Source organism: Dickeya sp. NCPPB 3274 (assembly GCF_000406205.1).
Lineage (GTDB): Bacteria > Pseudomonadota > Gammaproteobacteria > Enterobacterales > Enterobacteriaceae > Dickeya > Dickeya fangzhongdai.
Window position 1 is genome coordinate 737079 of record NZ_CM001979.1, and the last position, 57671, is coordinate 794749.

The window sequence follows — 57671 nt, forward strand, 5'->3', positions numbered from 1 at the left end:
GCGCAGGCTCGTCAATGGGGCCTTTGCTGGTCGGTTTTATTATGTCTGGTTTTGGCGTTCGTTTTGTTTTCATCACGTTCGCCGTAATTGCTCTGGTTGGCGGGTTGGTGACATGGTTGTTTGCTATTGAGACCAAAGGCAAATCGCTGGAGGAACTGTCTCCTTAGCCTGAATCGGGTCTGCTCATGCCGGCCCGGTTGATTCCCGCTCTTTCATTCCCCCAATAATACCTGCAATCCTCCCTTTCCTTTTGCCGTTCGAAAATGGAGGGTGCAGGTATTCATCATCAGTTTCATAAAGAAACTAACTCCCTAAAAGAAACAATATGCGTTATGGTAGTACAGGTATGCGGAATAAACGTTAACCGATAAAACAGAGGTCACGAGATGCCTGAATTCAATGTCTACAGCAAAACCTGTCCGGCGCGTGTGGTGCTGGATCGTTTGTCCAATAAGTGGTCGCTGTTGATTCTGGATCGTCTGGCGTGCGAGCCGGTACGATTTAATCAATTAAGACGTGACATTGAAGGCGTATCGCAGAAGGTGTTGTCGCAGACGCTGAAGCATCTGGAGCGCGATGGCATGATCCGTCGGCAGGTGTTCGCTACGGTGCCGGTGACGGTGGAGTATTCGATTACCACGCTGGGTAAGACGCTGGTCAAGACCGTACACGAACTGACCCACTGGGCAGAGAGCAATATCGATGAGGTTATGCTCGCCCAGCAGCGCTATGACGAACTTAATGCGGCTTCCACGGCGGCATAATCGAGCACGCTATCCGAGTGTTATCTGATGATAAGTGACGCGGTTTAATCCGGCTGGCCTGTTGAGAAGATAATGATGCCTGTTGTGATACATGTAATGTATCGGGGACAGGCAATCTCAGCGATCGGCTGACGGGGTATTAAACAGCCGCGGTGTGAGGCCGGCTCCGGTCATTAATAATACCTGTTAATCCTTCAGCTCTTTATGACGGACAATATTATTATTGACGATCGGCGTGTATCCCGTTGGCGCTTCCAGCAATATCTTCTTGATGTCGCCGACATCGTAATCATGGCAACTCTTGTCGAGCTTTTGTAAAAGCTGCTCCATTTCCTGCCAGCTCAGCCTTTCTTCCTGCGCGGTCATGATTCTGGGGTGGCTGGTGCCTTCTACATTTTCGCCAATCAACAATTCCTCGTAGAGCTTTTCTCCCGGGCGTAATCCCGTGAATTTAATAACGATATCGCCATCTTCGCCATAGCCTTCGATGCACCCTTTCATCCCCATCAGGTTGATCATTCTGCGCGCTAAATCGAGGATTTTGACCGGCTCTCCCATGTCCAGAACAAAAACCTGTCCGTTAATCCCCATTGCGCCGGCCTGTATAACCAGTTGCGCCGCTTCAGGTATCAGCATGAAGTAACGGGTAATGTCCGGATGGGTCACCGTCACCGGGCCTCCCTGGCGAATCTGTTTTTTAAACAGTGGGACGACAGAACCTGACGAGCCCAACACATTGCCGAAACGGACCATAGTGAAGGTCGTCTGGCTTTGACGTTCCGCCAGCGCTTGCAGAATCAGTTCTGCCATCCGCTTACTGGTCCCCATGATGTTGGTGGGGCGCACCGCTTTGTCGGTCGAAATCAGGGTGAAGTTGCGCACCCCTTCCTCTATCGCGGCTTCGGCGCAGGCCAGCGTACCGAAGACATTATTGCGGATACCTTCGATGACATTGTCTTCCACCAGCGGCACATGCTTGTAAGCCGCGGCGTGATAAATGGTTTCTACCTGATGGGCCCGAATCAGCTTCTGTATCCGGTTTTGCTTTTGCACCGACCCCAGCGCGGCAACGATTTTGGTATCAAGCAGCAAACGTTTCTTGATGCCCTGAAGCTCCTGGTCGATGGTATAGAGGTTGTATTCATTCAGTTCAAACAGCACCAGCGTGCGGGGATGCTGCGTCAGAATCTGTCGGCAGAGCTCTGAGCCGATAGAGCCGCCTGCCCCGGTAACCATGACCGATTTGCCGGTAATGTTTTTAGACATCAACTGCTTGTCGGGGCCTACCGCTTCACGTCCCAGCAAGTCCGCCACGTCCAAATCCCGTATTTCTGTCGCCATAGCCTTTCCGGCGGCGATGTCTTCGACCGAGGGTACGGATTGCACTTCAATCGGCCAGTGCGATAGTTTTTCCAGCAATCTCAACCGCTGGCCTTTTTTGATGTTATTAATCGCCAGCAGCAGTTTTACCGGTTGATATAGCGGTTTCAGTTTTTCGAATTCGCTACTGTGATGCACCTTGATGCCACAGATGATTTGACCAATCTTTTTTTCGTCATCATCAAGCACCACCACCGGGTGAAACTCATCTCCCTGGATCAGGGAATAGAGCAGGTCACGCCCGGTTGCTCCTGCGCCATAGATAAAGACATTTGGCTTCTGACGTTTGTAATAGTGGTAATAAAACGTGCGAATGAGTACGCGGGGGCTGCCCAGCGCCAGCGTCGCCAGTCCGGCATAGATGAAGGGAACGCTGCGCGGCACAAACGACTGAAAAAAGAAGCTACTCAGCGCCAGGCTGATGGCCGACAGAATCACCGACAGAAAAACATACCCCATTGCCGGCAGCATCATGTAACGCAGCACCGCCCTATACATGCCGCAGCGAACAAATACCAGCAGCGTGATGGATAGCGTGACCAGTACGCTGGCGATTTCAGCGTAACCCACAGGAAAATCCAGGGTGCCCAGACGAACGGCAACGGCCAGATAAAGTGAAACCACAATGGCGATTGCATCATAGAGCACCGTCATGATGCGTTTGTTTCTACGCTCAGCACTTAGCAAAAACGGAATGGGTTTAAACATCTGGGGCCTGAATGTCTGTGTGAGACGACAATTGGAGTAATTAGGCGGACATTTTAGTGGTCCGACAACGTCTTGACCAGCAGTGCGAATCTCAATTTCGGGTATAACAGGTACCAAGGTATTATCAGGTATTTTCCTGCGGAAGGTAACCACATTGAAAATCTTAGTAACGGGAAGCCGTGGGTTTATCGGGCGGCGGCTGGTCGCGCTGGCGGGCGAGCAAGGCATCGCCTGTGTTCTGCATTGCAGCGAGCGTGCTGAGGCATCCGATAGCCCAATGATTCGCGCCAATCTGACCGCCACGACAGACTGGATGCCGGCGCTACAGGGCGTGGATGCGGTGGTGCACTGTGCCGCCAGAGTGCATCAGATGCAGGACGGCGGTGATGCACTGGCGCTTTATCGGGAAACCAATGTGGCGGGAACGTTGCGACTGGCGCAGCAGGCCGCGGAAGCCGGCGTTAAACGGTTGGTTTTTCTGAGCTCCATCAAGGTGAATGGCGAGACCACTCAGCCAGGCCGACCTTTTCAGCCCGATGTGGCGGTACCGCCCGCCGATCCTTACGGTTTGAGCAAATACGAGGCGGAGCAGGCGCTGATGCGTCTGGCGCGGGAAACCGGTCTTGAGGTGGTGATTATTCGCCCGCCGCTGGTGTATGGGCCGGGCGTCAAAGCCAATTTTCGGGCGATGATGAACTGGGTCGGCAAAGGCGTACCGCTGCCGCTGGCGGCGGTTCATAACCAGCGCAGTCTGGTATTTGTGGACAACCTGGCCGACCTGATTCTGCTGAGTTTGCGCCATCCGCAGGCGCCGGGGCGGGTGTGGCTGGCGTCGGACGGCCACGATGTCTCCACCGCCGATCTGCTGGCGGATATGGCGGCGGCGCTGGGGGTGAAAAACCGCTGTTGGCCGCTGCCGCCGTGGGTACTGAAAAGCGCCGCGGCCCTGCTGGGAAAATCCGCGGTGGCGGAGCGCCTGCTGGGTTCGCTGCAGGTGGATGTCCGCGAAACCCGGCAACGGCTTGGCTGGCAGCCCGCCGTCCCTTATCATCAGGCGATTGCCATCACGGCGCGGGCGTTTCTGGCGGAAACGTCCGGCGTTCCCGAGTCCGAATCCAAAGAAGGTTGACCGATTATTATGCTGCGTGTTCTGGATGTATTACTGGCGCTGATTGGCTTGCTGTGCTTGTGGCCGGTGATGCTGATTGTTTATGTGTTGGGATTGTTTGATACCGGTTCGCCGGTTTTTATTCAGCAGCGGGTCGGCCGACATCAGCGCCCGTTTAACCTGATCAAGTTCCGCACGATGGCGGTGACGACCGAGTCAGTGGCGACGCACCTCGCCAGCCGCAGTGCCGTGACGCGGTTAGGCGCGTTTTTGCGTAAAACCAAGCTGGATGAGTTGCCTCAGTTGATTAATGTCCTCAAAGGGGAGATGAGCCTGGTGGGGCCGCGTCCTTGTCTGTTTAACCAACAGGAACTGATTGCCGAACGTCAGGCGCGCGGCGTATTTGATGTGCTGCCGGGGATTACCGGGCTGGCGCAGGTTAACGCTATCGATATGTCTACGCCGCAGAAACTGGCGGAGTGGGATCAACGCATGATCCAGACCCTGTCGGTAAAACATTACTTCACGTATCTGGTGCAAACGGTGGTCGGCAAAGGTTCCGGCGATCGGGTGCGTTGATAAAAAACGATGCCGGTCGGGCCGGCATCGTAACTAACATCTCTTCATGGTGTGGAAGGATCACTTCACCGGGGCCAGCGCCGTCTGGTCCACGTAGGGTTTCATGATGGTGTCCGCTTCCTGCTGGGCGGCTTTGGCCGCCGCTTCCGGCGTGACTTTCTCGTCATTCACCACCGCGGCCAACTGGTTTTCCATCGCTTTACGCACCGCTACGGTTTCATAGGTGGAGTACCACGGATGGGCGTACTTCAACTGCTCCAGTGCGGTGGCGGCGCGCGGGTCTTTTTCCAGATAGGTTTTCATTTCCGGCGTATCGTATGAGGCTTTGCGCGGCGAGAAATAGCCGGTGAAGCGGCTCCAGGCGCCGTTGATCTGCGGGCTGACCAGATAGCTCAGGAACTGGTAGGCGGCCTTTTTCTGTTCGTCGGAAATGCCTTTGAAGCTCACCAGGCTGGCGCCGCCGATCGGCACCGCGCGCTGCTCTTTGGCGGGCAGCATCGCCACGCCCAGTTCAAAATCTTTGGTGTTTTCACGCATAAAACCCAGCGCGCCGGTGCTCAGCATCGCCATGCCGAGTTTGCCGGAGAAGAACGCCGCGCTGATCTGCTTGGAATCCAGTACGCCGGACGGCATCACTTTGTCTTTGTAGATCAGGTTTTGCCAGAAGCGCAGCGCGCCGATGGTCGTCGGAGTGTTGTAGTAGACCTCGCCCGGATAGTCCTCGTTGAAGTAGTTGCCGCCGTTGGCGCGCACCAGCGAGGAGAAAATCCAGCCGCCGTAGTCGTCGTTGGTGGACGGCAGCATGATACCCCATTGGCCTTTGCTCTGGTCGGTCAGCTTTTTGGCGTCTTCCAGCAGCGCCTGCCAGGTTTGCGGCGCCTGGGCGATGCCGGCTTTTTCGAACATCGTCTTGTTGTAATAGAGGATCGGCGTCGAGTTGTGGAACGGAATGGCGTACGTCACGCCCATCACCTGCGCGTTCTTGTGCATGGCCGGCCAGAATTCGTTGGTCAAAAACGTACCGGCTTTTTCGTTGCCGAATTTGAACAGTTCGTCCATCGGCAGGATTTCGTTTTTCAGCGCCAGGTCGGTGGTGAAGTTGGCGGACATGATCACCAGCGCGGGCGGCTGGCCGGCTTTCTGCGCCGCTTCCGCTTTCATTTTGGTGGTGTCGTAGTTACCGGTGAAAATCCCCCGCACTTCCACATCCTGCTGGGAACCGTTGAATTCTTTGATGATGCGGGTCATTTCCATCGTCAGTTTGCCGTCCACCGGGGCCGGAAACATGAAATCGATGTTCTGTTTGGCCAGCGCCGAACCGGCGAAGGCCAGCGTGATGCCGAGGGTGAGCGCCTGTAACCGCTGTTTCAGGGGCTTATGCATGGGGGATCTCCTGGTATACGTTCTGCTGTGTATCAGCATGAAAAAGATGAACATCAAAAGGTGAAAAGCCGAGGTTGACGGTATCGCCGACCATCGGGGCGTCGCCGCGGTTTTTGCGGCTGTAGCGTAGTTCGCCAATCGGCGTGCTGATGTGCAGCAGATAGTCCGCTCCCATCAATTCTCGTTGCGTCACGGTGCCGGGCAGACGCAACGTGTGCTGTTCGGTTTCCGGCGCGTCGGTAAGGTGTTCCGGACGGATGCCGAAAATCACCTGCCGGAGCTGACTGGCGTGCGGCGGCAGAGGAAGCGCTTGCTCACCCACTTGTACCGCGCCGTCTGCGCAGGGCTGCGTGATGAGGTTCATGGCGGGCGAACCGATGAAACTCGCCACGAACCGGTTGGTCGGGAAGGCATACAACTGCTCCGGCGTGCCGACCTGCTGGACTTCGCCGTTGTTCATCACCACGATGCGATCCGCCATCGACATGGCTTCGGTCTGGTCGTGGGTGACGTAGACGGTGCTGGTTTTTAACTGCCGGTGCAGCGTCATGATGCCGTCGCGCACTTCGGTGCGCAGCCGGGCGTCCAGATTGGACAGCGGTTCATCCATCAGAAACAGCCTGGGGTTGCGGACGATGGCGCGCGCCATCGCCACCCGCTGACGCTGGCCGCCGGACAGCTTGCCCGGTTTGCGGTCCAGCAGTTCGTCCAGTTGCAGCAACTGCGCCACTTTCTCCAGCCGGGGTTGCCAGCTCGCTTTCGGTTCATGGCGAATCTGCATGCCGAAGGTAATGTTGTCCTTCACCGTCAGGTGCGGAAACAGCGCGTAGTTCTGAAAAATCATCGCGAAGTTGCGCTCGCGCGGCGACCGGGCGGTGATGTCGTCGCCATCCAGCCAAATCTCGCCGTCGCTCACCGTTTCCAGCCCGGCCAGCAGGCGCAGCAGGGTGCTTTTGCCGCAGCCGGACGGCCCGACCAGCACCAGAAATTCGCCGTCGGCGATCTCCAGCGACAGCGAGCGCAGCGCCGGTTTGTCGTCAAATCGTTTGCTGACGTTGTGCAGTCGTAACGTAGCCATTAACGCTCATCCACCGGGCAACTGATGCTTTCGTTGTACAGCCACGGACCGGCGTAATGCGACAGCGGGTGCAGATAGCTGACCCACTGTTTGTCCACCAGACGGTGCATCAGGCAGGCCGGCGGCGACATGTCGTAGTAAGGGCGAGTGTCTTGGTGGTAGTACGGCACCTGATGGACCGTACCCGGCACGGTGGCGATGATCGCCTGACGGTACTGCGTCATGATCAGGCAGTGGTTATGCCCGCAGAAAATGCGCACCAGCGACGGGAAGCGCTCTACCAGTTCCAGCAGGCGGTGGCCGTTCTCGCAGGCGATGCGGTCCATTTGCGCGGAACCGAGGGCGAGCGGCGGGTGGTGCATGAACACGGCGGTGGGTTTGTCATCACGCATCAGTTGCGCTTCCAGCCAGGCCAGCGTCTCTTCCGTCAGCCAGCCTTTAGACGTGCCGGCGCGGCTGGAGTCGATGAACAGCAACCGGGTGGCGAAATCGTCAATCGCGTAGCGCATATTCTGCGGGTCGTGGCCCAGTTGCGGGCACAACGGTTGCAGATACTCCAGAAAGTGGGTTTTGTCGTCGTGGTTGCCGGGGATGATGTACAGCGGGTAGGCCAGATTACCCAGAATCTGGCGGGCCGCCTGGTATTCCGACGGGCGACCGCAGTTGACGATATCGCCGCTAATCACCACCGCGTCCGGGCGTTCGGTCAGGGCGTTAAGCTGCGACACCACGTCGGCGTTGCCGGCGTTGATGTCGATGAAATCGTAAAGTTTTTGCCCCGGGCTTCGAAAGTGGGTGTCGGAAATTTGCGCTAACAGCATGAAAAACTCCTTATTTTATCCCTGAGAAACCAAAACTTCTCAGGAACTGTTTTTGGAAAACGATAAACGCCAGCATCAGCGGCAGGCACACCATCAGCGTCCCGGCGCTGATCATTCCCCACTGGCCGCCGGATTCGGCGCCCATGGCGAACGACACCAGCCCAACGGTCAGCACCTGTTTGTCCGGGTCGTTGAGCATCATCAGCGGCCACAAATACTCGTTCCAGTGATAGGTAATGCTGACGGTGGCGAACGCCAGAATGGAGGGCCAGGACATCGGCAGCAGCACGCGGAATAGCACCTGCCACCAGCGGCAGCCTTCCATCAGCGCGGCTTCTTCAATTTCTTTGGGAATAGCCAGAAACGCCTGACGCATCAGAAAGACGCCAAACGCCGAGGTGAAATAGGGCATCATCACGCCGGTCAGGGTATTGAGCAGGCCGAATGCCTTCAGCGTCATCATGTTGGGCACCATCATCACCACCGGCATGATCATCAACTGCACCAGAAACAGCAGGAATAGCGTCTGCTTGCCGCGAAACTCGTGGCAGGCGAAGACGTAACCGGCGGTGGTGATGGTCAGCAACTGGACGAAAAAGGTGCCGAAGGTAAAGAAAATGGTGTTGGCGTACAGGCTTATCCAGTCGGCGCTCTGCCAGGCGTCGCGGAAGTTATCCAGCGTCAGCGGCCAGCGCGGCAACAGCGACGCCATGCCCACGCCAAAGGTGGTGGCGCTGAATGCCGACGAGAGCATCCAGATAAACGGGCTTATCCACAGCAGCGCGGCGCAGATCATCAGCAGGCTCAGGGTCGCCCGGCGCGACTGGCGCCAGCGCAGCCATGCCGGCAAGGGCGCGCGGGTGGAACAGGCAACGGCGGGGGAGATCTCAACGCTCATAATGCGCCCCTTTCTCAAGCACTTTCAGGTTAATCAGCGAGAAAACGAACAGCCCCGCCAGCGTCAGGAAGGTGGCGGCCGAGGCTTTGCCGAGGTCGTGGGTGTCCCAGGCCAGGTTCTGGATGTAATACAGCAACACGGTGGTGGCGTTGTCCGGCCCGCCGTGGGTCATCACCGCCACGTGGTCGATTTGGGTGATGGAGTAAATCAGCGCGGTGGTAATGACAAAACTCAGCGTCGGGCGCAGCAGCGGCAGCGTGACCCGGAAAAACACCTGCGTCGACGTGGCGCCTTCCATAATCGCGGCTTCGCGGGTGGACGGCGGGATGCTCTGCAAACCGGCCAGAAAGAACAGCATGTAGTAACCGGCGAATTTCCATACGCCAATCAGCGCAAGAGCGAGCAGCGCGCTGTTGCTGCGGCCCAGATAGTTGTTGTTCATCGGGCCGAATAGTTTGGCCAGATAGTAATCCAGCAGGCCGATGCCGGGCATGAAGATAAACAGCCACAGCGCGGCGGCGCTGACCATCGGGATGATCATCGGGAAAAAAAACGCGGTACGCAGCCAGCGGTTGACCGCATGGTTTTCCCACAGCGCCACCGCCAGCAACAGCGCCAGCACCACGCCGGGGATCACCGTCAACAGGATATAGACCAGGTTATTGAGCAGCGCGCGCCAGAATACGGCGTCATTCAGCAGGCGAACTACGTTTCCCAAACCGACGAACGGCGCGTCTGCGCCCGCCATACGGGTATCGAACAGGCTGTCATAAACGGAGCGCAACAGTGGAAAGTAGGTGAACAACAGTAGGAACAGCAAGGAAGGCGACAGAATCACCCAGGGGAGCCAGTGTTTTCGCATGGTGATGGTTAAAGCCAGTCAACGGGTTTCGTAAAACGGAAGGCATATGCTGCGCAGGGAATGCTGCAAGGGCATGGCAGGCCGGTGACGATTTGGTGACGAAGGTTTCCATAAAATAAAACTGTTGCTGATGGCTTGTACTGCGGCGGGAAAAAGCGTTTGATGAATCATTAAACGCTTTTATGGTTATTTACCGATTTATCCAGGAGGTTCTATGTCCGTTTCTGCACGAAATCAACTCAGTGGAACAGTGGCCCGCGTGGCGGAAGGCGCGGTCAACAGCGAAGTGGTGCTAACGCTGGAAAGCGGCGAACAACTGACTACCGTGATTACCCGCAGCAGCGTGACGACGCTCGGACTGGCTCCCGGTAAAGCGGCGCTGGCGCTGATCAAAGCGCCATGGGTGATTCTGGCCTCGGCCGATTGCGGCCTGAACTTCTCCGCCCGCAATCAGTTCAGCGGCGCGATTGATGACGTGATCAAAGGCGCGGTGCACGCCACGGTGCATATCACCACCGCCAAAGGTCTGAAACTGACCGCCAGCGTCACCAACGAAAGCGTGGAAGAGATGGGATTGCAGGCCGGATCGGCGGTGATCGCGCTGATTAAGGCCTCCAGCGTCATTCTGGCGACCCGCGCCTGACGGCGTGCGGCATCGACATCGCCGCTACACACAATCTTTACACTCGAATCCCTCCTTTCTTTGGTGGATTTCGGGTAATCTGAGTCGCTTTTTAGCGGCAGAGAAGCGCGGCATTCGCCGGGTTGTACTTTGCCGCACGTTTCTCCTCTTTTTTCACATTGACTGTGTTTTCCTCCGGGCTACCTGGATAACGACAATGTCGTGCATGGTTAGTTTGTTAAAACTGGCTGGTATGACAATCAAGAAGATATTCATAATGACTCAACAAACCTTTACCAGGGACTTATTCCACCCTCGCTACTGGCTGCTGTGGTTCGGCCTCGGCGTGCTGTTTCTGCTGGTGCAACTGCCTTATCCATCGTTGATGCGGCTGGGCAGTTGGATGGGACGCACTTCCCGTCATTTTCTCAAACGTCGGGTGAGCATTGCCCGCCGCAACCTGGAGCTCTGCTTCCCCGATATGCCGGCATCGCAACGTGAAGTGATGCTGGAGGCGAATTTCGCCTCGCTGGGGATGGCGCTGATGGAAACCGGCATGGCCTGGTTCTGGTCGGACAGGCGGGTCAGAGCGTGGTTTGAGGTATCCGGCCTCGAGAATCTTCAGCAGGCTGGGCGCGAACAGCGCGGCGTGATGGTGATCGGCATTCATTTTATGTCGCTGGAACTGGGCGGCCGCGCCATGGGGCTGTGCCAGCCGATGATGGCGATGTACCGGCGGCATAACAATAAAGTGATGGAACTGGTGCAGACCTGGGGACGCTCCCGTTCCAACAAAGCGATGATTGACCGCAAGGATCTGCGCGGCATGGTGCAGGCGCTGAAGAGCGGCGAAGCGGTATGGTTCGCTCCCGATCAGGATTACGGCCCGAAAGGCAGCGTGTTCGCGCCGTTCTTTGCGGTAGAGCAGGCGGCGACGACCTGCGGTACGTCCACCATCCATCGTCTGGCCAAACCAGCGATGATCACCACGGTACTGATTCGTAAGCCGAACCAGCAGGGGTATCAACTGGTGATTGAACCGGAACTGGAGGACTACCCGAGTCAGGATCAACAGCAGGCGGCGCAGTACATGAACCGGGTGATTGAGCGGGAGATCCTGCGTGCGCCGGAACAGTATTTATGGCTGCACCGTCGCTTCAAGACCCGCCCGTGCGGCGAGGCGTCGCTGTACCGCTAAAGGCTGGATGGATCGGACGAAAAAAAAGTGGCTGCCCGAAGGCAGCCACAATAAGAAGGAGAGAATGACTGATGATTAACGAAACAGCGCGTAGGGATTAACACCGCGGTAGGTTTTGCCCAGCGCTTTTAGGATTTGAGTGATTTGACGGACAATACTCATGGTGTTTCCCCCATACGCATAAAAGAATTATTGGTTGAAAGTACCGAAGTTGATGGTGAAGTTTTCAAACATAGCGATAATTTTGTGCAGCAGTTTCATTGTCGTATTCCTCTGTGTGATTCATTATTTCTGTGACGTTCTTCACGGTTTTAAAGATACACCCTGCTCAGGGAGTGGTCAACTTTTTTGTGATGTGCATCACAAAAAGATGAACGAGTAGTCTACTCTGCCTGAACCGCAGTTTTATTTTCTTTCATACTCAAGATGTTGCCATTCGAACGGCGGCGAAGAATCATTGGCCTGACGATCGTGGCAACGGCATGCGGCGTTTGGTTTGCGTCATTTTCAGCGCGACCACGGCGTGAATGCAGGGAATAGCAGTTGAAATGGATGTCCCGAAGGCAGGATAATCTGCCGCCTCAACAACAACTGGCAGGATTCAGCCGCTTTGTAACGCAACGGTTAATCGTTTGCGTGTCAGGCTGGAGTGGGAAAACGGCAGGTTGTCCGGCGCCTGGCAAGGGGCGTCAAATCACACCGTTTTCACCGAATACTGGCCAAGTGCCGGTCACGGCGCTTGATAACCATAATGTTTGAACCATAACGTTTGATAACCATAAAACGACATTTCAGGGGATACACCATGTCCAATACCACTCGTCAGGCTGACGATGCGGCTCGTCCCGCAGGCGCGCTTGATGCCTTTTTCAAGATTACGCAGCGCGGCAGCAGCGTTCGTCAGGAAGTGCTGGCGGGCCTGACTACTTTTCTGGCGATGGTTTACTCGGTCATCGTCGTACCGGGCATGCTGGGTAAAGCCGGATTTCCGCCCGCGGCGGTGTTTGTGGCGACCTGTCTGGTGGCCGGGCTCGGTTCACTGCTGATGGGGTTGTGGGCCAATCTGCCGATGGCGATCGGCTGTGCGATTTCGCTGACCGCGTTTACCGCCTTCAGTCTGGTGCTGGGTCAGCATATCAGCGTGCCGGTCGCGCTGGGCGCCATCTTCATGATGGGCGTACTGTTTACCGTGATTTCCGCTACCGGCATCCGTTCCTGGATCCTGCGCAATCTGCCGATGGGCGTGGCGCATGGCGCGGGCATTGGTATCGGGTTGTTCCTGCTGATTATCGCCGCCAACGGCATTGGTCTGGTGATCAAGAACCCGATCGACGGCTTGCCGGTGGCGCTGGGTCATTTCACCGCGTTTCCGGTGATAATGTCGCTGATCGGTCTGGCCGCTACTATCGGTCTTGAAAAACGCCGCGTGCCCGGCGGGATCCTGCTGGTGATCGTCGCCATTTCAGTCATCGGTCTGATTTTTGACCCGAACGTGAAATATCAGGGGCTGTTCGCCCTGCCGAGCCTGACCGATGCCAACGGCCAGTCGCTGATTTTCAGCCTCGACATCAAAGGCGCGTTGCAGCCGGTGGTGCTGCCGAGCGTGCTGGCGCTGGTGATGACGGCGGTGTTTGACGCCACCGGCACCATTCGTGCGGTGGCCGGTCAGGCCAACCTACTGGACAAAGACGGTCAGATTATCAATGGCGGCCGTGCGCTGACCGCCGACTCCGTCAGCAGCATTTTCTCCAGTCTGGTGGGAACGTCGCCGGCGGCGGTCTACATTGAATCCGCCGCGGGTACTGCCGCAGGCGGTAAAACCGGCCTGACCGCGACCGTAGTGGGCGTGCTGTTCCTGCTGATCCTGTTCCTGTCGCCGTTGTCTTATCTGGTGCCGGCTTATGCCACGGCGCCGGCGCTGATGTATGTCGGCCTGCTGATGCTGAGCAACGTGTCCAAACTGGATTTCAACGACTTCGTCGACGCCATGTCCGGCCTGGTGTGCGCGGTATTCATCGTGCTGACCTGTAACATCGTCACCGGCATCATGCTGGGCTTTGGCTCGCTGGTGCTGGGCCGCCTGTTCTCCGGCGAGTGGCGTAAACTCAATCTCGGCACCGTGATTATCGCCGTGGCGCTGGTGGTGTTTTACGCCGGCGGCTGGGCGCTCTAAGCCGTCTTTTATTCCGCATCATGCAAAAAGGGGAACGCGAGTTCCCCTTTTTTGTTTCTCTGTGCCGAAAGCGCTGTTTTTTTGTCTTCGATTCCTGTTCATTGCTTCGTATCTTGTTATTATTTCAACAGATCATCCACCGGATGGTGCAGTCGGCGCCCGAAGGCCACTGCCCGGAGTCCTTTCATGTAACGGCAATCAACCAGGGAACACATGGAAATATTTTTCACCATTCTGATCATGACGCTGATAGTTTCGCTCTCTGGCGTGGTGACGCGCATCCTGCCTTTCCAGATACCGCTGCCGTTGATGCAGATCGCTCTGGGCGCCATGCTGGCCTGGCCGCAATTCGGTCTGCATGTCGATTTCAATCCCGAGCTGTTTATGGTGCTGTTTATTCCGCCGTTGCTGTTTGCCGACGGCTGGAAAACCTCGACCCGCGAGTTCCTGCACCATATGCGTGAAATTCTGGGGTTGGCGCTGGTGCTGGTGGTGATTACCGTGGTGGGTATCGGTTACCTGCTGCACTGGATGATCCCGGAAATGCCGCTGGTAGCCGCTTTTGCGTTGGCTGCCGTCCTGTCTCCCACCGATGCGGTGGCCCTGTCCGGTATCGTCGGTGAAGACCGGATCCCGAAAAAGCTGATGGGGATCCTGCAGGGCGAGGCGCTAATGAACGACGCCTCGGCGCTGGTGTCGCTCAAGTTTGCGGTGGCGATCGCTATGGGAACCATGGTGTTCACGGTTTCCGGCGCGACGCTGGCGTTTTTGCAGGTGGCGCTGGGCGGCCTGCTGGCCGGGATCGGCGTTACCTGGGTGTACAGTAAATCCCTGTCGCTGCTTGGTCATCAGAACGATGACGATGCCGCCACCCAAATCGTATTACTGCTGCTGTTGCCGTTCGCCGCCTACCTGATCGCCGAACATTTCGGCGTATCGGGCATTCTGGCGGCGGTGGCGTCGGGGATGACCATCAGCCGAACCCAACTGTTGCGGCAGGCGCCGCTCAACATGCGGCTGCGCGCCAACGGCGTGTGGAACATGCTGGAGTTTGTGTTCAACGGCATGGTGTTCCTGATGCTGGGGCTGCAATTGCCCGGCGTGATTGAAGAGTCGATTGTGCAGGCGGAGCTGGATCCGACCATCGAAACCTGGATGCTGTTCGCCGACATCGCCCTGATCTATTGCGCCTTGCTGTTGCTGCGGTTTGCCTGGCTGTGGCTGATGAAACTCTACAGTCGTTATGTACAGAACAAACGCCCGATGCTGTTTGCCGACTACACCTCGCGCGAGATCTGGATCAGTACCTTTGCCGGCGTACGGGGCGCCATCACGCTGGCGGGTGTGCTGTCCATTCCGCTGTTTCTGAGCAGCGGCGAACCGTTCCCGTCCCGCTATCAACTGGTGTTTATCGCCACCGGCGTGATTCTGTTTTCACTGCTGTGCGGTGTGATGGCGTTACCGCTGCTGCTGAGGGGCATTACGCTGACCGACCACAGCGTGCAGAAAAAAGAGGAACGTATCGCGCGGGTGACGATGGCGCAGGTCGCTATCGATAGCCTGAAAAAAATGCAGGAGCGACTGGCGGCGGACCGGGAAGAGAATCTGGACGATCAGGTGCTGGCGGAGGTGAGCGCGCGCGTCATCGGGATGTTGCATCGTCGCGTGGCGGGCACCGACGAGCTGGAAAACAACATGGCGGTGGAGAATCTGGAACGGCGCTTCCGTCTGGCCGCTGTCAGCGCAGAGCGCGCGGAACTGTATCACCTGCGCGCCACGCAGCGCATCAGCAACGAAACGCTACAGAAAATGCTGCGGGAACTGGATTTGCTGGAAGCGGTACTCAGCGAGAAAGTGTAAAAAAAAAGCCGGGGAGCAAGCTCCCCGGTTGTCGTGAGTCATGTTGAACTTAGTGAGATGACCCTTTGGAGATGCCAAGGCCGGTTTGCGAACGGATGAACTGCGCCTTGAACTTGCCGCGTTCTTCGACGGCGTTGGCTGAATTGTCGGTAATCGAGAAAAACCAGATACCGATAAACGCCACCAGCATCGAGAATAGCGCCGGGTATTCATACGGGTAAATCGGGCTGGCGTGACCGAGGATTTTCACCCAGATGGTCGGCCCAAGCACCATCAGCACTATCGCTGTCAGCAGCCCGGCCCAGCCGCCGATCATGGCGCCGCGGGTGGTCAGTTTGGACCAGTACATCGACAGCAGGATAATCGGGAAGTTACAGCTGGCGGCAATCGAGAACGCCAGCCCCACCATAAAGGCGATGTTCTGGTTTTCAAACAGAATTCCCAGCAGGATGGCGATCACCCCCAACGCCAGCACCGTAAGTTTCGACACCTTCAGTTCATCGCGCTCGGTAGCCTGACCCTTCTTGATAACGTTCGAATACAGGTCATGAGACACGGCTGATGCACCGGCCAGCGTCAGCCCGGCCACCACCGCCAGAATGGTGGCGAAGGCTACGGCGGAGATAAAGCCGAGGAAGAAGTTGCCGCCCACGGCGTTAGCCAGATGCACCGCCGCCATATTGTTGCCGCCGATCAGCGCGCCGGCGGCGTCTTTGAACGCCGGGTTGGCGCCCACCAGCAGAATCGCGCCGAAACCGATGATGAAGGTCAGGAAGTAGAAATACCCCATGAACCCGGTGGCAAAGAACACGCTTTTGCGCGCTTCACGGGCATCGCTGACGGTGAAGAAACGCATCAGGATATGCGGCAGGCCGGCGGTACCGAACATCAGCCCCAACCCGAGCGACAGCGCGGAAATCGGGTCTGACACCAGTCCGCCGGGTTTCATGATCGCGATACCTTTCGCGTGAACCTTGGTTGCTTCGGTGAACAGGCTGTCGAAGCTGAAGTTCACCGTTTTCAGCACCATGACCGCCATGAAGGTTGCGCCGCACAGCAACAACACCGCTTTGATGATTTGTACCCAGGTGGTAGCCAGCATGCCGCCAAACAGCACGTACATCACCATCAGAATACCGACCAGCACCACCGCGATATGGTAGTTCAGCCCGAACAGCAACTGAATGAGCTTGCCGGCGCCTACCATCTGGGCAATCAGGTACAGCGCCACCACCACCAGCGAACCGCAGGCGGACAATGTACGAATCGGTTTTTGCTGTAACCGGTAGGAGGCGACGTCGGCGAACGTATAGCGACCGAGATTGCGCAACCGCTCCGCAATCAGAAACAGGATGATCGGCCAGCCCACCAGAAAGCCAAGCGAGTAGATCAGGCCGTCAAAGCCGGAGGTGTACACCAGCGCCGAAATACCGAGGAACGAGGCGGCGGACATATAGTCGCCGGCAATCGCCAGCCCGTTCTGAAAGCCGGTGATGTTGCCGCCGGCGGTGTAGTAATCGCTACGCGAACGGGTACGTTTGGAAGCCCAGTAGGTGATGTAGAGCGTTGCCGCCACAAACAGCACGAACAGTACGATGGCCTGAATATTCAGCGGTTGCTTCTGGACGTTGCCGGAAACGGCATCCGCCGCCTGCGCCCATATCGGTAGCCCCAGCAAAGCGGTCAGCAGGAAAATGCGGCTTTTCATTTTTGCACCTCGTTGAGCAACTCTTTGGTCAGGCGGTCAAATTCGCCATTGGCGCGGTAGACATAAATACCGGTAAGCACAAAGGAGATGATGATGAGCCCAATACCCAACGGGATGCCGCGGGTCGTCCCCGCACCGGGCGCGATCGGCGTCCCCAGCCAACCCGGCGCAAAGGCGATCAACAGAATGAAACTGATGTACAACACCAGCATGATCAGCGAAAGAAAGGCGGCAAAACGTTGCCGTTTCTGGACCAGTTCTTTAAATAGCGGGTTATCTTCAATCCGTTGATAAATGAGATCATTCATCATAAATCTCCAGTCAGATAAGTCGCGTCGCCCTTACGGGCGGCTGTTTTTTTAGGTGCCACCACACACCAGACGGCGTAATGCGGTCTGGTGCGGGGGCGCTGTTTTATCGGCTAACAGTTACGATGGTGTGTGATTCATGGCTTGTTTTTCTTCCAGCAGTTTCTCTACCACGCCAGGATCGGCGAGGGTGGAGATATCCCCAAGATTGCTGGTATCCCCGGCTGCAATCTTGCGCAGAATACGACGCATGATTTTGCCGGATCGGGTTTTCGGTAGCGCATCGGTCCAGTGCAGGATATCCGGGGTGGCGATGGGGCCGATTTCTTTACGTACCCAGTTGCGCACTTCGGTATACAGCTCGCTGGTAGGTTCTTCACCGTGATTCAAGGTGATATAGGCATAGATCGCCTGCCCCTTGAGGCTGTGCGGAATGCCGACCACCGCCGCTTCGGCGATTTTCGGGTGTGACACCAGCGCCGATTCGATTTCCGCCGTTCCCAGCCGGTGGCCGGAAACGTTTAGCACGTCGTCCACGCGGCCGGTGATCCAGTAATAGCCGTCTTCGTCGCGGCGTGCGCCGTCGCCGCTGAAATACATGCCTTTGAAGGTGGAGAAATAGGTCTGTTCAAAGCGCTCGTGGTCGCCAAACAACGTGCGCGCCTGACCGGGCCAGGAGTCGGTAATCACCAGATTACCTTCGCAGGCGCCGTCCTGCGGGTTGCCGAGGTTGTCCACCAGCGCCGGCTGCACCCCGAAGAACGGTAACGTCGCCGACCCCGGTTTGGCTTCGATGGCGCCCGGCAGCGGGGTGATCATGAATCCACCGGTTTCCGTCTGCCACCAGGTGTCGACAATCGGGCAGCGGCTATTGCCGATTTTCTTAAAGTACCATTCCCAGGCTTCCGGGTTGATGGGTTCCCCCACCGAGCCCATGATTTTGAGCGACTGGCGCGAGGTGCCTTCAATCGCCTTGTCGCCGTCCGCCATCAGCGCGCGAATGGCGGTGGGCGCGGTATACAGAATGTTGACCTGATGCTTGTCCACCACTTGCCCCATGCGGCTGGCGGTAGGCCAGTTGGGTACGCCTTCAAACATCAGCGTGATGGCGCCGCAGGCCAGCGGGCCGTACAACAGGTAGCTATGACCGGTGACCCAGCCGACGTCGGCGGTACACCAGTAAATATCGCCGGGGTGGTAATCGAACACGTATTTAAAGGTGGTGGCGGCGTACACCAGATAACCGCCGGTGGTGTGCAACACCCCTTTGGGTTTACCGGTTGAGCCGGAGGTATACAGGATAAACAGCGGATCTTCGGCGTTCATTTCTTCCGGCGGGCAATGATCGTCCGCCTGGGCGATCAACTCGTGCCACCACAGATCCCGATCGTTTTGCCAACTGCCGGGATTGCCGGTGCGGCGGAATACGATCACATGATTGACGCTGGTGACCGCCGGGTTGCGCAGGGCTTCGTCAATGTTCTTTTTCAGCGGAATCGCCCGCCCGGCGCGAATGCCTTCATCGGCGGTGACCACCAGTTTGGCGTTGGAGTCGACAATACGGCCGGCGATGGACTCCGGGGAGAATCCGCCGAAGATCACCGAATGCACGGCGCCGACGCGGGCGCAGGCCAGCATCGCCACAGCGGCTTCCGGCACCATCGGCATATAAATAGCGACCACGTCGCCTTTACGGATACCTTTGGATTTCAGTACGTTGGCGAAACGACAAACCGCCTGATACAGCTCGCGGTAAGTGACTTTTTTGCTTTCTCCGGCGTCGTCGCCTTCCCAGATGATCGCGGTTTGATCACCCAACGTGTCGAGATGGCGATCGAGGCAGTTGGCCGCTACATTTAATGTACCGTCCTCGAACCAGCGGATGCGGACATGGCCCGGGTCAAAAGAGGTGTTTTTGACCCGTTGATAGGGTTTGATCCAATCAACGATCTTGCCTTGTTCCCGCCAGAAGGCATCAGGATCCTGCACAGATTCCTGATACATCTTTTTATATTGTTCGGCGGTGATTAAGGCGTTTTCCGCAATGGCGGCGGGTATAGGGTGTTTATTATATTGGCTCATAGCGCTTCTCCTTAAACATTGTTAATATTATGTCAATCAATAGTTAATAACAGTGAGCCATTAACATTTGTTTCTTTTTTGCGCGATGGATCACGCATTGCAGGAAAGAGCTGAGACGTTTGCTTTTAAAGATAGTCTTAGTTGGCGGCGGCATGGGCTGGAAGCAGCTAAAGCATACAAGTTTGTGCGACTTTGCTCACATTTCTGTTACTTATCTGTCGTTCTTTGAATTCGTAAAGGGAATAGTTAATGAAAATGACTATTTCATCGACATTAACTATCATTAATAAGAATTTGATCGGACGATATGATCAAACAAGCAAAAGATCGGCCTTATTTGGACGATCGACTTTCGGCGAAAGCAGATATAGTGCTAATGATCCCTAAAAGGGTGACATTTAATGCCTCTATTTCGTTACGAAATTGTTTTAATTGTAAACAATTTGTGGGCAATAAATGGACTGATTATTGTGATAGATAATTTCGACTTTCAGTCCGCCGGAAGACGTGGGATATAATTTACCAAAGTATAATATCTATATTGTTTGGACTGCATAATAACGCAGGAAATTAAGTTCTTGCTCAGAACGCCCTTTGTCCTGGTTGGTTGAATTCTAATTATATCAACGGTTTAATTATTGCATTTACCAGGTAATTTATCTGGTTGACTTTAAAACTATCCCCGGACTCCCCGAGCCGTCCACATTTAGGCTGCTTCAGGGGGGATAGATTTCACATAGCAAGAAGCAGAGGACATATGAGTCTGATATTTGGGCAGAATGAAATCATGAGCATGTTAAGCGCCCCTGTTCACAATGATAGACGAGCAATTGCAGTCATTGATGACAAATGCAAGATACTCTGCGCGAATTCCGCATTTAATGCACATTTTGGTTTGCGTACCGGCGCCACAACGCCTGCTTCCATTGACGAAGTGCTCCCGGTAAATGTCCGGTTCGCGTATCAGGATTTCATGACCAACGACGATCTGCTCAGCACGCATGTCGCCTGGGATCTACTGTCCGACGGGTTTGCCAAAAAGCCGCTCAGTACGCTGTCGTTTTCCAAATTGAATGTGGAAGATCGGGTATTGTCGCTGTTAATCCTCAACCAGGATGAGGGTGACATCACCACAACCATGGCGTCATGAAACCGGATGTCTGGAAATTAAACGCACACCGTATCAATTCATTCATTGATGTGATTTTTTTGTGTTTTCATGTCGGCGATTATCAAGCATCCTGCCGATAGCGCTATTCTCTTTCTTTTTGTGTTGTTTTTATATCGATACGTTTCGATACCTCATTTCACGATCAAGCTAATAACAAATCCATATTTAAATACACTTCTTAGCGTTAAGTGTCTTTTTTACATAAATCATAATAAAATGGGCAACAGAGAAAGATTCTTTTTTTACTCACCTTCAATAATGACGGCATAACGTTGCAAGACTAATTATTCGCGGCTTGTCCGGGGTATTTTGCCGGAATATCGCGGCGTTACAGGCGCGTTATTCCCGCTTGTCGCGGTGTGGCCCGGAAGCTGCTTAGAAATTTTTTTGATCGGCGGTTCCCTTTTGACGTTGCTGGTTTGGCATAGCAATCAGGTGGTGCGTGGGACGTGATGCGGTTGTGTCCCTGACCAATGCATGAGTGCGGTGAATAGACATCGCCAACGGCGTTAAAGACCACATGATTGATGCTGAAAATTCGATACTGAAGGGGAATCACTATGTTGACATATCGTACCCGCCTGCTTCGGGCCGGGGTGCTGGGGCTATCCGTGTATGCGGCGCTGCCCGTTGGAGTGAGTCAGGCGGCATCGGCCAACGCCGTCACCCGGACTTACGCCGTTTCCGCCGGGCCGTTGAACCAGGTGCTGAATCAGTTTGCACAGCAATCCGGGGTGCTGCTTTCTTACGATCCGGCGCTGACCCAGGGAAAAACCAGTCAGGGCCTGCGTGGTTCCTTCAGTGTTGAACAAGGGTTTCAGTCCATTCTGACCAACAGCGGTCTGCAGGCGCAGGTTGGCGCGGATGGAACGGTTACGCTGGCGAAGCAGACGCCGGCAACGCCTGCCGCCGCGCCGGCGAGCGCTGCAGCCAAAAACGAGCAGATCGTGGTGACCGCGCCGCCAAATACCGCTCTGAAGCTGGATACGCCCTTGTCGGAAACGCCCCGTGCCGTTGCGGTAGTGAACGCACAGCAGATTGAAGAGCGCGGCGCCAAGAAGATCGATCAGGCATTGCGCTACAGCGCGGGCGTGCTGGCGACGCCTTACGGGCCGGACAATAAGACCGAATGGCTGGTGATCCGCGGTTTCAGCGATCTTTCCCGTTTCCAGAATGGGCTGGCTACCCTAAACGAAGATGGTTTTTATACCCAGCAGCTGGAACCGTTCGGCGTGGAACGCCTTGAGGTACTGAAAGGCCCGGCATCGGTGCTGTATGGTCAGAACCCACCGGGCGGGCTGGTGAATGTGATCACCAAGCGTCCGACGCGCCTGCCGCAGGGGCAGGTGTCGGTGGAGTACGGCTCTAATGACTACCGTCAGCTGGCGGTGGACAGTTCCGGTCCGCTGAACGACGACGGCACGGTGTTGTACCGGGTGGTCGGCACCGCGCGCGATACGTCCGGCGAAGTGGATTTTGCCGACAGCAAGCGGTTCTACCTCGCGCCCAGCCTGACTTTCCTGATGGGCGACAATACCGAACTGACGCTGCTGAGCAGTTACATGGATACCCGTTCCGGGATGACCAATGGCTTCAAGACGCCCTACGGCACCCTGCATGACACGCCCTACGGTAAGGTTGGCTACAAGACCTCGCTGGGGGAACCGAGCCTGAACCGGTTCGATAGCCGTCAACTGAACCTCGGGTATGAGTTCACGCACCACCTGAACGATACCTGGACCTTCCACCAGAACACGAACTACACCTACCTGAACATGGACCTGCGCGGGGTCTATGCCATGGGCCAGTTGGACGATCGTACCGTTAATCGTGGGCTGACCTACCGCGACGGCTTTGCGCAGAACTGGTCGGTGGATAACCGTATGGTAGGCGAATGGCGCTGGGGAGATATCGACAATACTCTGTTGCTGGGCGTTGACTACCGTCGCGCCAATACCCAGAGCCGCGATGCGGATCTGTCGCCGTACAACGCCTCGCTCTATCAGTTCAACAGCGCGCCGCTGGATATTTTCAGCCCGGTCTACGGCCGTTACACCCTGAGCGATAACCAGCTGTCCAATCACCGTTCCGGTCGTCATCAGAGCGGTTACTATGTGCAGAACCAGATCAAGTATGACGATCGCCTGATCCTGCTGCTGGGCGGCCGCTACGACGACGCCAAATCCTACACGCGCAACACGATCATGGGGATCGACTCCCGCACCAGCGACACCAAGTTCACCAAAACGGCTGGAGCGATGTACCTGTTTGATAACGGCATTTCGCCGTATGTCAGCTATGCCGAGTCGTTCCAGCCGCTGGCGGATTATGACGCCTATGGCAACCAGTACAAGCCAACCATGGGCAAACAGACGGAAGTGGGGGTTAAGTATACCCCGCAGGGTTTCAACGGCTATGCCTCGGCGGCGCTGTATAACCTGCGTCAGGAAAATATCCTGACCACCGACGTCAATAACCCGAGCCGTCAGGTGCAGTCGGGCGAAGCGCGTTCCCGCGGGATCGAGCTGGAACTGAGCGGTGAAGTGTATAAAGGCGTGACGTTAACCAGCAACTACACCTATAACAACGTGGAAACGACCCAATCCGGCGTAGCAGGAGAAAACGGCAAGCGGTTGCCGGGGTTGCCGGAACATATGTTCTCCACCTGGGTGAGCTACGCGTTCAGCGGCCCGCTGGAAGGGCTGACCGTCGGCAGCGGCGTGCGCTACATCGGCAGTTCCTACGGCGACCGTCTGGAAAGCGCCAGCCTGAAAGTTCCGGCGTATACGCTATGGGATGCGATGATCGCCTACGACGTGACCAAAAACTGGCGCGTGCAGGTTAACGCGACCAATCTGGCGGATCATCACTATGTCAGCGCCTGTAATTTCTGGTGCTATTACGGAGAAGGGCGTGATATTACCGCCAATGTGACGTACCGCTGGTGAGTAATGTACCCGTCATACTTCGAGTTGCAGGTGAACACGTTGGCGTGTCCTCGCTCACCGCAGTGCGTTGGTGCTTTAGGGCAAGGCTCATTAAGCGCCTTGTAACGCAGCCAACACTCCTGCGACTTGAAGTATGACGGGTATAAACGATGTATCAGGTAGTATCCCGTTATATTTAACGGCGGGATATTGCCTTTTACATGCAATATTTATTATCTGGTGAATCGGCGGCATATTTATATATTCCCACCGGTTGCTGGCTAATAAAAATAAATGAATTAACCAGGGCGTACGCTGAATCAACGTCGCGGATGCAGGTGCTCCGACAGCGCCAGTCATTGCGAGGCGAGCCTGCCGCGATGCGTCACGATGCACTTCCAATTGATAAATTGTCTTTATCTATAACGGCATTGACCCTTCCGGCAGCTGCGCCTCGCCTGCCTTGTTTCCGCATGCTTCCTGTCTGTCTTTAACCTTTTAAATGATAAGGGATAGATTTTCCCTCGTGATAATGCTCACAAGGTTATGGGCGTTTGCCTAATTTTCCGTGTCATAATTTCATCATATGGGAGATATTGCCTAATGACTAAATGAAATACAGCCACAATAATTTAAATAAAACAGGATTTTTATTTAATTAATACATGGTTCCTTTTTTGTGATGTTGATCTCTCTGCCGTATAGCGACAGAGAGAAATATATCTGCGCTTTGCTTGATACAGACTTACGCCATATATCTGATGCATTTTTCGATACACACAGTTTATTGCTGAAAATCTTGTAAATGAGTTAACTATCCAGGCAGGTAACAACGTGAAAATAGAATCGATTGATGTCACCGTCTTCACTTATCCCACTCGTCGCGTCTCCGACAGCGCCGGACATTCCCATCCCGGTGCTGAAAATCAGGCCCGCATGGCGTTACTGACGATCAGCACCGATGAAGGCCACAAAGGCTATGCGTTTGCGCCGCCGGAAGTGATCCGCCCGTATGTGGTGAACAGCTTTTTCCGCAAGGTGTTGATTGGGCAGGATCCGTTTGATCGCGAGCGGCTGTGGCAGGATCTGGTGCACTGGCAACGCGGCAGCGCCAACCAGTTGACCGACCGGGCGCTGGCGATCGCCGAGCAGGCGCTGTGGGATCTGGCCGGGCGCGCGCTGAACCTGCCGGTGTACAAACTGCTGGGCGGCTACCGCGATAAAGTGCCGGCCTACGGCAGCACCATGTGCGGCGACGAGCTGACAGGCGGCCTGTCCACGCCGGAAGAGTACGGCCAGTTCGCTGAAAAGCTGGTGAAGCGCGGTTACAAAGCCATCAAGCTGCATACCTGGATGCCGCCGGTGTCGTTCGCGCCCAGTCCGCAAATGGACGTTAAAGCCTGCGCGGCGGTGCGCGAGGCGGTGGGGCCGGATATCTGCCTGATGCTGGACGGCTACCACTGGTACAGCCGCAGCGAGGCGCTGTATATCGGCCGTGAACTGCAGAAACTGAACTTCACCTGGTTCGAAGAGCCGATGGAAGAGCAGAGCATGGCGTCCTACAGCTGGCTGAACAAGAATCTGGACATTGACGTCATCGGGCCGGAAAGCCTGGGCGGGAAATACTTCAGCCGCGCCGACTGGGTAAAAGAAGGCGCCTGCGACATTCTGCGCGCCGGGGTGCAGGGCGTGGGCGGGATTTCGCCGTGCCTTAAGGTGGCGCATCTGGCGGAAGCCTTCGGCATGGATTGCGAAATTCACGGCAACGGCGCGCCGAATCTGGCGGTGGTGGGGGCGATTAAAAACTGCCGCTGGTACGAGCGTGGCCTGCTGCATCCGTTCCTTGATTACGACGAACCTGTCGCCTACCTGAATTCTCTCATCGATCCGATGGATGAGGAGGGATTTGTGCACTTGCCCCAGCTTCCGGGACTGGGGGAAGACATTAATTTTGACTGGATTGAAGCGCATACCCTGAGTCAGGCGTAGCGCTTGCGGTCTGTACGCGAGTAACCACTAAAAAAACAAATGCTGTCGTCTTCCATACTTCCACACCTGGAGAAGAATAATGAAAGCACGAGCAATACTTCGTACCCTGCTGTTGAGCACACTGTGTATGGCCGCCACGCCGGCTATGCTGTCTGCCAAAACCCCCGACGATCAACTGATTGTCGGCATGAACATGAATAACATGCTGTCACTGGATCCGGCCGCCATGACCGGCAATGAAGTGGTGGGCGTGGTCGTAAACCTCTATGACTCGCTGGTCGAACTGGACCCCGACAACCTGAGCCACGTTTTGCCCGCGCTGGCGAAAAGCTGGAGCGTCAGCGACGACGGAAACGTCATTACCTTTAATCTGGTCGATAACGCGAAATTCCATTCCGGCAACCCGGTGACCGCGGAAGATTTTGTCTGGTCGATGAGCCGGCTGCTGCATCTGAACATGGCGCAGGCGACTACCTGGAAATCGTACGGCTTTACCGCGGATAACGTCGCGAAGATGATCCGCGCCAAAGATGCCCACACGGTGGAGATCGAACTGCCCAAGCCCAACGATCCCAAGCTTATCATCTACTCGCTGGCGACGCTGGGCAGCGGCTCGGTGCTGGATCGCAAGACGGTGTTGCAACACGAGAAAAACGGCGACTGGGGCAATGGCTGGCTGACCACCAATGAAGCCGGTTCCGGCCCCTTCAAGCTGGATGTGTGGCAGGCGAAAGATGTGCTGCGCATCAGCCGCGTCAGCGGTTACTGGCAGGGCGACGCCAAAATGAAGCGCGTCATTTTCCGGCATATGACCGAATCGCAGGCGCTGCGGTTGATGATCGAGAAAGGCGACATTGATGTGGCGACCGGCATGTCGGTGCCGGATATCAATGCGCTTAAGCAGGATAAAGACGTGACGGTGAAGGAGGTAACCAAAGGCACGCTGTATTACGTGGCGATGAGCCTGAAGAACCCGTACTTCGCCAATCCGAAAGTGCGCGAAGCGGTGCGTTATCTGATCGACTACGACGGCATCAATAACACCGTGATGACCGGCTATGGTTTCTATCATCAGCGCCCGATCCAGAAAGGGATGGACGCCACGCTGCCCGATCCGGGCTACAAACTGGATGTGGCGCGGGCCAAAGCCCTGCTGACGGAAGCGGGCTATCCGAACGGGTTTGACACCACGCTGCGCGTGCTGTCGGATCAGCCGTTCCTGAACCTCGCCACCTCCGTGCAGTCCACGCTGGCGCAAGCCGGCATCAAAGTTCAGATCCTCTCCGGCACCGGCAATCAGGTCTATGGCGCGATGCGCGATCGCAAGTTCGACATGCTGGTCGGGCGCGGCGGCGGCGGCGTCGATCCCCATCCGCATTCCAGCCTGCGTTCCGTGGTCTACAACCCGGATAACAGCGACGAAGCCAAGCTGACCAATTTTCAGGGCTGGCGCACCTCGTTCTACGACAAACAACTGAACGAGATGATCGATCAGGCGTTGCTGGAAAAGGATCCGCAAAAGCAGAAGCAAATGTACGTCGACGTCCAGAACCGCTATGAGGCGCTGTACCCGGCCATTATCCCGGTTTCCCAGATGATCGATTCGGTCGTGCTGCGCAAGGATGTCATGAAGTATGTGCCGCATCCGTCCTCCACGACCTATCTGCGGGACGTGTACAAGCAACGCTAGGTGGCGACGCAGAACGCCAACGTGAAATCACTGCGCCGGCGGCGGCCTGATGGTCGTCGCCGGCCGGGGTATCGGGAGAAAAAACATGGTTTTCTCTGATCGGATCAAACCGGGCGAGTGGCTTAAACCGGGCGGCGTGTTGCGCCGGCTGGCGAAACGCTTATTCCAGGTCGTGGTCACATTGTTCGGCTTATTGATCCTGACGTTTGTTATCGGTCGCGTCATGCCTATCGATCCGGTGCTGGCGATCGTGGGGCAGGATGCCGACCAAAGCACCTACCAACAGATCTACCAGCAACTGGGGCTGGATAAGCCGTTGTACGTCCAGTTTTGGATCTATTTCAATGCGCTGTTGCATGGCGATCTCGGCAATGCGCTGCTGACCGGCCGCCCGGTTATCGACGACATTATTCGCGTTTTCCCCGCCACCATTGAACTGGCGACGATGGCAATTATCGTCGGCGCCGGGCTGGGCGTGCCGCTCGGCGTGCTGGCGGCGGCAAGGCGCGGCAAATGGGCGGACTATGTGGTGCGTTTCATCAGCCTGGCCGGCTATTCCACCCCGATCTTTTGGGTAGGGATGATGGGGCTGCTGGTGTTCTATGCCTGGCTGAACTGGGTCGGCGGCGCCGGGCGGGTGGACATGGCCTATGACGGGCTGGTGGAAAACCGTACCGGCCTGCTGTTGGTCGATGCCATGCTGGACGGCAACTGGGAGGTGTTTCGCAGCGCGCTCAATCATCTGGTGTTGCCCGCCACTCTGCTGGGGTTCCACTCGCTGGCGTACATCAGCCGCATGACGCGCAGTTTCATGCTGGCGCAGCTGTCGCAGGAATACATCATCACCGCGCGGGTGAAAGGGCTGTCGGAGTTTCGCGTCGTGTGGGCGCACGCGTTCCGCAACATTCTGGTGCAACTGCTGACGGTAGTGGCGCTGGCTTACGGGTCGCTGCTGGAAGGCGCGGTATTAATTGAGACCGTGTTCTCGTGGCCGGGGTTTGGCTCTTATCTCACCGGTAGCCTGTTGCTGGGCGACATGAACGCGGTGATGGGATGTGTCCTGCTGGTCGGGTTGATTTTCGTCAGCCTGAATCTGCTGTCGGACATGCTGTATCAGGTCTTTGATCCGAGGACGAGAGTATGACGATTTCCTCCGAGCCGGTATTGCGCGCCCGGCCGCACAAGCGCGCCGGCCGTTTGAAGCTGCGCGGCGCGCGTATTCTGGGGTTTCTGTCGCTGCTGATGCGCAACCCGCTGACGGCGATAGGGTCGGCGATTGTTCTGGTGCTGATGCTGACGGCCATTTTTTCGCCGTGGATCGCCACTCATGACCCGCTGGCGCAGGATCTCGCCAACACGCTGCAGGCACCGAGCGCCAGCCATTGGTTCGGCACCGACGAGTTCGGACGCGATGTGTTTAGTCGTCTGGTGTACGGCTCCCGCATCACGCTGTATATCGTGGCGCTGGTGTCGATCACCGTCGGGCCGATCGGGTTGTTGCTGGGTGTGGTCGCGGGGTATTACGGCGGGGTGGTCGACACCATTCTGATGCGCATCACCGATATCTTCATCTCTTTCCCCAGTCTGGTGCTGGCGCTGGCGTTTGTGGCGGCGCTCGGCCCGGGGCTGGAACACGTGGTGATCGCCATTACGCTCACCGCCTGGCCGCCGATCGCGCGTCTGGCGCGGGCGGAAACCTTGTCGCTGCGTCAGGCTGATTTTGTCTCGGCGGTGAAACTGCAGGGCGCGTCTTCGCTGCGCATTCTGCTGCACCACATTGTGCCGCTGTGCCTGCCGTCGGTGATTATCCGTATCACCATGAACATGGCCGGGATCATTCTGACCGCGGCCGGTCTGGGCTTTCTCGGGCTGGGGGCGCAGCCGCCCGACCCGGAATGGGGGGCGATGATTTCGGCCGGCCGCCGCTACATGATGGAGTGCTGGTGGCTGGTGACGATTCCGGGGCTGGCGATTTTGATCAACAGTCTGGCGTTCAATTTCCTTGGAGACGGCTTACGTGACATCCTCGATCCCAGAACTGAATAATGTGAATGCGGCTCACCGCAAGCCGAAAGCAGGTTCGCTGCTGGAGGTGGACAATCTACGGGTGAGTTTCGTCAATGGGCGCGCGGTGACCGACGCCGTGCGCGGCGTGTCCTTCTCGCTGGGGTGCGAAAAGCTGGCGATTGTCGGCGAATCCGGCTCCGGCAAATCCACCGTCGGGCGCGCGCTGTTACGGCTGCATCCGCGCAGCGCCCGCATCACCGCCGAGCGGATGGATTTTAACGGCCTTGACCTGCTGGCGGCGGATGAAGCGCGGATGCGCCAGATTCGCGGCAAACGCATCTCCATGATCATGCAGGATCCCAAGTATTCGCTGAATCCGGTGGTATGCGTCGGCGATCAGATCGCCGAAGCCTATCTTGCGCACCACCGCGTCTCGCGGCAGGCGGCGAAGGAAAAGGTGATTGCGATGCTGGATATCGTGCGCATCCGCCAGCCGGAACGGGTGTACGGCCTGTACCCGCACGAGGTTTCCGGCGGTCAGGGGCAGCGCATTATGATCGCCATGATGCTGATCACCGAGCCGGAAGTGGTGATTGCCGACGAACCGACCTCGGCGCTGGATGTCTCCGTGCGCCTGCAAGTGCTGGCGATGCTGGATGATCTGGTGAGCGAGCGCGGTCTGGGGCTGATCTTTATCAGTCACGACATCAATCTGGTGCGCAGCTTCTGCGATCGGGTGCTGGTGATGTACGCCGGTCGGGTGGTGGAATCGATCGCGGCCGCCGATCTGGACCAGGCGCAACACCCCTATACCCGTGGTTTGCTCAATTCATTGCCGGATATCGATCATCCACGGCCGCGCCTGCCGGTAATGAATCGCGATCCAGCCTGGCTTAACCCTTAAGGAGCGCATATGACGATTGAGGCAAACCACAAGACGCGGGCGATGATCGAGGTGCGTAACCTGAACCTGACGTTCGGCGAGGGAAGCGGGCGCAATCAGGTGCTGTACGATGTGAATCTCACCGTCAATGACGGCGAGATCTTCGGTCTGGTCGGCGAGTCCGGCTCCGGAAAAACTACGGTGCTGAAATGTCTGGCCGGGCTGTTCAATCACTGGCAGGGGCAGTTGTGGATCGATGATCAACCGCTGGCGCATCGCATCGAGCAGGCGCGCTGCCGCCGGGTGCAAATGGTGTTTCAGGATCCTTACGGTTCGCTGCACCCGCGTCATACGGTGGAGACGATTCTGGAAGAACCGCTGTTAATTCACCGCTTCGCCGATCGGGATGACCGCATCGATACGTTATTGAGCAAGGTGGGCCTGGGGCCGCAGTTTCGCCGTCGCTATCCGCACCAGCTTTCCGGCGGGCAGCGTCAGCGCGTGGCGATCGCCAGAGCGTTGATTCTGGAACCGCGGGTGCTGTTGCTGGATGAACCGACCTCGGCGCTGGATGTGTCCGTGCAGGCGGAAATCCTCAATCTGCTGGCGGAATTGCAGCAGCAGGAGAAATTGACCTACCTGATGGTGACGCACGATTTGGGGGTGATAGCGCACCTGTGCCACAACGTCGCGGTGATGCAATATGGCCGTATTCTGGAAACGCTCGCGACCGGCGATTTAGCCCGCGATACGCCCAAAAGCGCTTATACCGCGATGCTGGTGGACGCCAGCCGACAATACAGCCGGGATTTGGCGGTGCGATCGGAGCGGATGTAAACCGGGCGTTTATAGACTGATGTGCATGAGACTGATGTGTATAAGACTGATGTATATAAGACAAATGCGCATAATACGGGAGGGCGACGGCGGTTGCCTTCCCGTTTCCATTTTGGAAACGGGCGGAGATAAAAGGTTGACATTGGTGATATTGAGAATGAAAATCATTTGATTGTTATTTGACGAGCCAGCAACGTGAATCACTCCGCCGCCCTTTGCCCCGAACAGGCTGATGACCGCCATGATGACCAACGGCGTGTGCAGCAGATCTATTCCGAGCACCACTCCTGGCTGCAGGGATGGCTGCGGCGTCGCCTCGGCTGTTCCCAGCAGGCGGCGGATCTGGCGCAGGATACCTTTCTGCGGTTGCTGACTCACTTTCCCGCCGAACCGATCCGTGAACCGCGCGCCTGGCTTAGCACCGTGGCGCATGGGCTGATGGTCAATCACTGGCGGCGCAAAGATCTGGAACAGGCGTATTTGCAGACGCTGGCCTGCCAGGAGTTTGTGGTTAGCCCGTCGCCGGAAGCGCAGGCGATGATCGTCGATGCGCTGGTGGAGATCGACGCGTTGCTGTCCTCGTTGTCGTCCAAAGCCCGACAGGCGTTCCTGTGGGTGCAACTGGAAGGGTTGACCTATCGTCAGGTAGCGGAACGCCTGATGGTGTCGGAGCGGATGGTGAAAAAGTACATGGCGCAGGCCATGCTGACCTGCCTGACCGCGCAAGCGTAATACTATGACGTCGTCGTCTTCTTCCCCCTTGTCCGCCGATATCCTGTCCGCCGCGGCGGAGTGGTTCGCCACGCTGCACGACGAAGGGTGCAGCGAACAGGAGCGGATCACCTGGCGCCGCTGGCTGGAGAGCGATGAACGTCATCAACTGGCCTGGCGTCAGGTGGAACAGATTCAGGCGCGTTTTCAGACGCCGGACAACCGGTTGATCTCCTCGGTGCTGAGCCGTCAGGGGCGCGAACGGCGTGGCGCGCTCAAACTACTGGTGCTGGCCGGGTTGACCGGAGCATTAGGCTACGGCCTGCCGTGGCGCAGCTACGCCGCCGATTATCGCACCGGCGTGGGAGAACGCCGCCAACTGACGTTGGCGCCGGGCGTTCAGGTTTGGCTGAATACCGATTCGGCGCTGAATGTTCACCGCCGGAACGAAGAACTGGTGCTGCAACTGCTGTCGGGAGAACTGCTGCTGGAGCGAGACGCCGACGGGAATACGGCGCTGCGGCTGGAAACGGGGCAGGGCAGCGTGATGCCCGGTTCGGCCTGTAAGTTGTCCCTGCGTACCTGGGAGCAGCGCAGCTGTCTGGCGGTGTTCGGCGGCGAAGCGCACTTGCAACTGGGCGCCGGGGCTGACCGGCGCCTGCGGTTGCCTGCCGGGCAGGAAGTGACTTACTCGCGCGAACAGTGGCAGTCGCCGGTGGCGGTGCAGGCCTTCCGGCAAAGCTGGTCGGGCGGCGTGCTGGTGGCCGATAATATGCGGCTGGACCAGTTGACCGGAGAGATCGCCCGTTATCAGCGGCTGCATTTCCAGCTGGATGACGGCGTGGCGGCGCTGCGTATTTCCGGGGTATTCCCGTTGCAGGACACCGAACGGCTGTTCAACGCGTTGACGAAAACCCTGCCGATTACCCTTTCGCAGCGTTTTCACTGGTGGGTGACGATCCGTTCGCGTCAGGCGTAATTTCCCGCCGTTTCTGAAATTTTTCCCACCATTACCTTGTCTATCCACACGATAGACGCCCAAAAATGACGCTAATCACGCTGGTGTTTCGTGGTTAAAATGCTAAGAATGGTCGCTGAAATATTATTTCACGGTCAGAGCATTGCCACCTCTGGCGACGGGTTGATCCCTTCGTTGGCAGGCGCTGCGATTCCCCTGACGTAGCAGTACGAAACAGGATGTCATATGCAGTTGTTGAATTTGAAACAGGCCAGATTGCTGAGCTTCGTCTTTGTCATGGGAGGGCTGCTGCTGTTAATTGAGCTGCGCCTGCTCGCTTGCTTTATCGCCGGCTTTCTGGTGTATGAAATCATTAATCTGCTGACGCCGTATTTCCAGAAGGTGATCAGCGGCAAACGCGCCCGGCTGGCGGTAGTGGCGGTGATCAGCACGCTGGTGGTGTGCCTGCTGAGCGTGATTTTCGGCGCGCTGGTCGGGTTGCTGATGCAGGAAATGAAGGACACCAGTGTGTTCAACGCCCGCATCGCCTTTATTCTCGACGATGTGCAAAAGCAGATCATGACCTACCTGCCGGGCTATCTGCCGGTCAGCGTGGAGGAGTTGCAGCACGAGTTCGTGACGTGGCTGCAAAAGCACGTGGTGATGCTGCAGAACATGGGGAAAGATTTCCTGCACGGTTTTGTCACCATGCTGATCGGCATGATCCTCGGGGCGATCATCTCCCTGTATAACATCGAGCCGACGGTGGATAAGCCGCTGCTGAAAACCGAACTGATGCACCGGGTGGCGCTGCTGTCGTCCTCGTTTCGCAACATCGTGTTCGCGCAGGTGAAGATTTCGCTGGTGAACACGGTGCTGTCCGCCATTTTCATTCTGGGCGTGTTGCCCGGCTTCGGCATTCATCTGCCGTTTGCCAAAACGCTGGTGGTGCTGACCTTCATTTTTGGTTTGCTGCCGGTGATTGGCAATCTGATCTCCAACTCGGTGGTGTTCATCGCCGCGCTGTCGATTTCTGTGCCGATCGCGCTGCTGGCGCTGGTCTATCTGATGCTGATCCACAAACTGGAGTATTTCCTCAATGCCCAGATTGTCGGCACCCGCATCAAGGCGCACGCCTGGGAGATCCTGCTGGCGATGCTGGTGTTTGAAGCCGCATTCGGCATTTCCGGCGTGATTGCCGCCCCCATCTACTACGCCTACCTGAAAAGCGAACTGCGGGAAGCGGCGCTGATTTAGGCTGTGCCTGCACCATTGCCGGATGCAGCCTCAGCAACATAACCATTCATAGCCAGGTCGTGTGCGCAGACGACCTGGCTATGTTTTCGTAGATGGCAATATATTACGCTGACAATAATAATGTTTTCCTGATTATCTATAGGTGATGATGAACGTCATATAGCCAACGTATTGGTAATACGAGATATCTTATAAATATTGGGACCATCCATTCGTTAAATAGATATCCTTGTCTTTTATTTTTTTATTGTAGGCTGAAAAAAACATCAGTTTCTGGGCTGATGATTTTCATAAGAATAAGGATATCTGATGCCTTTAAATATTATACCCGTCATACGTCGAATTGCAGGTGTGCTGACTTTATTACCTGGCCTATTCATGGGTCTCGTCCTGAAGGCCAACGCGTTGCGTTGTTTAAAACGCAAGTGTTTTTTCCTGCAACTCGAACTGTTTTGGGTATATAAATAAAATATATTCCTCAAGGATAGAGTAATTATGGATTATAGAATGCTTCAGGGGATTTTCTCTGGGTTGCCTTCTGTTGACGACCCGCGTTTCTATTTGTTTGAGGGTTTCTATCAACATAATAAAATCGAAGTGCTCGCAACATTACCCTGGCTGGTTTCCGAATTAATTGAAAATGATGGGTTCGCCATAATGCTGGAATTTGTCAGGTGTTATGGCGGCTGTCGGATCTATATTAATAAAAATTATGCCGCGTTTACGCAAAAAGTGGGCATCGCTTTATCGGAAAAAACATACAGGAACATGTTACTGCACTCAGCTTCTGATAGTGTGCTGGACATTCCCTCTGCATGGGGAATCTATCTGAAGCTGAGAAATGTTGCTATTAGAACACAGCTACTGGCAGGAGTGAACCTGGAGCAGATCGCCCGGGATTTTGGCATGACCGAACGTGCATTACGAAAAATTATGGCCTATGGGTAAGTCGGCCACGATAGCAAATCAGCCGGGCAAAAGATTGTGATGAATCAATGAGAATCTGAACACGAGCATCTGTTCTGATGGGAATGATTCTGTCCGCTGTCTTTCCAGATGAAATTAAAAAGGTAATGGCTGGGAATAAGATAATGTGACCAGACTGAGCTGAATTATTCATGACATAGGTTCTGTTTATATTGAATGTGTTTCCTTATAAGAAACGCCACTGTGTCAGGCAGAATAATGTAATTAACATGGCGGCTCAGTAATAGGCTCATTTTCTATAAATGCGTTAATGAAAATGGTGAGGTGGGAAAGATGGGGCTGAATATGCCCCGGTGTGTCAGTTATATAGGTTATTTATAGAATTGACGGTTTGTTGTTATAAGGTTTTTATTATTTCCGCTCATTGTGACTACCGTATTGAGGGAAGGCTGCGAGCACAGAAAAGATGTGTACGCCCGGCCAATCGGCTGCATAGTGCGGCGCATATATAACGTGCCAGCGTAAATAGAATAAAGATAGACACAAAAGTCGTGCTGGCCTGCTGCCCCAACACCAGCATGGAAAACGTCAGCACCGTATTACATCCCAACCAGACGTACAGCAGTATGTCACGCTGCCGTGACCAGGCCCCTGACTGGGGGATACGAGGCTGTTGAGTCAATCCTTTTGTACCCCAACTGATATCGCTGAAATTCGCCACAGAATAGCTCGTGAGATAAAAGTGGGAGAACGGCAGGCTCGGCAAGTAAAAAACCACTACACGCCATAACGAGTTCAGGTTGTCTGATGCAGATAAAAGCAGCACCAGTAGGGGCACCAGCAGGATAAGGCTGCCTGACACCGGATGGCGACTGATGCTGATAAGCATGATCAGATTGATGACCACCCCCATCACGCTGATGGCGAGACCATGCAGGCGTACCCCCGTTGGGGTGTTGACGCTGTATTTCCGGCTGAGCCACAGCACGCCGCACCAGAGCCAAAGCAGGCTACCTGCTGTTACGTAGCGTGCGGTTTCACCGAATGAAGCCGGAACGAATGATTCGACACCTGCGGCTCCCAATACACTAAACAGCGATGGGAAGAGAAACAAGGTAAGCAGTTGGCTGTAATTCCAGAGCAAGGAGGCGATGATTTGCCCTTTTCTGGCTGATGAGAGTGTGTTTTGCCGCCATAGTCCGGGCAAAGCCAGCAAGGTGGTGGCGCGTACCGCCAGTGTGCTGTTAATCCAGCGGCGCCGCTGTCGTACCAGTTCGGCAAAGGTATGGCAGGGATCGGTCTCCAGGATGGCGTCCGAACGATAGTCGGTCGTAGAAGGCGGAACACTATCCCTGACTATCTCAAACCCCAACACCCGATCTTCAGCCAGAAATTGGTTATGTTCCAGCAAGCCCTGGGGGTGCAGGCCGCGTAAATAGCGCTGAAGTGGCGATGACGCGGTTGAAGACGGCATGTTGAACGTTGCATAGCGAATCAGGCTGCATTGACCCGGCACGACCTCCATATACCCCAGCCGTTGGCTGACTGGCCAGTCAGTAATTTTTTCCCACAAAAAGTCGCCATATTGCCAGTTCAGTATCGGTCGCTGGTCGGTCGGCGGCGGGGTGAGGATACGGGCTGTCACCGCCGCACAGTGGTGGTGCTCTTCCAGATAGTCATGCAGGCGAGACAGGCAATGTGCATCGGGAACAGAACCGGTATCAATTTGCAACGCATAACTCGGCGTGATCAGCCGACAAATATGGCGGAAAAACCAGCTGTGTGAGTCCAGTTTGCCGCGATTATGGTGCTTAAGAGCCAGTACCAGCGTCACCGATGATAATGCGTTCTGCGTGGGGGGGATGAGTGGCGATGGCGGCAATATTTCACTGGTGGATAAGGTAAGGCACTGAAGCGACAACTGATTATCTATGCTTGTATCGGCGTCGGAAGGCGGTGATGGGGAAGACAGGTCAAAACCCAGCGAAGACAACTGTGCCCGCGTTTGCGGATGCAGCGCCGCTTCGCCATCGGTAACAATACATATCACCAGCGGGGGCGACGGCGCGTCTTCGAGCGTGGTGGAAAACCGGCTGGCGCACAATGCTGTCAGCGTAGTCAGCAGCGCTGCGGGCGGCTCATTGTATAGCGTTACACAGGCCATTATTTTACTGGTGGTAGGTAAGTGCCGGGGATAAATCAGTCTGCCTTCCGGCAGCGCCTCAATCGCTACAGCAAACGTATCCGTCTGCGGCATTGCTCGGTTTCCGACGGCAAGCGCGGGGAAAATCCTGTTCATTATGGTCATCCTTGTCAACATGAGCGTTTAGGCCGAAAGGCGCAAGGCCAGTGGTTCAAAGCCTTCATTCCGTAATGGATTGTGAGGCAGCCGCCAAAAATCGGTCACAATGCTGGAGTAAATACGGCGAAAGTCAGTGGTAAAGTAGGGATTTCCCGCCTCATCCAGCTTACCAAGGTCACTGGGCGAGCCATAAATCCCGCCGCTTAAAGCGCCGCCCAGCAGCAGGGCGACGCCACTGGTGCCGTGATCGGTGCCGCCGGAGGCATTTTCCTCCGGGCGACGACCAAACTCGGATTGCACCAGAATCAGCGTGTCCTGCCAGGTGCCGATGTCCATCAATCCCCGACGTAATCCCATCAGCAGTGTGGCCACCTGATGTAATAGCGGACGGTGCAGCTCATTCATCGAACCATGTAAATCAAACCCAGGCATACCTAGCTTAAATACCGGCGTGTCCACATTGCAGGCAATCAGCCACAGAAGTTGTGCGCCCTGAACGTAAACCGGCTCCAGGTAGCCGTACTCGCTGCTTCTAAACAGCCGTTCAAACGGGTTGGGGCGGTTGAGTTTTTGCCGGATCCGTTGGCTGATGTCGCGATGGTTTTCAATCAACGAACGGATGTAGTGAGTCGCTGAATTAGGCACTTGAACGGCCGGCCGTAGCGCCATGTCACTGGAGGACATCAGGGCGTTGGTATCCTGAAGTTCCAGAGCGCGTATCCCCTCTTCCTGTAGAAACGCGGGCGAACCAGAAAAAACGATGCCGTTGGCATCATGGGGCGCGGCCCAGCTACGGTTTGCCGCGATAGTGCGTCCCGCCCATCCGGAACGTTGTGCCGTATCAACATAGCCGGTGTTCCAGATAGCGGTGGAATCGAAATGCGACAGCGATGGATTGGGGTAGCCTGCGTCCGGTATCACGGCCAGCTCGCCGCGCTGATAAAGTTCTCCCAGAGGTTTGAATGACGGATTAAATGCCAGTTCATCATTTAAGCTGATCCAATCCTTGGGGGAAATCGCCAGATTGGGGCGATAGCGACGATAGAGTGGGTCGCGGTAAGGAATGAGCGTATTCAGCGCATCGTTGCCGCCAAATAATTCCAGAATAATCAGCCGACGCCGACCGGTTTGCCGACCCAGCGCCTGAAGATTTTCCGCCAGCGACGATGTTGGCAATAATGATACCAGCGGCAGCGAACCAAACAGTTTCAGCAGGTTTCTGCGGGTATACAGGACAGGTTTAGCCATAACAACTCCATGAATTATTTCAGGTTATATGCCGGGTCTAGCGTGAGGAGCCGGTACATTTGCTGTTGCAGACTTAACATCTGGCTGGCGGACGTTTCCTGCATCATCGGCGTCATATCGCCGGTGAACGTTGGCATAAGCGGCGGCACTTGAGTCAGTGGGGACGGCGTGTTAGTCGGTGCTTGTTGCGGCATCAGTTGCAGGCGCGCCGTGCCGTATTCGATACTGGAATTCAACGGTGTGCGCAGGTCGTCCAGTGATGCCTGTTCTGGACTGCTTGCAGGGTTCAGCGTGAATTCCAACTGGGCGTCGCAATAAAAGGAGGCCGGCGGCACCCCCATTGGACAACGCCCGTATGTGGTATTGACCCAGCGCGACTCAGCCGGGTTATAACGCTGCCCGTTCAGTTCTATCCAGTTGATAAATAAATGGGTATCCACATCCGTCAGCGTAAAGGCGATGGTGATGGTTTTCGGGTTTGCCGGCAGTGCGGAAACCGGGATATGCGCGTTTTCCCACATCGGTTTCATCGCCGCCGATTCATTGGACGCTTTCTCGATACCCTGGGTGTGCAAGCCTGCCTGTGCGGTGATATCGGCTACCGGCCGGCCGTTAACGAGAACGCTGAATTGTGCGGGCGCGCGGCGGTATTCCGAATTGAAGCGGATGTGCAGGCCGTCGGGTGGCGTCGCGGCGAGCTTGCGCGATTGATCAACGGCGACCCACAATCGTTCAATAATGCGTTTTCTGTTAATGATCTTGCTATTGTTAAGCCAGTGATAGCCCCCTTTCCAGCCAGAAACATCCGGTGCCAGGAACGGTTCCTGCCCCAGCACTTCGCTGTAGTCGGCCAGTACACGGTAATCCGGCAGGCGCAGGTGGAAAGTGCGCGCAAACCCGACAACCAGATCCAGGGGTGATTTGATCAGACTGCCGCGGTTCTCCAGCGCCCAGAATGCCTCGCTGAGCAACAGGGTTTTCAGCAGTGCATTCAGGTCATAGTTACTTTCACGTAGCGTGGTAGCCAGGCGGGCAATTTCGGTAGGATCAGGCTGCAATGATACGAATTCGTAGAAAAATTTTGCGGCAATTCGTTCAGCGGTGCTGGGTTGCCGCAGTAAAACCTCCACCAGTTGATCCAGTTCGTCCGAGGCGCTTGCGGCAATGGTTTGACCGAGTACGGTTTTGGCGCCCGTGTCCCTGTCCTGTTCGTTGACTTTGTAATACCAACCCTGATTTTGGTCTACGGTATGCCCGGCCAGCAGGCGAGCCACCTGCTTAACGTCCTGTTCGCTATAGCGGCCGATGCCCAGTGTGAACAGTTCCATCAGTTCGCGAGCCAGATTTTCATTGGGAGAGATACGGGTGTTTTTAACGTTGTCCAGCCCGCTTAGCATCATCGGATCGCGCAGTATTCCTTTCAGCAGTTCACGAAAGTTTTTTCCTCCCCATTGGCGAAACAACATCAGTTGATCATAAAAAGGCGCGGAAACGCGAGTGTTCTGGAAACGTGAAACAAAATGGTTGTGCCAGAACAGGGCCAGACGTTCGGCAAATGGCGAGGGGGTTTCAATCATTTCCTGTATCCACCAACTCTGCAACTGGCTAATTTCGTTGATACGGTAAGCCACCACGTCCTGTTTTTCCCAGTCCTTGTCCCAGTAATTGGGGCGCGGTTGTGAAAGGTAATACGGGGGTTGGAGGTAGTTGGGCTGTTCAAGTGATGATAATAACCGTGAGACGGCTTGCTCTTTGGATAACGGCAGCAACGCGTTGATATCTTGCTGACTGGCGCCAAAGCTGGTACGCCCCAGTAAATGCCTGGCTTCATCGATGGTCAGTGCGCTGGCGCTGGTACAAACCAGCAGCAAGATTCCAGCCATAGATGAACGGATGAAAAAGCGACGTGATAGGTGTGCGCAAAGGGCGGAAAAGTATGCTGGCATCGTGGCTGCTTCCTTGGTTGTCCGAAACTACAGCATCCTGCTGTATGGACTACTTTATGGCGTTTTAGCCGGTGTGCCAGGTGGAACTGTTCCCCCCCTTGTTGGTGTCGGGAAAGAAAGAGAGAGCCGATAAGAATTAAGAAAAGAAAAATGCCGCCCGGAGGGCGGCATTGAATGATGATAGACCGAGGGTAATCTTAGCGATGAGACGTCGCAACCACTGGTTCCGGCACGTCTTGTTGCATGCCGAGCGGGTTATTGCCCCAGCACTGTTCGTATTTCCAGCCGGTCAGTTCTTCGGCAACCGCGCGGGCTTCCGGCGGAACATCGGCAATCGCGCCGCCTGCTTTGATACGAGCAATTTCCTGCAGCAGAATCATGTGATTCTTACGGTCCAGACGCATCTGGGTGCTGAAGTAGATAGCGACCACCGCCAGAGCAACCACGCCCAGAGAGAACACGCCCACAATCGCCAGCACGGCGCTTTCCGGCTGGGCCGCTTTGCCGGATACGAATCCGAACTGGCTCAGAATCCAGCCCATGGCGAAGACGATGACGGAACGCACCATCTTACCGGCGAAGGTCATGGCGCCGGCGTAAATCCCTTCACGGCGACGACCGGTCAGCACTTCATCCACGTCCGCCAGGAAGGTGTAGACCGTCCAGGGAATGTAGTAGATACCGCCGGTGCTCAGACCGAAGATAGCGGTGATACCGAACAGAACGATGATGGTAGTAGTTTGAGACCAGCCAGTGAAATAGAGCGCTGCGTAGGCGATCACGCTGACAATAACCACCGTCAGCGCCAGGCGATACGGGCGACCGAAGCCCATTTTCACGCAGATGCCGATGAAGAGGAAGGTGGAGATAAACTGCATAATCGAGCTGAAGCTGTTGAGCTGCGACACTACCGCCGTGCTCTGCTTCAGACCGAATACGATGAAATAGGTAAAGGCGGAAGCGAACAGCCATTCAGCGCCGAAACCGAACAGGTACATCCCGAGGTGTTTACGGAAAATACGCAGACGGAAAGTCGAAGCCATGTCGATGCTGAGTTTTTTCAGCGACTGCCACAGGTTCTGGGTATGTTCGCGCGCCACTTCGCTCGGGGAACGTTCCCAGGAGGTGAAGTAGAGGGCGATCATCGCCGCACACATGATGAAGCCATAAGCCAGACCGGTGTAGAAGAACGGCGTGGCGGAGTCTTTACCATAGATGCCGATGAACTGCCCCGGAATGAACGCGGCCAGGAAGTTGGCGACCTTACCGAAGATGGCTTTGGAGCCGGTCAGTTTGGAGCGAACTTTGAAGTCGGTGGTCATCTCGGTGGCGAGCGTTTCGTACGGCACCATGATGGAGGTGTAAATCAGTTCGAACAGCACATAGGTCGACAGGTAGTACCAGAAGCCGAGCCCTTCCATCCACAGCATCGGGTAGACCAGTACCAAAGGAATACCGAGCAGGATGAAGAAGCGACGGCGACCGAACATGCGGCCGATGCGGGTATTGTAGAAGTTGTCGCTGATGTAACCCATGATCGGGTTACTGATGGCGTCGATGACGCTGGCCACGGAGAAAATGGCAGCGGCCTCAACCAGAGACAATCCACAAAAGGTGGTATAGAAGTACATTAGCCAGGCGCCACTAATGGCTAAGGCGCCACTGCCTAGCAAGTTCGCGCTGCCGTAACAGAGCGTGTGTTTCAGTGTGATGGGTTTACTCATGATCAATTCGCCTAACAATATTAAAACATTATTTCATTTGAAATGAACTTATGTTCTTATCATTTGCCCGTTCGAGACAAAAGTAAACTAGCCATCCCACTCCTGGCTGCTTTTAATAGGAATCTGTCTGGGAGATCATGAAATAAGTTTTTTTAATTTGATCACGAATATTGACCGGTAAAACGCGATGTTTGTCGGCTGACATCATTTTTTTATCGTAAAACGATAAAAATTATCGGTGGCAGGAACGACAGCGTCGGGGAGGGTGGTGAAACTATCAGCGTTATTTCGCAATGTCGGCCCGCAAAAATCAAGAATAATTGTAAAAAATAGCGATGAACTGTGATCGGCTTGTGATCCTGGATAGTAGGCGTGACGCGCAAAGTGTGATTTATCTCACGGCACCAGACAGTGTATTTTACCGGGTCATGAGTGAATTGTTGGTAAGACGGGCTATGCCAATCATTATCAGACTGGACGTGCTGCTGGCACAAAAAAAGATGAAGTCCCGCGAGCTGGCGGGGTTGATCGGCATTACCGAGCAGAATCTTTCGCTGCTGAAATCCGGCAAGGTGAAAAGCATCCGGTTCGATACATTGCAGAGAATATGCGAGGTGCTGTCCTGCCAGCCTGGCGATGTGCTGGAGTATTTGCCGGAAGAGTGAAAGCTGGCGCTCCCGAGGGGGCGGCACCGGGATATCACGGCGTACAGGCAGCATCTGAGCATGCCGCGCTCCAGGTCTCTTTCCTGAGCGCGACATTGGGGGACGGCGTCAGCGCCGTGTGATATAGGAATACAGGTCAGTCGTTGGATAACGCCGCAACGGTTGCTTTGGCGCCGTTGTCGCGCAGCGACAAGTAGGCGTCGGTCAGCGCCGCCACCCACGCCGCGTTGCCGGGCAGGTCATCGCCAAACAGCGTGCTGATGGACAACAGTCCGCGGACCCGCTCTGCGTCGTCACGGGTGGTGCTAACGATCTGCTGCAACGTGGCGGCCAGCGGATCGCGGATATCGATCGCCTGACCGGCATCGTCGATGCCGCCGACGTAACGCATCCAACCCGCGACGCCCAACGTCAGCGCGCGGTGATCGCTGCCGCGCGCCAGATGCCAGCGCAACGATGCCAGCATGCGCTGGGGCAGTTTCTGGCTGCCGTCCATCGCAATCTGCCAGGTGCGGTGTTTCAGCGCCGGGTTGGCAAAACGCTCAAGCAACTGGTCGGCATAGGCGGTCAGGTCTACGCCGGACACATGCAGAGTCGGCGCCTGCTCCTGTAGCATCAGGTGACGCACCGCCTGCCGGTAGCAAGGGTCGTCCATACCGTTGTTGATATGCTCGTAACCCGCCAGATAGCCGAGGTAGGCCAGGAAAGAGTGGCTGCCGTTGAGCATGCGCAGCTTCATCTCTTCAAACGGCAGCACATCGTCCACCAGTTGGGCGCCCGCTAGTTCCCAGTCGGGGCGGCCGGCGACAAAGCTGTCTTCCACCACCCACTGAATAAACGGCTCGCAGGCGATGCCGCATGGGTCCGCTACGCCGACGGCGTCGGCTACCTGGCTCAGCGTTTCCGGCGTGGCGGCAGGTACGATCCGATCCACCATGGTGTTGGGGAAGGTGACATGCTGCGCGATCCAGTCCGCCAGCGCGGGATCCTGCAACCGGGCGGCATCCATCACCACCTGGCGAGTCACTTTGCCGTTTTCCGGTACGTTGTCGCAGGAAAGCACGGAGAAGGGCGCAATGCCTCGCTCGCGGCGCAGGCGCAGCGCTTCGGCCAGCAATCCCGGCACCGACGAAGGTTGGCGCGGGTGGGCCAGATCCTGCTGTACCAATGGGTTGCCCCGATCGAGTTCCCCTTTGTTGCCTGCGCGGCAGTAGCCTTTCTCGGTGATGGTCAGCGAGACGATCGCGACGATAGGGTCCGCCAGTTGTTCCAGAATCGCCGCGATCCCTTCCACCCGGGCGTGCAGCGACTTGCAAACCGCGCCAACCACGATCGCCTGATTGCCGTGGGCGGCTTTCTCCAGCACGGTAAACCGGTGATCCTGACGGCGCAGGGCGGAAATCAGGGTATCGTCGCTGAACAACACCACTTCGCAAATCCCCCAGTCGCCGCCCTGACGGTTGAGCACCCGATCGGTCAGCAACGCCTGATGCGCGCGGTGAAACGCGCCGAAGCCGATGTGTACGATGCGGGGTTTCAACGACTGACGGTCGTAGCGGGGTTGTTGCACTGCGGCGGGCAGCAGCGTGTTGGACAGATTTTTTTCGTTGCCGGACAAACTGTTACTGGACATAGATGGCGTCCTGAAAAGAGAAAAATTAACCGCCCAACCTTAGCGGTCTTTCGGTTGGGCGGCAACTGTCATATGGCGTGTTCTGAAGCCGGTTCACAGAGTCATGCCGGCGTCTTTGCCGCCCCGGGCTGCGACGTTGGGTTCAACACCGGGCGCGGCCGAATAAACCAGGCGGGCAACATCGCCAGAAAAAAGAACATCGCCACCATGAAAAAACCGTCCTGATAGGCGAACATCTGCGCCTTGGGCGCCAGCACCGATTGCAGGTAGGTCATGATGCCGGGGTTGATGCTGGTGCTAAGCGGGTCGCCGAGCGGATTGCCGCCGTGGCCGAACAGCAGACTGAGCTGGCGGATGGCGTCGGTGCTGCGGATATTGTCCAGCGTCAGCGACTGCGCCAGCATCTGGCCGTGAAAGGTGGTGCGCCGTTCGATAAATACCGACAGCAGGTTGACCCCCATCGCGCCGCCCAACTGACGGATGAAATTGAGACTGCCCGCGCCCTGCGCCAGCTGAGCGTGCGGCAGCGCCCGCAGCGCGCCGGCGTTCATGGCGGGCAGCATCACCCCAAGCCCGACGCGGCCGATGACAATCCACCAGGCCATAGTCCAGAACGGGGTATCGGTGTCCGCCGCGCTGGACAGCCAGCAGGACAGCCCGAACAGCAGCAAACCCGCCACCACCAGCAGGTGGGGTTTGAGCTTGTCGCTGAGCGACCCTGCCAGCGGGAACACCGCTCCGAGCGCCAGTCCCGCCGGCATCAGCAGCAGGCCGGAACGGGTCGGGGTGTATCCCTGAATGCTCTGTACAAACAGCGGAATGATGTAAGTCGAGCCGTAGATACCCGCGCCCAGCGCGAATGCCACGATACAGCCGGAGGTAAACGCCGGGTTGGCGAACACCCGCAGGCTGAGCAGCGGATGCGGCGTGGTGAATTCGCGGATGATGAATGCCAGCGTGGCGATCACGGCGATGGTCAACAGGCAGAGAATGAAGAACGACTCCCAGCCTTCGCGTTGCCCGTTGGACAGCCCGGCCAGCAACGAGGTCAGCGCCGTCACCAGCAGAATAAACCCCAGGGTGTCGAAACGCCGGGGCGTGCTGTCGGTCTGTGCGCTTTTAGCCGGCAGGATCACCAGCGCGGCGGCGATCCCGGCCAGACAGAACGGCACCACCACCATGAAGACCGCGCGCCAGTCGAGTTGATCGACCATCAGCCCGCCAGCGGCCGGCCCCAGCGCTGGCGCCAGTACTACCCCGACGCCATAAATACCCATCGCCTTGCCGCGTTCCGATACCGGAAACACCTGCGAGATGATGATCATCGCCAGCGGCTGGATCACGCCGCTGGCGCCGCCCTGAAGAATACGGGCGAGGATCACCTCGGCGCTGCTCTGGCTAAAAGTGCCGAGCACGCTGCCGGCGACGAACACCACCAGTGAGCCGACGTAGGTGGCGCGATAGCCAAAGCGCTCCAGCGTCCAGGCGGTGATCAACATGGTGGCGGTCATTGAGGCCAGGAAGGCGGTGGAAAGCCACTGAGCTTGATCCTGGCCCATGCCGAACGCGCCCATGATGTCATGCATCGCGACATTGACGATGGTCGCCGTGGCCGTGGTGGCGATGGTACCCAGCATGATGGTAACCGTCGCCAGCCAGCGATAGCGGTGACCGAAGCGGGCGGCCTGGGCTTCAATCGGCGACATTGATGCTGACTTCCGCCATCAGGCCCGGTTTCAGGCCGTTTTCCGGATCGTCCAGCGCGATACGCACCGGTACGCGCTGGGTGATTTTGGTGAAGTTGCCGGACGGATTCGGGCTCGGCAGCAGCGCAAACTGGTTGGTGGCCGCATCGCCGACCCGGATCACATGGCCGCTGAAATGTTTGTCCGGGTAGGCGTCCACCTGAATGTCCACTTTTTGACCGACCCGAACCCGGCCGATGGCCGTCTCCTTGATGTTGGCTTCGACCCACAGATTGCGCGGATCGTGTACCAGCATGATCCACTGCCCGGCCTGCACGTAACTGCCCACATTCACAATAGTGCGATCCACTACGCCATCCACCGGAGAACGTAACGCCCGGTCGGCGATTTCCTGCTTGAGCTGATCCACCTGGGCCTGCAACGCGATTCGCTGCTGGCGTTGCATCTCAATCTGCCGGTCCAGCACTTGCAGCGTGTTGCGCTGCGCCACGGCGTTATTCAGCGCCGCCTGTTGGGCGCTGCGCTGGGCTTCGGCTTCCCGCAGTTCGCCCTGACGCTGCAACAGCGTGGTGTGGGACTCATCCCAGGTTTTGCGGGCGGTGAGGTTGCTTTTCAGCAGTTGATCGTCGCGCTGGAAGTTGTTCTGCGCCAGGCTGAGCTGGTAACCGGCGTTGTTAACGGCGGATTCGCTCGACGCCAGTTTCGCCCGCGCTTCATCCAGCGAGGCTTGCGTAGTGAGGTCGGTGACCTGACGCTGTGTCTGGCTATAGCTGATTTGAGCATCGGCGGCGGCCAGATTGCCCTCCTGCTCCGCCAGCCGCAAACGGGCGTCGCGATCGTCGATCTGCGCCAGCAGTTGATCCTTGCGGATGGCGTCGCCGTCAATAACGGGGCGGGCGGTCACCCAGCCGCTTTCCCGGCTGGCCAGCGAAATCACTTCGCCCATTACGCGGGCGTCGGTTTCGCCGATATGTGTGAAACGCTGATGAAACCAGTACGCCAGTACGATCACCGCCAGCAACAGCAAGGCGGCGCCGGCCAGAAAAAAGGTACGCTGGCGTTGGCTCAGGCGCCGGAACCCCGCCAGTTTAGATGCGTGAGTATTCATGAGTGACCGTTTTCGGTTCGGGAGAGATTGCTGATAACCTGATTGATGATCCGGCTGACCTGTTCAATATCCTGTTCCGACACCCCAGCCAGCGCCTGATTACGCACCTGCCCGGCGATAGACTCCACTTTTTCCACCTGATCCAGCCCGAGCGCGGTGAGATGGATCTCGCGAAAACGGCGATCGTTGCCTTCACGTCTCTCGATAAATCCCTGCTTTTGCAGGCTATCCAGTACCCGAACCACCGCAGAAGCGTCCAGTCCCAGCGATTCGGCCAGCGCTTTTTGGTGGATGGGGGTTTCTTCGCGGGCGATGAACAGCAACGGCAGCCAGGTCGCCTGAGTCAAGCCATACGGTTGCAATTCCCGGTCGATAACCCGGCGCCACAAGCGGGAGGTCTGACCCAATTGCAGGGCAAAGCGCCGACGGGCGGAAGATTCGGTCTGTGACATGATGAAATCCGTGGGATAGATGAAATGCTATTAGTTAACAAGTCAACTAATGATAAGTCAATTGATTTTGTGAAGTGAATCATAAACAGCGGTGCAACAGACTGCTAATGCAAATGACGCCTGACAGCGGCGTGGGGAGACGGGGTTATCAATGACGGGTTATCAATGCGGATTTATCGATAAGGGTTATCGATGATAGTCAGGTGGGATGAAACAGGTTACGTGAAGGAGAAGAACCCACCAAAAACAAACAGGGCAGCGTAAGCTGCCCTGTGAACAGGATTAACATCCGGGGATCGATCAGGATTTGCTGGCGTCAGTCGCAGCAGCGGTTGCCGGCACGGCGTCGGTTGCCGTCGGCTGGGCCTGAGGCGCCGCCGGTTGTGCATTATCCGGCGTGCTGGTCTGCTGAATGGCCGGCGCCTGCGGAGCCGCTGGTTCAGCCGGTGCGATCGGCGCGATGTTTTCCGCCGGACCGTTCACCTTCGTCGGCATACCGATACGGTTTTGCAGCGCCTGATTCACCGTGCTTTCACTGACGCTGGCGTCCGCCAGCACTTTGGTTACTGCCGGGGTCAGCTTCAGCGGAACCGGCGTGTCGGAGTTGAACTCTTCCTCGGTGCGGGACAGCGGGTTGTGAACTTCGACATAACGTGAACCATCCGGCTCGACGGTGGCTTTCACCGGCTCGTTGATGAACTGAACGCGGGTGCCGACCGGAACATGATCGAACAGGTATTTGATGTCTTTGTCACGCAGACGCACGCAACCGTGGCTGACGCGCAGGCCGATGCCGAAGTTAGCGTTGGTGCCGTGGATGGCGTACAGGTTGCCGATGTAGAGCGCATACAGGCCCATCGGGTTGTCCGGACCGGCCGGGTAGACCTGAGGCAGGAATTCACCGCGGGCGGCGTATTCTGCATGCATGGCGGCGGTCGGCGTCCAGGTCGGGCGTTCTTTCTTACGCTGGACCGAGGTCACCCAGTTGATCGGGGTGTCTTTACCGAGCTGGCCGATGCCGATCGGCAGTACCACCACGGTTTTGGAACCTTTCGGGTAGTAATACAGACGCATTTCGGCACTGTTGATCACGATGCCTTCGCGCGGTGCGTCAGGAAGAATCAGTTGCTGCGGCACGGTCATGGTGCTGCCCGGTTTTGGCAGATAAACGTCAATGCCCGGGTTGGCTTCCAGCAGGTTGCTCAGGCCCATCTGGTACTGAGCGGCAAAGTGTTCCAGCGCGTCGGTGCTATCGCTGGGAATCGTAACTTGAATATTTTCACCCACCAGCCGGCTATTCGGGGCTGGCAACGGATAAACCACGGCGAGTGCTGTCTGGCTGAAAGCAGCCGCCGCCACAACTAATGTCAGGATCGCGCGAATACTCATTTTCATATCTTTGTTGAGTGTTAAAAGCCATTGCGGCAAAGGAATTGTTGTTATCCGGTACAAAAAGTCCGGATGCGCATTATATGTGCAGAAAGGCGGTAGGAAAACCAGATGTACAATCCATTACATTATAAGCGTCGGCGCAGGGAAATAAGGCGACCAATAAAGGGAACGAACCGCGTGGTCGATGTGCGCCAGAAAGAATCAGGGAGCAGTTTCCCGCTCCCGGTGTGATCCGTGTAAGGCGGCGTTATTCCTGGGCGCTTTTCTCCGCCTTGCCCGCCAGCAAGCTGAGGAAGTCATAGCGGCGGCGCAGATCCGCCTCGGCTTCTTCATACAACAGGGCGGCGGCCTCCGGCTGCTGGCTGTTGAGCCGGCGGAAGCGCTGCTCGTTGAGCAGGGTTTCACTCAGGCTGGCTGACGGCGGACGGGAGTCCGTCACCAGCGCCGGTTTGCCTTCCGCCGTGCGGCGCGGGTCGAAGCGATACAGCGGCCAGAAGCCGGTAGCGGTCAACTGGCGCATCTGGTCGTGGCTGAACGCCAGATCGTAGCCATGCTCTTCGCAAGGGCTATAGGCGATGATCAGCGACGGACCCGGCCAGGCTTCCGCTTCCTGAATCGCCTTCACCGTCTGGTTAAGCTGGGCGCCCAACGAGATCTGCGCCACGTAGACGTGGCCGTACATCATCACGTTGATGCCGAGGTCTTTGCGCGCCTTGCGTTTGCCGTTCTCGCCAAACTTGGTGACGGCGCCGAGCGGGGTCGCTTTGGATTGCTGGCCGCCGGTATTGGAATAACACTGAGTATCGAGCACCAGCACGTTAACGTTTTCCGACAGGCTCATCACGTGGTCGAGACCGCCGTAGCCGATATCGTAGGCCCAGCCGTCGCCGCCAATCAGCCAGATGGATTTATCCACCAGATGATCGGCTTCCTCTATCAGTTGACGGGCGTCGGCGCTGTCGATGGCGCTGAGTGACTGACGCAGGCGGGCAATCTGTTCGCGGCGCGTATCGGCCGCAACGGATTCTTCCAGCAGGTCGGCCACCACGTCGGCGGGCAATTGCGGCTTGAGCTGATCCAGCAGGCGCAGGGCACGCTGACGATGCTGGTCGACGCTCAGGCGGAAGCCCAGCCCGAACTCGGCGTTGTCTTCAAACAGCGAGTTGGCCCATGCCGGCCCGCGGCCGTTGGCATCGGTGGTCCAGGGCGTTGTCGGCAGGTTGCCGCCGTAAATCGAGGAACAGCCGGTGGCGTTGGCCACCAGCAGACGATCGCCGTACAGCTGGGTCAGCAGCTTGATATACGGGGTTTCGCCGCAACCGGAACAGGCGCCGGAGTACTCGAACAGCGGCGTAATCAACTGCGAGGTGCGGATATCGATACGTTCCAGTTTGCTGCGGTCGATTTCCGGCAGTTTGAGGAAGAAATCGTAATGGGTTTTCTCGGTCGCCACATGGTCCAGACGCGATTCCATGTTGATGGCCTTGATTTCCGGATTCTGGCGATCTTTGGCCGGGCACACTTCCACGCACAGATTACAGCCGGTGCAATCTTCCGGCGCGACCTGCAGCACATATTTCTGACCGCGCATGTCGCGGGCTTTCACGTCCAGCGACTGCAGCGACCCTGGGGCGTCGGCCATCGCGTCGGCGGGCACCACTTTGGCGCGGATTGCGGAGTGCGGACAGGCGGCCACGCAGTGGTTGCACTGGGTGCAAAGCTCCGGTTTCCACAACGGGATCTCTTCGGCGATGTTGCGCTTTTCCCACTGGGTGGTGCCGACCGGCCAGGTGCCGTCCGGCGGCAGGGCGGACACCGGCAGGCTGTCGCCCAGACCGGCCAGCATCGCGGCGGTGACGGTTTTGACGAAATCGGGCGCGGCGTCGGACACCACCGGCGGGCGGCACGGGCTGTCCGGATTCACCGGCTCCAGCGCTACCGCTTCCAGCGCGGCCAACGTCGCGTCCAGCGCGCGCCAGTTGCGTTCCACCAGTTCCTGGCCTTTGCTGCCGTAGCTGCTGGCGATGGCGGCGCGCAGTTTGTCGAGCGCGTCGCTGCCCGGCAGGATTTGCGTCAGGTGGAAAAACGCCATCTGCATCACGGTGTTGATGCGTGCGCCCAACTGACATTCGCGGGCGATTTTCGCCGCATTGATGCAGAACACCCGCGCCTGACGCTGGTTCAGCCCGGCCTGTACTTCCTGCGGCAGCCGGTGCCACAGGTCGTCGGCGCTGTAAGGCGTGTTGATAAGGAAGATGCCGCCCGGTTTCAGGCGCTCCACCATGCTGTATTTGTCGATGAACTGCCACTGGTGGCAGGCCACGAAATCCGCCTGTTCAATCAGGTAGGCGGAATGAATCGGGTGCGGGCCGACGCGCATATGGGAAACCGTCAGGCTACCGGCTTTTTTGGAGTCGTAAACGAAATAACCCTGCACGAACAGCGGGGTCGAATTACCGACGATTTTGATCGAGTTCTTGGCGGCGGACACGGTGCCGTCGCTGCCCAACCCGTAGAACAGCGCTTCCAGCGACGCCTGCGTCGGCATCGGTTGATCGGACAGCGGCAACGACAGGTGGGTGATATCGTCATAAATACCGACGGTAAAACGCGCTCTGGGGTTGGTAAGCGCTAACTCTTTATACGTCGCCTCGACGCACTGCGGGGTGAATTCTTTCGACGACAGGCCGTAGCGGCCGCCGATCACCTTCGGCATAAGTGGGCGCTCACCTCGTGAGAACGCCTCCGCCAGCGCGGTCATCACGTCCAGATACAGTGGTTCAGCCTGCGCGCCGGGTTCTTTGGTGCGGTCCAGCACCGCGATGGACTGCGCGCTGTGCGGAATCGCCGCCAGCAGATGCTGCGCACAGAACGGCCGATACAGACGAACCTTCACCACGCCGACTTTCTCGCCGCGCGTCAGCAGGGTGTCGATCACCTCTTCGCAGGTGCCGACGCCGGAACCCATCATCACGATAACGCGGGTGGCGTCCGGATGGCCGTAATACTCGAACGGCTGGTACTGACGGCCGGTTTCGCGGGCGAAATCGTTCATCGCCTGTTCCACGTGACCGAATGCCGCGTTGTACCACGGGTTGGTGGCTTCTCGCGCCTGGAAGAAGGTATCCGGGTTGGAGGCGGTGCCGCGAATCACCGGACGCTCAGGAGTAAGCGCCCGCTCACGGTGCGCATCAATCGCCGCCTGCGGCAGTAGGGCGTGCAATTGCGCGTCGCTCAGCGGCTCGATCTTGTTGATTTCGTGCGAGGTGCGAAAGCCGTCGAAGAAATGAATAAACGGCAGGCGGCTGTTGAGGCTCGCCATCTGGGAAATCAACGCGAAGTCCTGCGCTTCCTGTACGTTGCTGGCGCACAGCATGGCGCAACCGGTCTGACGCACCGCCATCACATCCGAATGGTCGCAGAAAATGGACAACGCATGGGTCGCCACGGTACGGGCGGCGACGTGCAGCACAAACGGCGTCAACTGACCGGCCAGCTTGTACAGCGTCGGGATCATCAGCAGCAGGCCCTGCGAAGAAGTAAAGGTCGTGGACAGCGCGCCGGTCTGCAATGCGCCGTGCACGGTGGCGATGGCGCCCGCTTCGGATTGCATCTCAACCACCCGAGGCGTATCTCCCCAGATATTCTTGCGTTCGTCGCTCGACCAGGCGGCCGCTTGTTCGGCCATGGTGGAGCTGGGGGTGATGGGGTAGATAGCGATAACTTCATTGGTTCGCCAGGCGACCGAAGCGACCGCGTTATTACCGTCGGTGGTGATCATGACTTAACCTTCTTTGTTGCTGAACGATGACCCTGTGGGGCGGGTATTATCGCTACCCGGCGAGTTTTTTTGACCGATTATAGCCCACAGAGTTGTTTCAAGGTGTGTATGGACAGCTGACGGCGTGTCGTAAGCCGGCAATGGTAGCAGCTTAAGAGACTGCTGTGACGTTTCCCAGCGGATACGTTGTGGTTACGCCTGCCATCAAATTCGCCGACGTTCCCATTCTTACCGGGAACATCGCGCCGACGATAAAAAGCAATGTTAATGTATCGTTAATGTAATTAGGCTGTATTACCTGATTATCGTACATCCTGATGATAGTTTGGCGTCGTCAGATTAAAAATCCGGCATTCGCCCGCAAAGCGGGAAATGCCAGTGGAAGGATAGGCATCTGCGCCTATGCTGAAATAAAGCACCGGACCTCCTGATGCAGGCGTCAGCGGCAGGCCGGCAAAAAAATCCCAGACGCGACCATTAAGGAAATCTGTTCATACCTCAGGGATAGCTTTCGCGCTCTTCGGGTTGATTATCGACGTTGACGAAGGAACAGCACTATGTTTATCGATCTGAGAGACAAAATGGTATCGGTATTAGCCAGAATCCGTGAAAGAGGCTATGGACCGGAAGAAGCCATCAATCATATTGTTCAATCTCTGGGCAGCCGTTACAGCGATGTGTCCAAAGTAAATGTGCTGACCTCGAAACTGATAGCCGATGTGGTTCACTCAACTTACCAGGATGAAACCTCTCCGCTGGAGATCGCGGCCATTATCCGCATGCTCGGCTACGCCAGCCGGGATGTGGTTACCGGCATTCATGAGCAGTTTCCGCAGCTGACGCCGGAAGAGGTCGGCCGGCTGGTGCTGCATGAAAAGGTTTACCCCAATACCGACCGTGCCGCGTTTATCGCCGCCATGACCTACGGAGGCTACTCCCGCGAGGAGAGCGAACAGGTGGCGAACAGCCTGTATTCCTGAGGGTTGCCGACCAACGAGGGCGACAGACTATCCTTTGCATGTGGGACCGGCGCGATCGCCGCCGGTCCGGAACCATTCTCCGCCATGATGCCACCTAACAGAGCGCCCGTGGACATGACGATGACGGGACGTGACTGATGAGGAGAATCCAATGCGGCAACCTACCCTGACCACTGAACATCTGCAATTGCGGCCGCTGCAGGCGCAGGACGTCACCGATGTCTGCGCCTTGCTGAACAGCGCGCCCGATATTTCCGCCATGACCATGCTGATTCCCTATCCCTGCCCGCGTGAAACGGTGGTCAACTGGATTGGCGATTTGCAGAGCAACTGGGAGCAGCGTAAAGGGGTGGCCTACGCCATCTGTTTATCGCAGAGCCAGCAGTTGATTGGCTCGATTTCGCTGGTGTCGCTGGAAACCGACCAGCCGGAGATCGGTTACTGGCTGGGCGCCGATTTTCGGCAACGGGGATTCGGCACCGAAGCCAGTCTGGCGCTATGCCAGTTTGCCTTTAGCCAGTTGCACGTTGAGAAAATCTACGGCTGCCATTTGCCGCAGAACGTGGCGTCCGGCCGGGTATTGCTCAAATGCGGCTTTCATTCGCTGGGGATGCGCCATGTGTTTCTGGCTTCCCGTCAGCGGCAGGAGACCGTTGCCGTCTACATGATGCCGTCGCCGGCGATGGCGACGGCATGATGCGCCGGTCTATTTTTGCAGCAGCAACCGGATACCCAGCGCCGCCATCACCGTACCGCTGAGGCGGTCAAATAACGTTTTAAATCGCAAATAGGCGCCGCGCGGCCCGCTGGAAGACAGCAACAACGCCACCAGCGCATACCACAGAAAATCGATCACGAACGCCAGCAACGGCAACGCCACGTACATCCAGCCCGCAATGTGCTGGCTGAGCAGCGCAGCGAACACCCCACCGAACACCAATGCCGTATTCGGGTTGCTGAGTTGCGTCAACAGCCCCAGCCGAAAAGCGTGCGCCTGAGGCGGCTCGTGGCCGCTGTGCAGCGCTGGCGCGGCGTGGTCTGGTCTGGCGCGGAACAGGGTAAACGCCAGGTACAGCAGGTAAATCCCGCCGGCGATTTTCAGCGTCTGATATAACCAGGGCACCGCCAGCAGCAGCGATTGCAGGCCCAGCAACGCCACCAGCGCGAAGATTGCCGCGCCGACGCCCATCCCCAGCGAGACGGCGAGGCTGTTGCGCCGGGATGACGCCAGTGCGGTTCGTGCGACCAGAATGAAACTTTGCCCCGGACTCATGGCGCCGAGCGCCAGTACCCCGCCGATGGCGGCGATAGCCACTATGTCACTGCCCATTCCCTGCTCCTTAGTGGTGATGGATACCTTAGTTATGATGGATAGTTTAGTTATGACGGATACTTTAGTTATGACGGATAGTTACCTCGACGGGTAGCTATCAGGACGAATAGTTATCTTTATCCTCTCTTTTGGAATTGGCGTAAACTGACGCGATTCAACAGGTATCCAGGATAAGGACTATGAAACTACGCGCCACGCTGCTGGCGGGCTCGGTATTACTGGCCGGGTGTGACCTGAAACCGGCCGCAGAGCCGGTGAACCCGGTATTGGCCGGGCTTTCCAATATCTTTGGTTTTGATGCGCTGCGGGGAAAGGTCAAACGCTTTACGCAAACCCAGACCGATGAAGCCGGCAAGGTGACGGCCTATGTCGAGGGCGAATTTGATGCCGAGGGGTGCCTCGCTGCGCTGCGCACCTATCAACCATCGATGAATCTCGACCTGGATCTGGTGCGCGATGGGCAGACGCTGGTGGAGCAGAGCGATCGTCAGGCGCTGTTTCAACTGACGGATCACTGCCAACTGGCGAAAACCACCGATGGCCGCCTGAGCTACCGTTCGAACGACCAACACGCCATCGCCGAGGTGGTCTACCGCGATAAGCCGACGCCGCTGGCGAGCTATCGCTACGACGATGACGGTTTCCCGGTCAGCATGACGTTTGTCTCGCCGGAAAACGGCAACGTGACCAGGGTCGAGATGCAGAGCGATGCTCCGGCGCAAAAACGGCTTGATGCCACCGTTATTGTGACGGAAAACAACGAACAGGTCAGCGTGACCCGCACCAGTTGCCAGTATGACCAGCATTTCAATCCACGTTTGTGTCAGGTGCTGGTCTCGAACGGTAAAGGCGCTGCGCAAACGGTCACCACCCTGACGCATACCACCAAAATCGAGTATTACTAGGCTGCGCTTTTTTCTTCTGCGCGTGACCGTTTCCGGCGATTATTGCGCGTGAATATTGCGCGTGATGGTCTGCCGGTGCGGCCCGGATGCGGGCCGCATGGCTGGCGTTCAGGGCGTAACGTGGAAAAAATCGACGTCGGCGCGGCCCTGACCGTGCTGTTCCGGTAACGACAGCGCATACAGCCCGATTTTGGCGCCCACCCATTTCCCCGGCCCGGCGGCGAAAGGCTCCCCGACCGGGGTAAAACCGCCGTCAGGCGTGCGCCACGCGAACTGGCAGCGTGCGTTCGGCAGCACCGTCACCCGCAGTTCAAGCGTGTGCGCTTCCTCAAAAGGCAATGTCGCTCCGGCGTACTGGCGCAGTTCCTGCGCGTCGGTCATCCAGCCATAGCCGTTTGTCAGCGCTACGCCGTCCGCCGTTTTTTCCAGCCCCAGAAAAGCGAAGCGCTCGCCGTAGACGATCAACCCACAGCGATCGCCCACGTTTTTCAGCGTTGCCCGTAGCCGGGTGGTGACCGTAAAGGTCTCCGCCGGAAATTTCTGCATCAGCAGGTTAGGAACGTCATACCAGGACGGCACGCCATGACGCTGTGGCATCGGCTGGCACAACAGCCGTAATCCAGGTCGGCGCAGTTCGTACCAGCCTGCATCGGGGTTGGCCTGCCATTGCCACTGCAAACCGAGCCGGTCGGCCGTGAAATCGTCAGACGTCGCCGGCTGGGCGCGGATGTTGCTTGCTCTGACGGCGGGCATAGCTGCTTCCGCCACCGGCTCGCCCGGGCCGCCGTCGCCCGATGGCGCGCCGATCAGCGGCCAGTCATCCTGCCATTGCATCGGTTGCAGGTGCACCACACGGCCGTAAGCGTGGCGATCCTGAAAATGCACGAACCAGCTCTCGCCGTTTTCCAACTCGACCCAGCCGCCCTGATGAGGGCCGTTAACGGCGGAAGACCCCTGATGCAGCGCCACGCGCGCCTGCCACGGCCCCTGTAGCGATGCGGCGCGCAGCACCGTCTGCCAGCCGGTGGGCACGCCGCCGGCCGGGGCAAAAATGTAGTACCAGCCGTTGCGCTTGTAGAGTTTCGGGCCTTCCAGCGTTGGCTGACTGGCGGTGCCGTCGACGATAATCCGGCTTTCATCCAGCAGTTGACGGCCGTCGCTGCTCATCCGGCACAGTTGAAGCTGGTGCTTGCGCCCGCTGCGGCTGAAGGCAAAGGCGTGAACCAGCCAGGCGCTGCCGTCGTCGTCCCAGAATGGACAGGGATCGATCCAGCCTTTGGCTGCCTTCACGCAATGCGGCGCGCTCCAGTCGCCGCGTGGATCGTCGGTCTGACACATGAAGATCCCTTCGTCCGGCGTGCTGAAAAACACCCAGAATTTCCCGGCATGGTAACGGATGCTGGGCGCCCAGACGCCTTTTCCCGGTTGAAACCGCTCGTAGCCCGGCAGGTCGAAACGCGCAAACACGTGGTTGATCAGCGTCCAGTTCACCAGATCCCGCGAATGCAGGATCGGCAGCGCCGGCATGTGGTTAAAACTGGACGACACCAGATAAACGTCGTCGCCCACCCGCACGATATCGGGGTCGGAATAGTCGGCGAACAGAA

45 protein-coding genes (2 of these 45 cut by a window edge) are annotated in these 57671 nt (G+C 57.0%); 24 read left to right on the top strand and 21 right to left on the bottom strand.

From position 1 onward, the window contains the following. Together DXX3274_RS04055 and DXX3274_RS04060 are read left to right on the top strand one after the other, a co-directional pair. Positions 1-167 carry the 3' portion of an MFS transporter gene (locus DXX3274_RS04055; protein WP_042858700.1) on the top strand. 1231 nt of this gene lie to the left of the window's left edge, so only the last 167 of its 1398 coding nucleotides appear in the window; its start codon lies off the left edge, out of view; the stop codon is at positions 165-167. Between the two features lie 219 nt (positions 168-386). After that, a complete protein-coding gene (locus DXX3274_RS04060; protein ID WP_042858701.1) occupies positions 387-764 on the top strand; it encodes a helix-turn-helix domain-containing protein in 378 nt (125 codons plus the stop codon). 186 nt (positions 765-950) lie between these two features. On the opposite strand, the gene DXX3274_RS04065 is transcribed toward DXX3274_RS04060, so the two are convergent. Further along, on the bottom strand, positions 951-2852 hold the full coding sequence (locus DXX3274_RS04065) for a nucleoside-diphosphate sugar epimerase/dehydratase (protein WP_042858703.1): 1902 nt from the start codon (positions 2850-2852) through the stop codon (positions 951-953). Between the two features lie 154 nt (positions 2853-3006). Here DXX3274_RS04065 and DXX3274_RS04070 point away from each other — a divergent pair, with 154 nt between their 5' ends. After that, entirely contained in the window at positions 3007-3981 is a 975-nt protein-coding gene (locus DXX3274_RS04070) for an NAD-dependent epimerase/dehydratase family protein (protein WP_042858704.1), read from the top strand. Positions 3982-3990: 9 nt separating this feature from the next. Further along, entirely contained in the window at positions 3991-4539 is a 549-nt protein-coding gene (locus DXX3274_RS04075) for a sugar transferase (RefSeq protein ID WP_038662240.1), read from the top strand. Positions 4540-4599: 60 nt separating this feature from the next. Here the strand turns inward: DXX3274_RS04075 and DXX3274_RS04080 are convergent, their stop codons facing one another. From DXX3274_RS04080 to DXX3274_RS04100, 5 genes are read right to left on the bottom strand one after another with little or no spacing between them, the layout of a single operon-like run. Then, positions 4600-5922: an ABC transporter substrate-binding protein gene (locus DXX3274_RS04080; protein ID WP_042858705.1), complete on the bottom strand. Its 1323-nt coding sequence runs from the start codon at positions 5920-5922 to the stop codon at positions 4600-4602. After that, complete coding sequence (locus tag DXX3274_RS04085) at positions 5915-7000, bottom strand: ABC transporter ATP-binding protein (protein ID WP_042858709.1); 1086 nt, start codon at positions 6998-7000, stop codon at positions 5915-5917. Before DXX3274_RS04085 ends, DXX3274_RS04080 begins: the two co-directional genes overlap by 8 nt. Continuing rightward, the gene (locus tag DXX3274_RS04090) at positions 7000-7821 is read right to left on the bottom strand and encodes a phosphodiesterase (RefSeq protein WP_042858710.1); all 822 of its coding nucleotides are present in this window, start codon (positions 7819-7821) and stop codon (positions 7000-7002) included. The genes DXX3274_RS04085 and DXX3274_RS04090 overlap by 1 nt, the downstream gene beginning before the upstream one ends. Before the next feature lie 10 nt (positions 7822-7831). Further along, on the bottom strand, positions 7832-8719 hold the full coding sequence (locus DXX3274_RS04095; RefSeq protein WP_042858712.1) for a carbohydrate ABC transporter permease: 888 nt from the start codon (positions 8717-8719) through the stop codon (positions 7832-7834). Beyond that, positions 8709-9581, bottom strand: coding sequence for a carbohydrate ABC transporter permease (locus DXX3274_RS04100; protein WP_042858713.1), 873 nt, complete (start codon positions 9579-9581; stop codon positions 8709-8711). The genes DXX3274_RS04095 and DXX3274_RS04100 overlap by 11 nt, the downstream gene beginning before the upstream one ends. A 214-nt stretch (positions 9582-9795) precedes the next feature. Between DXX3274_RS04100 and DXX3274_RS04105 the strand changes: the two genes are divergently transcribed. From DXX3274_RS04105 to DXX3274_RS04120, 4 genes are all read left to right on the top strand, one after another. Beyond that, positions 9796-10224, top strand: a complete 429-nt coding sequence (locus tag DXX3274_RS04105) for a molybdopterin-binding protein (protein ID WP_042858714.1) — start codon at positions 9796-9798, stop codon at positions 10222-10224. Between the two features lie 253 nt (positions 10225-10477). After that, entirely contained in the window at positions 10478-11401 is a 924-nt protein-coding gene (lpxP, locus tag DXX3274_RS04110; RefSeq protein ID WP_371206896.1) for a kdo(2)-lipid IV(A) palmitoleoyltransferase, read from the top strand. 805 nt (positions 11402-12206) lie between these two features. Further along, complete coding sequence (locus DXX3274_RS04115) at positions 12207-13574, top strand: NCS2 family permease (protein WP_042858716.1); 1368 nt, start codon at positions 12207-12209, stop codon at positions 13572-13574. Between the two features lie 213 nt (positions 13575-13787). Beyond that, entirely contained in the window at positions 13788-15434 is a 1647-nt protein-coding gene (locus DXX3274_RS04120; RefSeq protein ID WP_038662213.1) for a Na+/H+ antiporter, read from the top strand. 49 nt (positions 15435-15483) lie between these two features. Here DXX3274_RS04120 and actP read toward each other — a convergent pair whose 3' ends face one another. From actP to acs, 3 genes are all read right to left on the bottom strand, one after another. Further along, on the bottom strand, positions 15484-17142 hold the full coding sequence (gene actP / locus DXX3274_RS04125; RefSeq protein WP_042858718.1) for a cation/acetate symporter ActP: 1659 nt from the start codon (positions 17140-17142) through the stop codon (positions 15484-15486). After that, complete coding sequence (locus tag DXX3274_RS04130; protein WP_042858719.1) at positions 17139-17450, bottom strand: DUF485 domain-containing protein; 312 nt, start codon at positions 17448-17450, stop codon at positions 17139-17141. Before DXX3274_RS04130 ends, actP begins: the two co-directional genes overlap by 4 nt. Positions 17451-17570: 120 nt before the next feature. Further along, positions 17571-19532 carry an acetate--CoA ligase gene (gene acs / locus DXX3274_RS04135; protein WP_042858720.1) on the bottom strand — a complete coding sequence of 654 codons (1962 nt, stop codon included), beginning with the start codon at positions 19530-19532 and terminating at the stop codon, positions 17571-17573. A gap of 757 nt (positions 19533-20289) precedes the next feature. Here acs and DXX3274_RS24485 point away from each other — a divergent pair. The 12 genes from DXX3274_RS24485 to DXX3274_RS04200 all read left to right on the top strand — a co-directional run bounded on the left by DXX3274_RS24485 (position 20290) and on the right by DXX3274_RS04200 (position 34910). Continuing rightward, positions 20290-20682, top strand: a complete 393-nt coding sequence (locus tag DXX3274_RS24485; protein ID WP_042858722.1) for a hypothetical protein — start codon at positions 20290-20292, stop codon at positions 20680-20682. A gap of 581 nt (positions 20683-21263) precedes the next feature. Next, positions 21264-23651, top strand: coding sequence for a TonB-dependent siderophore receptor (locus tag DXX3274_RS04145; protein WP_042858724.1), 2388 nt, complete (start codon positions 21264-21266; stop codon positions 23649-23651). Between the two features lie 813 nt (positions 23652-24464). Next, complete coding sequence (locus tag DXX3274_RS04150) at positions 24465-25619, top strand: mandelate racemase family protein (protein WP_042858726.1); 1155 nt, start codon at positions 24465-24467, stop codon at positions 25617-25619. Positions 25620-25698: 79 nt separating this feature from the next. Further along, on the top strand, positions 25699-27309 hold the full coding sequence (locus DXX3274_RS04155; protein WP_042858728.1) for an ABC transporter substrate-binding protein: 1611 nt from the start codon (positions 25699-25701) through the stop codon (positions 27307-27309). Between the two features lie 85 nt (positions 27310-27394). Next, positions 27395-28453: an ABC transporter permease gene (locus tag DXX3274_RS04160; RefSeq protein WP_042861863.1), complete on the top strand. Its 1059-nt coding sequence runs from the start codon at positions 27395-27397 to the stop codon at positions 28451-28453. A gap of 98 nt (positions 28454-28551) precedes the next feature. Then, positions 28552-29355 (top strand): ABC transporter permease, encoded by an 804-nt coding sequence (locus DXX3274_RS04165; RefSeq protein WP_371206897.1) that lies wholly within the window; start codon positions 28552-28554, stop codon positions 29353-29355. Continuing rightward, positions 29327-30220, top strand: coding sequence for an ABC transporter ATP-binding protein (locus DXX3274_RS04170; protein WP_084478690.1), 894 nt, complete (start codon positions 29327-29329; stop codon positions 30218-30220). Before DXX3274_RS04165 ends, DXX3274_RS04170 begins: the two co-directional genes overlap by 29 nt. Positions 30221-30262: 42 nt before the next feature. Beyond that, entirely contained in the window at positions 30263-31036 is a 774-nt protein-coding gene (locus DXX3274_RS04175; protein WP_042861866.1) for an ABC transporter ATP-binding protein, read from the top strand. Between the two features lie 258 nt (positions 31037-31294). Further along, positions 31295-31768: a sigma-70 family RNA polymerase sigma factor gene (locus tag DXX3274_RS04185; RefSeq protein ID WP_042858733.1), complete on the top strand. Its 474-nt coding sequence runs from the start codon at positions 31295-31297 to the stop codon at positions 31766-31768. A gap of 4 nt (positions 31769-31772) precedes the next feature. After that, a complete protein-coding gene (locus DXX3274_RS04190) occupies positions 31773-32726 on the top strand; it encodes a DUF4880 domain-containing protein (RefSeq protein WP_042858734.1) in 954 nt (317 codons plus the stop codon). 225 nt (positions 32727-32951) lie between these two features. Then, positions 32952-33962, top strand: coding sequence for an AI-2E family transporter (locus tag DXX3274_RS04195; RefSeq protein ID WP_042858736.1), 1011 nt, complete (start codon positions 32952-32954; stop codon positions 33960-33962). Positions 33963-34457: 495 nt separating this feature from the next. Then, positions 34458-34910 (top strand): hypothetical protein, encoded by a 453-nt coding sequence (locus DXX3274_RS04200; RefSeq protein WP_042858738.1) that lies wholly within the window; start codon positions 34458-34460, stop codon positions 34908-34910. Between the two features lie 409 nt (positions 34911-35319). Here the strand turns inward: DXX3274_RS04200 and DXX3274_RS04205 are convergent, their stop codons facing one another. The 4 genes from DXX3274_RS04205 to DXX3274_RS04220 all read right to left on the bottom strand — a co-directional run bounded on the left by DXX3274_RS04205 (position 35320) and on the right by DXX3274_RS04220 (position 42109). Further along, positions 35320-37188 carry an addiction module gene (locus tag DXX3274_RS04205; protein ID WP_193747054.1) on the bottom strand — a complete coding sequence of 623 codons (1869 nt, stop codon included), beginning with the start codon at positions 37186-37188 and terminating at the stop codon, positions 35320-35322. Positions 37189-37215: 27 nt separating this feature from the next. Further along, positions 37216-38439 carry a DUF1501 domain-containing protein gene (locus tag DXX3274_RS04210; RefSeq protein ID WP_042858739.1) on the bottom strand — a complete coding sequence of 408 codons (1224 nt, stop codon included), beginning with the start codon at positions 38437-38439 and terminating at the stop codon, positions 37216-37218. A gap of 14 nt (positions 38440-38453) precedes the next feature. After that, positions 38454-40322: a DUF1800 family protein gene (locus tag DXX3274_RS04215; protein ID WP_238556081.1), complete on the bottom strand. Its 1869-nt coding sequence runs from the start codon at positions 40320-40322 to the stop codon at positions 38454-38456. A gap of 260 nt (positions 40323-40582) precedes the next feature. Continuing rightward, complete coding sequence (locus DXX3274_RS04220) at positions 40583-42109, bottom strand: MFS transporter (RefSeq protein WP_042858742.1); 1527 nt, start codon at positions 42107-42109, stop codon at positions 40583-40585. Positions 42110-42564: 455 nt separating this feature from the next. Between DXX3274_RS04220 and DXX3274_RS04225 the strand changes: the two genes are divergently transcribed. Further along, a complete protein-coding gene (locus DXX3274_RS04225) occupies positions 42565-42774 on the top strand; it encodes a helix-turn-helix transcriptional regulator (RefSeq protein ID WP_038662173.1) in 210 nt (69 codons plus the stop codon). A 136-nt stretch (positions 42775-42910) separates the two neighbouring features. Here DXX3274_RS04225 and DXX3274_RS04230 read toward each other — a convergent pair whose 3' ends face one another. The 6 genes from DXX3274_RS04230 to nifJ all read right to left on the bottom strand — a co-directional run bounded on the left by DXX3274_RS04230 (position 42911) and on the right by nifJ (position 52846). Continuing rightward, positions 42911-44407, bottom strand: a complete 1497-nt coding sequence (locus DXX3274_RS04230) for a mannitol dehydrogenase family protein (RefSeq protein WP_193747055.1) — start codon at positions 44405-44407, stop codon at positions 42911-42913. A gap of 101 nt (positions 44408-44508) precedes the next feature. Continuing rightward, on the bottom strand, positions 44509-46113 hold the full coding sequence (locus DXX3274_RS04235; protein WP_042858743.1) for a DHA2 family efflux MFS transporter permease subunit: 1605 nt from the start codon (positions 46111-46113) through the stop codon (positions 44509-44511). Further along, entirely contained in the window at positions 46100-47221 is a 1122-nt protein-coding gene (locus DXX3274_RS04240) for an HlyD family secretion protein (protein WP_042858745.1), read from the bottom strand. The genes DXX3274_RS04235 and DXX3274_RS04240 overlap by 14 nt, the downstream gene beginning before the upstream one ends. Further along, a complete protein-coding gene (locus tag DXX3274_RS04245) occupies positions 47218-47673 on the bottom strand; it encodes a MarR family winged helix-turn-helix transcriptional regulator (RefSeq protein ID WP_042858747.1) in 456 nt (151 codons plus the stop codon). Before DXX3274_RS04245 ends, DXX3274_RS04240 begins: the two co-directional genes overlap by 4 nt. A 300-nt stretch (positions 47674-47973) precedes the next feature. Further along, positions 47974-49062, bottom strand: a complete 1089-nt coding sequence (locus DXX3274_RS04250; protein WP_042858748.1) for a L,D-transpeptidase family protein — start codon at positions 49060-49062, stop codon at positions 47974-47976. 250 nt (positions 49063-49312) lie between these two features. After that, complete coding sequence (gene nifJ, locus DXX3274_RS04255; protein ID WP_042858749.1) at positions 49313-52846, bottom strand: pyruvate:ferredoxin (flavodoxin) oxidoreductase; 3534 nt, start codon at positions 52844-52846, stop codon at positions 49313-49315. Between the two features lie 557 nt (positions 52847-53403). Here nifJ and DXX3274_RS04260 point away from each other — a divergent pair. Then, positions 53404-53826, top strand: a complete 423-nt coding sequence (locus tag DXX3274_RS04260) for a hypothetical protein (protein WP_042858751.1) — start codon at positions 53404-53406, stop codon at positions 53824-53826. A gap of 151 nt (positions 53827-53977) precedes the next feature. Beyond that, positions 53978-54523 carry a GNAT family N-acetyltransferase gene (locus tag DXX3274_RS04265; protein WP_042858753.1) on the top strand — a complete coding sequence of 182 codons (546 nt, stop codon included), beginning with the start codon at positions 53978-53980 and terminating at the stop codon, positions 54521-54523. A gap of 9 nt (positions 54524-54532) precedes the next feature. Here the strand turns inward: DXX3274_RS04265 and DXX3274_RS04270 are convergent, their stop codons facing one another. Then, entirely contained in the window at positions 54533-55156 is a 624-nt protein-coding gene (locus tag DXX3274_RS04270; RefSeq protein WP_042858754.1) for a LysE family translocator, read from the bottom strand. 182 nt (positions 55157-55338) lie between these two features. On the opposite strand from DXX3274_RS04270, the gene DXX3274_RS04275 reads away from it, so the two are divergent. Further along, complete coding sequence (locus tag DXX3274_RS04275) at positions 55339-56064, top strand: YnfC family lipoprotein (RefSeq protein ID WP_042858756.1); 726 nt, start codon at positions 55339-55341, stop codon at positions 56062-56064. 108 nt (positions 56065-56172) lie between these two features. Here the strand turns inward: DXX3274_RS04275 and DXX3274_RS04280 are convergent, their stop codons facing one another. Next, positions 56173-57671 carry the 3' portion of a glycoside hydrolase 43 family protein gene (locus tag DXX3274_RS04280; RefSeq protein ID WP_042858757.1) on the bottom strand. Its footprint extends 52 nt past the window's final position, so only the last 1499 of its 1551 coding nucleotides appear in the window; its start codon lies beyond the right edge, outside the window — the gene reads right to left on this strand; its stop codon occupies positions 56173-56175.

Excerpts from the sequence above, each read along its gene's own strand:
- DXX3274_RS04060 (WP_042858701.1), top strand. The coding sequence starts at position 387 with ATGCCTGAATTCAATGTCTACAGCAAAACCTGTCCGGCGCGTGTGGTG.
- DXX3274_RS04065 (WP_042858703.1), bottom strand. The coding sequence starts at position 2,852 with ATGTTTAAACCCATTCCGTTTTTGCTAAGTGCTGAGCGTAGAAACAAA.
- DXX3274_RS04075 (WP_038662240.1), top strand. The coding sequence starts at position 3,991 with ATGCTGCGTGTTCTGGATGTATTACTGGCGCTGATTGGCTTGCTGTGC.
- DXX3274_RS04080 (WP_042858705.1), bottom strand. The coding sequence starts at position 5,922 with ATGCATAAGCCCCTGAAACAGCGGTTACAGGCGCTCACCCTCGGCATC.
- DXX3274_RS04085 (WP_042858709.1), bottom strand. The coding sequence starts at position 7,000 with ATGGCTACGTTACGACTGCACAACGTCAGCAAACGATTTGACGACAAA.
- DXX3274_RS04090 (WP_042858710.1), bottom strand. The coding sequence starts at position 7,821 with ATGCTGTTAGCGCAAATTTCCGACACCCACTTTCGAAGCCCGGGGCAA.
- DXX3274_RS04095 (WP_042858712.1), bottom strand. The coding sequence starts at position 8,719 with ATGAGCGTTGAGATCTCCCCCGCCGTTGCCTGTTCCACCCGCGCGCCC.
- DXX3274_RS04100 (WP_042858713.1), bottom strand. The coding sequence starts at position 9,581 with ATGCGAAAACACTGGCTCCCCTGGGTGATTCTGTCGCCTTCCTTGCTG.
- DXX3274_RS04105 (WP_042858714.1), top strand. The coding sequence starts at position 9,796 with ATGTCCGTTTCTGCACGAAATCAACTCAGTGGAACAGTGGCCCGCGTG.
- DXX3274_RS04115 (WP_042858716.1), top strand. The coding sequence starts at position 12,207 with ATGTCCAATACCACTCGTCAGGCTGACGATGCGGCTCGTCCCGCAGGC.
- DXX3274_RS04120 (WP_038662213.1), top strand. The coding sequence starts at position 13,788 with ATGGAAATATTTTTCACCATTCTGATCATGACGCTGATAGTTTCGCTC.
- actP (WP_042858718.1), bottom strand. The coding sequence starts at position 17,142 with ATGAAAAGCCGCATTTTCCTGCTGACCGCTTTGCTGGGGCTACCGATA.
- DXX3274_RS04130 (WP_042858719.1), bottom strand. The coding sequence starts at position 17,450 with ATGAATGATCTCATTTATCAACGGATTGAAGATAACCCGCTATTTAAA.
- acs (WP_042858720.1), bottom strand. The coding sequence starts at position 19,532 with ATGAGCCAATATAATAAACACCCTATACCCGCCGCCATTGCGGAAAAC.
- DXX3274_RS24485 (WP_042858722.1), top strand. The coding sequence starts at position 20,290 with ATGAGTCTGATATTTGGGCAGAATGAAATCATGAGCATGTTAAGCGCC.
- DXX3274_RS04145 (WP_042858724.1), top strand. The coding sequence starts at position 21,264 with ATGTTGACATATCGTACCCGCCTGCTTCGGGCCGGGGTGCTGGGGCTA.
- DXX3274_RS04155 (WP_042858728.1), top strand. The coding sequence starts at position 25,699 with ATGAAAGCACGAGCAATACTTCGTACCCTGCTGTTGAGCACACTGTGT.
- DXX3274_RS04160 (WP_042861863.1), top strand. The coding sequence starts at position 27,395 with ATGGTTTTCTCTGATCGGATCAAACCGGGCGAGTGGCTTAAACCGGGC.
- DXX3274_RS04165 (WP_371206897.1), top strand. The coding sequence starts at position 28,552 with ATGCGCAACCCGCTGACGGCGATAGGGTCGGCGATTGTTCTGGTGCTG.
- DXX3274_RS04175 (WP_042861866.1), top strand. The coding sequence starts at position 30,263 with ATGATCGAGGTGCGTAACCTGAACCTGACGTTCGGCGAGGGAAGCGGG.
- DXX3274_RS04190 (WP_042858734.1), top strand. The coding sequence starts at position 31,773 with ATGACGTCGTCGTCTTCTTCCCCCTTGTCCGCCGATATCCTGTCCGCC.
- DXX3274_RS04195 (WP_042858736.1), top strand. The coding sequence starts at position 32,952 with ATGCAGTTGTTGAATTTGAAACAGGCCAGATTGCTGAGCTTCGTCTTT.
- DXX3274_RS04200 (WP_042858738.1), top strand. The coding sequence starts at position 34,458 with ATGGATTATAGAATGCTTCAGGGGATTTTCTCTGGGTTGCCTTCTGTT.
- DXX3274_RS04205 (WP_193747054.1), bottom strand. The coding sequence starts at position 37,188 with ATGAACAGGATTTTCCCCGCGCTTGCCGTCGGAAACCGAGCAATGCCG.
- DXX3274_RS04210 (WP_042858739.1), bottom strand. The coding sequence starts at position 38,439 with ATGGCTAAACCTGTCCTGTATACCCGCAGAAACCTGCTGAAACTGTTT.
- DXX3274_RS04215 (WP_238556081.1), bottom strand. The coding sequence starts at position 40,322 with ATGGCTGGAATCTTGCTGCTGGTTTGTACCAGCGCCAGCGCACTGACC.
- DXX3274_RS04220 (WP_042858742.1), bottom strand. The coding sequence starts at position 42,109 with ATGAGTAAACCCATCACACTGAAACACACGCTCTGTTACGGCAGCGCG.
- DXX3274_RS04225 (WP_038662173.1), top strand. The coding sequence starts at position 42,565 with ATGCCAATCATTATCAGACTGGACGTGCTGCTGGCACAAAAAAAGATG.
- DXX3274_RS04230 (WP_193747055.1), bottom strand. The coding sequence starts at position 44,407 with ATGTCCAGTAACAGTTTGTCCGGCAACGAAAAAAATCTGTCCAACACG.
- DXX3274_RS04235 (WP_042858743.1), bottom strand. The coding sequence starts at position 46,113 with ATGTCGCCGATTGAAGCCCAGGCCGCCCGCTTCGGTCACCGCTATCGC.
- DXX3274_RS04240 (WP_042858745.1), bottom strand. The coding sequence starts at position 47,221 with ATGAATACTCACGCATCTAAACTGGCGGGGTTCCGGCGCCTGAGCCAA.
- DXX3274_RS04245 (WP_042858747.1), bottom strand. The coding sequence starts at position 47,673 with ATGTCACAGACCGAATCTTCCGCCCGTCGGCGCTTTGCCCTGCAATTG.
- DXX3274_RS04250 (WP_042858748.1), bottom strand. The coding sequence starts at position 49,062 with ATGAGTATTCGCGCGATCCTGACATTAGTTGTGGCGGCGGCTGCTTTC.
- nifJ (WP_042858749.1), bottom strand. The coding sequence starts at position 52,846 with ATGATCACCACCGACGGTAATAACGCGGTCGCTTCGGTCGCCTGGCGA.
- DXX3274_RS04260 (WP_042858751.1), top strand. The coding sequence starts at position 53,404 with ATGTTTATCGATCTGAGAGACAAAATGGTATCGGTATTAGCCAGAATC.
- DXX3274_RS04265 (WP_042858753.1), top strand. The coding sequence starts at position 53,978 with ATGCGGCAACCTACCCTGACCACTGAACATCTGCAATTGCGGCCGCTG.
- DXX3274_RS04270 (WP_042858754.1), bottom strand. The coding sequence starts at position 55,156 with ATGGGCAGTGACATAGTGGCTATCGCCGCCATCGGCGGGGTACTGGCG.
- DXX3274_RS04275 (WP_042858756.1), top strand. The coding sequence starts at position 55,339 with ATGAAACTACGCGCCACGCTGCTGGCGGGCTCGGTATTACTGGCCGGG.